This is a genomic window from Deinococcus seoulensis, from assembly GCF_014648115.1.
GTDB lineage: Bacteria > Deinococcota > Deinococci > Deinococcales > Deinococcaceae > Deinococcus > Deinococcus seoulensis.
The window spans coordinates 1-41988 of record NZ_BMQM01000032.1 but is presented as its reverse complement, the minus strand read 5'-3'; the positions used below and the strand labels follow the sequence as shown (position 1 = coordinate 41988).

The following is a 41988-nucleotide window of genomic DNA, read 5'->3' as shown; positions in this document are numbered from 1 at the left end:
CAGGTCTAGCCCGTATCCGCGTGCGCCGACTCGTTTCATAGCCTTATTATGACAAATGCTCTAGGTACAGTGCGGGTATGTCCCGCCTCCCGCCCGGTTTCTTCCCTGCCCGTTCCGTGACCGCCGCGTTGCTGACCCTGACCCTTGGTGCGGGCAGTGCCCTGGCGGTGGCCAGCGCGCCGCGCACGCCGCTCGAACCGGGGCTGGTCACTCCGGGCTTACCGCAGGCGGGGCCGCGCACGCTGCCGCTGACCGGCGGGCAGATGGCCGCGCCGTCCGGGCTGCTGCCGTCCGGAATGCTGGCCGACGTGACGCCGACCACGAGCCTGCTGGCGACCGTGTCTGGCCTGCGGGACCTGATCCGCGCCGGGACGCTGAAACCGGACGCAGCGGCGCGCGACGCGCTGGGTGCGCTGGGCCTGAAGCTGCGCGACGCGCCGACGCTGGGGCCACAGGTCAGCACGCAGGCGCAGTCGGACCTGCTGGCGGCCCTGACGCCCGCGCAGGAGCAGTCGCTGCGGGCGTACCTGCGGGCGCGGGAGGTGCGCGTGCAGGGGCTGCTGACGCGGGCGCGGATCGCCACGCCGGACGGCCCGGTCAGCCCGGCGCGGCAGGTGCTGAACCTGCTGACGCCCGGCGGCGCGGCGGTGGTGTCGGCGCTCGTGCGGGAACCCGGCCTGAACCCCTACCGTGCCGACGGCGTGAACCGCGAGGTCCTGCGGGCGCTGCTGGCCCTGCTGGACCGCTGAACGCCGTTCAGGCGCGGGCGGCGCAGTCGGGGCACTGCCCGTACAGCGTGACCTCGTGGGCGCGCACGATGAACCCGCCGGGGTAGACGGTGCCGCTGGGCAGCGCGACCGGGCAGGTGTGCAGCGTGAACACGCGGCCGCAGTCCTGGCAGGAGAAGTGGTGGTGGTGGCCCTTGCCGCTGGCCTCGTAGAGGGTTTCGCCGTCCAGGATGACCGGGTGGATGCGGCCCTGTTCGGTCAGGAGTTTCAGGGTGCGGTACACGGTGGCGATTCCCAGGCCCGGCAGGTCGCTGCGCGCGCGGTCGTGCACGTCAGCGACGGCCAGTGGTCCCGGTGCGGCCTGCATGATGCGGGTGATCACGTCGCGCTGGCGGGTGCTGCGGGTGGCGGTCATCCGGTCAGGCTAGCATTCCTGATCGGGCCGTATCAAAAAGCAGCCCACCATTGACGGGCGGGCTGCGGGTGGGGCGGTCAGGGATGTCCGGTCAGCGGCGGTTGGGGTTGCCCATCTCGTCGGGCGCGATGGGACTGCCCACCGCCTTGGCTTCCACGTGACTGGCCGGGGCGGGTTTCACGCCGGGGTGCGCCGGGGCGCCCAGCGCGGGCGGCACGCTGCCCTCGGCCGGAGCCTGCTGCGCGTAACTCTGCGCCTGGGCGGCACCCTGGGCCGGGCTGGCAGGGGTCGCCGGGCCGGTGCTTGCCGGGCTGGCCGGGCGCTTGGTGAAGTTCACGGCGGGCGCGGCGCTGCCCAGCGGGGTCTGCACGCTGCGCGCCGCCGGGCGGGTGGCCTGTCCGTTTCCGGCGCCCTGGCCGGACTTCTCGAGCAGGTTGTCCGCGAGTTCCTCGAGGCGGGGCGTGATCACGCGGTCCATGACGGTCTTGAAGGCCAGGGTGCCCAGCGTGGCGACGAGCGCGCCGCCCACCCCGCCGCCCTTCTGGGATTTCTGGGCCTTGATCAGCGCCTTCTGGTGCTTGGCGGGACTGGAGGCGTCCACGTACACCTTCCTGCTGCGCTTGAACTGACGGCCCACGACCATGCCGATCACGGCGCCCACGGCGGACGCGCCGCCCAGCATCTTCAGCGGGTCTTTCTGCATGTTCACCTGCAGGCTGGCCTGCTCGGTCAGGGCGTCCACGCTGTTTTTCAGGCGTTCGCGCGCTTCCTCGCGTTCGGTGAGGTACTCGGCCATCAGGACTGCCCTCCTTTTTTCATGTCGTCGCGGAAGGTCGCGGCGGTGCTGACGGGAATGCCGGGCGCGTCTTTCAGGACCACGGGTTCCTGAAGGTTCGGATCGTGGTGCCCGTGGCCGTGGTCGCCGCCGCCACGGTGGCCTTCCCCGGCCTCGCTGCCGTCGATCTGTTTGTTCAGGCCGCTGCCGTAGTTGGCGGGTTCGCCGCCGGGTTTGCTTTCGTACACGGGAACGGTCGTCTCGCCGCCCTCGATGCGGACGGTGGCGGTGCCGTGGCCGTCGCGGGTCACGCGGTTCTCACCGGCGGCGTGCTGGCTGGCGTCGCGGCCGATGTCAACGCGGGGGCCGCTGGGGTTGCGGGCGTCGCGGTCGGTGTTGCTGCCGCTGGCGGGCCGGGCGTCGGTGTGGTCGGCCCGGTCGCTCAGGTCGTCGGGGCGGCGGTAACGGGGTTCGTTCATCTGGACCTCCGCGCCGAGTTTCTTGATGCCCACGAAGATCAGCGCGCCGGTCACGACGAAGCTCAGCAGGGCGATGATCAGCGCGGCGGCCCAGGCGCCCAGGCCCAGGCGCATCAGGCCGTAGAACACCGCCAGGATGATGAAGATCAGTCCCAGGATCAGCGGGCCGGTGGCGGCCAGCAGCAGCACGGCGCCGATGCCTTTGGCCTTGGCGATCTCTCCGGCTTTGCGTGCAACGGCGTTGATCTCGGATTTCACGAGGGTCAGGCCAGCGTCGAACACGTCGACCAGCGCGCCCCCCATACTCTTGCGTTCTTCCATGCGTTCCCTCCAGGTACCCTCACGAAACGTGAACAGCGGGCTTCAATGCTTATCAGCATAATGAACCCTGTGAGCCGTTCTGTGCAGGGACAAGAAAATCTCAACCCGGACCCATCTTCCGGCGCCGGGCAGGGAAACCCGCCGCTGAGTGCCGCCCAGCGCAGCAATCTGCTGCCCCTGACCGCCGCCGGGTACGCCTGGTGGCGCGCGCGGTCCCTGCGGGCACTCGGCGCGGACTTCAGCCTAGAGCGCGAGGCGGCGCTGTTCCGGGCGCTGTGCCGCCCGCTCCCCGGTCAGGACTGGCTGGACGTGGGCACCAGCGCGGGCTTCTACGCCGGGGTGCTGGCCCGCCAGGGCTGCCGGGTGCTGGCCGTGGACCTGAGCGCCCCGATGCTGCGTGAGGGAGCAAAACGCGAACCGGACGCCCGGATCGACTGGGCGCAGCTGAACATGGAGCGCAGCGACCTGCCGCCCGCCTCGTTCGACGGCGTGACGGTCGGCGCGACCCTGAACGAGACGCGCGGCCCGGCCGACCTGCTGCGCGAGTGCGCCCGCGTGCTGCGGCCCGGCGGGCAACTGTGGCTGATGTACCTGCGCCGCACGGGCGGCCCCCTCCAGGCGGTGCTCGGGCACCCGGCGGCGGGCGGCCTGAACTTCCCGGACCCCGCGTGGGTGGGGCGCTGCCTGCCGGGCCTGACCCGCACGGACGGCCTGGGCGTGGGCGCCGTGCAGTTCGAGCGGTACGTGAAGTCCGCGTGAGTGACGGACGCTGTTCCCGGCGCGGTCACGCGCGACCCTCCGCGCCGGCGGGAAACTCTGTAAGAATGCGTGACGTTTCCCGCCCACACGCCCCCTACACTCGTTGGAAAGGAACCCAACCGTGACTGACGTGACCTTCCCTCCCCCAACCGACAGCGCCCTGACGCAGGCCGTCGCGCACTGCCAGGACCTGACGCGGGAGCACAGCAAGACCTTCTACCTGGGATCACGGTTCTTTCCGGCGCAGCAACGCCGGGCCGTGTGGGCTGTGTACGCCGCCTGCCGCGACGGAGACGACATCGTCGACGAACGCAGCGGCGACGCGGCCCGCGCCGGACTGGACGACTGGTGGGCGCGCACGCAGGCCGCCTTCGCCGGTCGGCCCGGCGCGCATCCCATCGATACCGCCCTGGCCTGGGCGGCCCGCACCTACCCCATTCCGCTGTCGGCCTTCGCGGAACTGCACGACGGACTGCGCATGGACCTCGCCGGGCACGAGTACCGCAGCATGGACGACCTGATCCTGTACTGCCGCCGCGTGGCGGGCGTGGTGGGGTTCATGATCGCGCCCGTCAGCGGGTACAGCGGCGGCGAACGCACCCTGCACGCGGCGCTGATGCTGGGGCAGGCCATGCAACTGACGAACATCCTGCGGGATGTGGGCGAGGACCTGCGCCGGGACCGGGTGTACCTGCCCGCGACCCTGCTCGCGCAGTACGGCGTGACCCGCGCCGACCTGGAACGCGGGGTGGTCACGCCCGAGTACCGCGCGCTGATGGAGCACCTGTCAGATCTGGCGCGCGACTGGTACGTGCAGGGCCGCGCCGGGATTCCCTGCCTGAACGGCAGTGCCCGGCTGGCCGTGGCGACCGCCGCGCGCGCCTACGAGGGCATCCTGGACGACCTGGCCCGCAACGACTTCGACAATTTCGGGCGGCGGGCGCACGTCAGCGGCACGCGCAAACTGATGATGCTGCCGCAGGCGTGGTGGGAACTGCGTTCCGCGCCCACCCCGGCAGGCTGAACCCGCCGCCCGCCCCTGCCCTATCAACCCTGCCCTTCAAACTGCGCCCCTGCCCTGCCAGTTGCCCTGTTCACGCCGCCCCGCGCGGCGGAGGTACCTTCATGACTGCTTCCACGGTTTCCACCACTCCTGGCAAACGCAAGACCGCGCTGATCGTCGGTTCCGGCATCGGCGGCCTGAGCCTCGGCATTCGCCTGCAATCGCTGGGCTTCGACACGACCATCCTCGAACGGCTGGACCAGCCGGGCGGACGCGCGTACCAGAAACGCACGCCGGACGGGTACGTGTTCGACATGGGCCCCACCGTGATCACGGTGCCGCACTTCATCGAGGAACTGTTCGCGCTGGAACGCGACGCCGGGATGCTGGCCGAAGCGGACTACCCCCCGGCAGTCCTGGCTGACGACGCCCGCGTGCGCGAGGGCGAAAGCGGCGGCCCCCGCACCCGCGAGTACGTGAAGCTCGTGCCGATCCTGCCGTTCTACCGCATCTACTTCGACGACGGCACCTTCTTCGATTACGACGGCGACCCGGTCAGCACCCGCCGCCAGATCAGCGAACTGGCCCCCGAGGACCTCGCCGGGTACGAACGTTTCCATGACGACGCCCGCGCCATCTTCGAACGCGGATTCCTGGAACTGGGGTACACGCACTTCGGGGACGTGGCGACCATGCTGAAGGTCGTGCCGGACCTGATGCGCCTGGACGCCGTGCGGACCCTGTTCAGCTTCACCGGCAAGTACTTCACGAACCCCAAGATGCAGCAGGTGTTCTCGTTCGAGACGCTGCTGGTCGGCGGCAACCCCCTGAGCGTGCCCGCCATCTACGCCATGATCCATTTTGTGGAGAAAACCTGGGGCATCCACTACGCCATGGGCGGCACGGGCGCGCTCGTGCAGGGCTTCGTGCGCAAGTTCGAGGAACTCGGCGGGCGCATCGAGTACGGGCAGGGCGTGCAGGAGATCCTGGTCACGGACGACCGGGGCCGCCCGGTCCGGCACCCGCTGGGGCGGCGCGTGGCGCGCGGCGTGCGCCTGGAGAGCGGGCAGGAACGCCATGCGGACATCGTGGTCAGTAACGGCGACTGGGCGAACACGTACCTCAAGCGCGTTCCGGCCGCCGCGCGCCTCGTGAACAGCGACGTGCGCGTGAAGGCCGCCCGCCAGAGCATGAGCCTGCTGGTCATCTACTTCGGGTTCCGCAAGGACGGCACGGACCTGAAACTCCGCCACCACAACATCATCCTGGGGCCGCGCTACGAGGAACTGCTGACCGAGATCTTCGGGAAGAAGGTGCTGGGCCGCGACTTCAGCCAGTACCTGCACGTCCCCACCCTGACCGACCCCAGCCTCGCGCCGGAAGGGCACCACGCGGCGTACACGCTGGTGCCGGTGCCGCACAACGCCAGCGGCCTGGACTGGACGGTGGAAGGCCCGAAACTGGTGGAGCGGGTGTACGACTTCCTGGAGGAACGCGGGTACATCCCGGACCTGCGCGCCCGCCTGACGCACAGCGAGTTCATCACGCCCGACTACTTTGCCCACACGCTGGACAGCTACCTGGGCAACGCCTTCGGCCCCGAGCCGACGCTGATCCAGAGTGCGTTCTTCCGCCCGCACAACCGCAGCGAGGACGTGGGAAGGTTGTACATGGTCGGCGCGGGCGCGCAGCCGGGCGGCGGGACGCCCAGCGTCATGATGAGCGCCAAGATGACGGCCCGCCTGATCGCCGAGGACTTCGGCATTCACCCCAGCGTGCGTGACGGCGTGCCTACCACGCAGGCCAGCACCACCAGAGAGAGCGCCGCCGACTGATCCGGCACACAGAGGAGAGGGGCCGCCACGCGAATCGGTGTGGCGGCCCCTCCTCTTGTGCTGCTCAGCGGGGGTACAGGGCGTTCACGGTGCTCTTATCGGTCGCCGAGAAACCGTTGCGCTGGCCCATGCGGTTGATGTCGATGCTGGAGTTCAGGGGCTGGATGGCGATCTTGCCGTCGAAGAAGGCGGGGTAGTGCATGATCGAGTCGAAGTCGTACGCGCCGTACCCGGCGCTGCCGCTGCGGATCTGGTACTGGCTCTGCCAGTCGGCGGGAATGTTCGCCCAGACGATCTGCACGTACTGGTCGCGGTCCGGGCGGGTCTGCTCGTGGAACAGGCCCATGGCGTGCCCGAACTCGTGGATGATCGAGCCGGTCGTGCAGCGGTCCGCGAGGGTGATGGTCTGCCTGCCGCCCACCATGCCCAGGCTGGACGCGCAACTGGTGCCGGTGTTGTACGTGATTTCCACGTAGTTGCGCTGCGTGGTGCTGGTGCGGGGCGTGACGACGACGTTCGTGGTCGAGCGGATGGTGGAGGCGGCGGCCGCCACGCGGTCCCGGATGGCCTGCGGGACGTTCGACGCGAAGGTGTACGGGATGGTGCGGCCCGTCCAGCGGTACCGCGTGTCCACGACGTAGGTGCCCTGCGGCGTGACGCTGCCCAGCTCGGCGAGAATGATGTCGTCCTCGAGCATCAGGTAGCCGTCCTGCTCGAAGCCCGTCACCTGCTGGCGGGTGCCGTCCGGGAGGATCAGCGTGGCGGGCCGGGTGTTCGGGGCCGTGCGGGCCGACGGGCCGTCCTGCTGCGGGGAAGGCTGGGACGTGGAGCACGCGGCGAGCAGCAGGGACAGCAGCAGAACAGGTGTGATACGGATTCCGTTTGTTTCGTTGACAACCCGGGAGGGCACCGGGTTGCCAACTCCACGTCCGGAACCCGCTTTTCTCCTACTCGCTCCGCTCGGATTGAATGGTCTTTGCAGCCCATTCAACCGGAGTCCGTGTGACGTTACGCATGGCAGGGCACCTCGGTTGTGGGATGCCCAGAGAGTAGAGGGAACGGCGGGCGGTTGTAAAGGGCCGTCAGGCGACGTGCGCCCGCAGCCAGTCCAGGATGGCGGCGCGGACCTCGTCGCGGGGCCGGTCGTTCAGGAGTTCGTGGTACCCGCCTTCCTGGAGGAGCAGGGTCTTGTCGGCGGCGGGAATGGTGTCGAAGAACCGCTGGCTGCCCGCGGGGTCCGTGACTCGGTCGGCCGTGCCGTGCACGATCAGGGTGGGCAGCGCCCAGCGGGTGTACAGGGGCCACAGGGCGTCACTGAGGGCCAGCATGCTCGCGCCGGTCAGGGCCGGGACTTTGCCGTGGTACATCTGCGGGTCGGCCTCGTACGCGGCGACTTCCTCGGGCAGGCGGGACAGGCCGCCGGTGCCGAGGTCGGTGGTGGGCAGGCCCGGCGCGATGCGGGCCAGCAGCGGGGCCAGCCGTTTCACGAGGGCCGGTTCGTGCTCGCCGACCAGCAGGGCCGGACTGGACAGGATCACGCCGCTCAGGCCGCGTGGGTCGCGGGCGGCGCTGGCGGCGGTGATCAGGCCGCCCATGGAGTGCCCTGCGGCGAACAGCGGAAGGGGGTCGGCGCGCAGGGCCTCGCGGGCCTTCAGGTGATCCTCGACGAGGTGTTCGAGGTTCACCACGGCCCGCGCTCCGGCGGACGCGCCGTGCCCGCGCTGATCGGCGGCGTACACCGTGAAGCCCTGCGCGACCAGCGTGGGGATCAGCGCGTTGTACCGTTCGACGTAGCGGCCGGCGTACTCGCCGAAGCCGTGCGTGAGCAGCACGTTCCCGCGTGCGTGCGGGGCGCGCCACACGTACCCTTTGGTGGGTGCGCCGGGCACCGTCCAGTCCTGACTCTGCATGGCCCGAGTGTAGGGCAAGCGGGCGTCTGGTGGTCAGCGCAGCGCCTTGACGAGTTGCCGTTCGACGAGTTGCGCGGCAATGGGGCCACGGATGCGGCGGAACAGGTGGTAGTCGAAGAAGTACACCTGTCCGGCCTGACTGGCGCGCAGGCGGCTGGTGATGGCCCCGGCGTTCCACTCGGCGCGGGCGCGGGTGGGGGTGCTGGTCCCGGCGGCCAGGACGATCACGGCGTCCGGGTTGATGGCGGCCAGTCCTTCCACGCTGACCACGGCGTCCTTCTTCTCGCCGTCGATGACGTTCAGGCCCACGTCGCGCAGCAGGCCGCCGGTCCAGTCGTCGCTGCCGCTGATGGTGAAGGTGTTGCGGGCGTCGCCGCCGGTCGTCCAGACGACCAGTACGCGTTTCCTGCCGAAGGTGGTCAGTTGCGCGCGGGTGCTCTGCACGCCGTTGTTGTAGGTGTTCAGGGCGCTGCGGTACGCGGCCTCGCGGTTCAGGGCGCGGGCCAGGGTGGGCAGGGTCTTCTGCCAGGCGCTGCGGTCGATGCCGTCCAGCAGCAGGGTGGGCGCGATCCGGCTGAGTTGCGGGTACACGGGCGCGGCGTAGGTTTCACCGACGATCAGGTCGGGGCGCAGGGAGGTCAGGATTTCGAGGTTCGGGTTGAAGCGGTCCCCGACGTTCACGGGTGCGCTGGTCACGCGGCTGCCGAGGTACTTGATGTCGCGGATGGGTGACCCGAAGGCCGGGGTTTTCAGGAACGTGGAGGCCTCGCCGTACCCGACGGGTTGCACGCCGATGGACAGCAGCAGGTCCAGGGCGTGCGGGCCGAGCGCGACGACCCGCAGGGGCTGGCGGGGGATGGTGGTCGTTCCGGCGCTGTGCGTGACGGTCTGGGGGTAGGTGGCGGCGGAGGCGCTGCACAGGGCGGTGCCCAGGACAGCGGTGAGGGTCAGGAGGGTGCTTCGTTTCGGCATGGGTGTCCTTGTGCGCCGGGGTCCGTGAGGAACCGCCGCGCTGGTGTGGGGGATTGTGCCAGACTTAATCCCGACTTACAAGGTCAGGATTGACCGGGGGCGACGCAAGCATGAAGTTCCGCTCAACCGCACCCACGGCATCCCCACAGGCTGACCGCGCAGACTGAACCGCATGGCAGACATCGCACGCAAGGCAACGGCCCACTGGGAAGGCGACCTCAAGCACGGCAAAGGCACCGTGAGCACCGAGAGCGGCGTGCTGGACGGCGCGCAGTACTCATTCGGCACCCGCTTCGAGAACGGCAGGGGCACCAACCCCGAAGAACTGCTGGCCAGCGCCCACGCCGGGTGCTTCACCATGCAGCTGTCCGCACTCCTCGCCAACCACGGGCACACCATCGAGGCGCTGGACACCCAGGCCACCTGTGAGATGGTCAAGGACGGCGCGGGCTTCAAGGTCAGCGCCATGAAACTCGTGGTGCGCGGCAAGGTCACGGGCAGCGACCAGGCCGACTTCGAGGAGCACGTCAGGCAGGCGGCCGACATGTGCCCCATGAGTCAGGTCATGAAGGGCAACGTGGAGATCACCCACGAAGCCATCCTGGAATAAGGTTCCGGGTTCTGCGGCGCCCCGGCCTTCATGGTCAGGGGCGCCGCTTTCTGTCGCAGCAGGCCAATGGGCGCATGTGCGCCCGGCCCACGTGTGGCAGGCTGGCGCGCATGAGTCACCTGTTCTATCTGGTCGGGGCGCCCGGCAGCGGCAAACGCACGGTCGGCAAGGCGTTGTCGGCCCTGACGGGCGCGGCGCTGCTGGACAACCACCTGTTCAACGATCCGGTGTTCACGGCGTTCGGCGTGGACGGCGTGAGCCCGGTGCCGCCGGAACTGTTCGATCTGGCCGAGGAGGTGCGGCAGGTGGGCCTGCGGGCGCTGCGGCTGGCCCCGCCTGCGCGGTCACACATCCTGACGAACTACCTGAGTCGCGTGGAGGAAGGCGAGGAGGTCGTGGCCGAGTTGCGCGCGCTGGCGCGGGAGCGGGGCGCGGCGTTCGTGCCGGTGTGGCTGGAGTGCCCCCTGCCGGAACTGGAGGCGAGGATGGGGCGCCCGGAGCGCCGGGAGCGTCTGAAGTTGCGTGATCCGTTGATCCTGCGCGGCCTGCTGGAACGTGGTGGTGTGATGGACGCCCCGGCGGACGCGCTGGTGCTGGACACGGCTTGCCTGGACCCGCATGAGGCGGCGCGGCGGATCGTGGCGTTCGCGGGGGGTGTGCCGGTGGCAGGTGCGCTTGTCACTCCTGGGTGATTCCCGTTACAATAGAATTATGTCTGTAACATATCTGGAGTATTCAGATCCGAACGGGGCCGAGCATAAATTCTACGAGGTTACCGTGGACGGCGCGGACCTGACCGTCCGCTACGGCCGCATCGGCACCGACGGCCAGACGCAACGCAAGACCTTCCCCAGCCCCGAAAAGGCGCAGGCGGAAGCCGACAAGAAACTGAAGGAAAAACGCCGCAAGGGCTACGAGGAAGCCGTGCAGGGCGTCCGCCAGAAACGCGAGGTGGTACGCCGCACCTTCACCGAAACCCGCCCCACCACCCGCCGGGGCGCGCCGCTGCTCTGGAAGTTCAACACGAGAGCCACCGCGTTCGGCATCTTCGCGGACGAGCAGCAGGTCTGGGTGGGCAACGAGGCCGGGCAGGTACACGCCCTGAGTCCCGACGGCGAGGTGCAGCGCTCCTTCACCCTGCCCGACGGCGTGAAATGCCTCGTGCGCGACGACCGCTGGACCTTCGCCGGGTGCGACGACGGGAACGTGTACGACCTGAGCGGCAAACTGCCGTTCGTGGCGTACGAGGTCGAGGGCAGCGCCGCGCTGCTGTGGCTGGACATCCACGCCGGCACCCTGGCCGCCAGCGACGCCAGAGGTAACGTGTTCGCCTTCGACGCCGAGAGCGACCAGCAGTGGGCGAACGTCGCCACCGGCGGCCAGATGGGCTGGATGGTCCGCGTGGACGAACGCGGCGTGTACTACGGGCACTCGGCGGGCGTGGGCATGTACGACCGCACCAGCGGCCTCCCGCTGTGGCAGGCCAGAACTCGCGGCGGTGTGCTGTTCGGCTGGCAGGACGGCCAGGACCTGTACGCGGGCACCACCCAGAACCTCATCCAGCGCTTCACGAAGGCGGGCGAGCACGTGCAGGACTACGCCTGCGACGCCGCCGTGCTGTCCTGCGCCACCAGCCCCGGCGGGGAGTACGTGTTCGCCGGGGACAGCGGCAGCGCCGTGTACTGCTTCACCCGCACGGGCGAGCGCCTGTGGAAGCTGGGCAGCGGGGTGGGTGGCGCGCTGAGCATGCAGTACGCGGCCGGGCGGCTGTACCTCGTGACCAGCAGCGGCATCCTGGCCGCCCTGGACGCCAGCCCAGAGGCCATCCAGGCCGCGCAGCGCGGCGAGGCCCCCGCCCCCCGCGACGTGAAACTCGCCGCCGCCGCGCAGGTCAGCGCCCCCCTGACGCAACTGGCCGTCACTGCCGACACCGGCGAGGGCGTCCGGCTGGTGTGCGAACGTGACGGCACCCGCCTGCGCGTGCGCCCCACCACTCCCGGCTACCACGCCTGGAACGTGCAGTTCCCACGCAACCTCCGCGAGGCGGGCGCGACGTACCTCGTGGACGACCTCGTGGACGCCGGGGGCTTCTACCGCGTTGTGGGTGACATCCGCCGCGTGGGCTGAGCGGGACGCAGGACGTGCGGGGCGGGAAAGGAAGCGTCCCGCCCCGCACGTTCATACGGACTCCGTCTGTTTCGCTGACAACCCGGAACAGCACCGGATTGCCAGCTCCACGTCCGGAACCCGTTTTGCTCCTACTCGCATCCGCTCGGATTGAATGACTTTGTAAGCCATTCAATCGGAGTCCGTATCAGTACACGTGGAAGTCGTTCAGGCCGGTGCGTTCGCTGTAGGTGGTCTGCACGTCGCGCACGCGGGCGTGCGGCGGGCCGAGGCGCAGCCAGTGCAGCAGGCGGTCCAGTTCGGGTTGCGGGCCCTCGGCGACGATCTCGACGCGGCCGTCGCTGAGGTTCTCGGCGTACCCGGCGAGGTTCAGGTCGCGGGCGTGACGCTGCACGTAGCGTCGGTAGCCGACGCCCTGCACGGTTCCGGTGATGAGGGCGGTCAGGCGCATGCCGGTCATGGTAGCGGCTTTCGCAGGGTGGGCAGGGTGCGTTCCTGACGGTTGCGTGAGGACCCGGTGGGTGCGGCGTTCACGCCGGGCTGCGTAGAATGCGGGGAATGCGGCTGGAAGCGATGATTGATGTGAAGGTGGGAGCGGACGTGCCTTCCGGCGGGCGTGGCCGGGTCCGGCCGTGACGGGCAAGGACCGCCGCGCGGACGAACTGAACGGAACGGGGGAAGCTCCGACGGGCGGCCCCCAGTCCAGCCCTCCTTCCGGCCCGCCTGCCAGCGCACGCCGCCGCCGCTGGCCGTGGGTGCTGGGCGTGCTGGCGGCGTTGTTGCTGGTGCTGGCGTTCCTGCCGGCCCTGCTGGGCGGGGCGCTGCTGTCCCGCTTCGGCGGGAACGTGATCTCGGCCGACCGGGTGGGTGGGCCGCTGTGGGCGCCGACGCTGGGCGGCGCGCAGGTGACGCTGCCGGGCGTGACGGGCCGGGCCGGGTCGGTGGGCGTGAGGGTCGCGTCGGTGAATCCGTTCACGCGGACCGTGCGGCTGAACGTGTCGGCCAGCGGGGCGGACGTGCGCCTGAACCTCGCGGACCTGCTGGGCGGCGGGGATGGCGGGGCAGGTGGGGGCGGCGGCTGGAAGGTGGCGCTGTCCGGGCTGGACGTGCAGGACTCGCGGGTGTCGGTGGACGGGCGGGGCATCAACGTGCCGGACGGTCAGTTCAGGGTCACGCAGGGTGACGGCGGCCGGACGCTGGTGCGCGGCGCGACCGGCGAGGGCGAGTTGAACGCCGACCTGCGTGTCTCGGAGGTAGGGGGCGCGAACGTGTTCACGGTGGACCTCGACGCGGACGCGCGGGTCCTGAACCACTACTGGCCGGGCGTGACGGGCGGCCGCATCAGCGGGCAGTACGTGATCGGCAGCGGCCCCATCCGGGGTGACCTGAAGGTCACGGACGCCAGTCTGCGCGTGCCCGAGGCGAACTTCGTGACCGTGACCGGCATCGCCGGGACCGCCACGCACCGGGGCGACCGCATCGACCTGCAACTGGCGGGGCGCGGCTGGAACGGCCCGGTCACCGCGACGGGCGGCGTGGACCTGAAGGCGCAGAACTGGCGGGTCACGGCGAACGCCGCGCCGACCGTGGCGGGGCTGGCCGGGGCGCTCGGCACGACCGGCAGCGGCGACCTGAAGGTGCAGGTCACGGCGGGCGGCTGGACGACCGTGCGGGTCACGGCGAACGCGCAGGGGGCCGGTGAGGTGGCGGGCGTGGGGTTCCGCGACGCGAACGCGAAGTACCGTTTCCTCAGCGAGGACGGAAACGCGGCCACCCAGACGAACGACCTGAGTTTCAGCGCCCTGACGTCGCTGGCCGGGTCGGATCAGAAACTGGCGGGGCGCTGGGCGTTCGGGAAGTCCGGCGAGGCCTCGCTGATCGGGGCGTTCGGGCAGAAACCCCTGAACGTGGCGGCCACCATCGACGCGCAGAACGTCCTGACCCTGAGCGGCGAAGGGCTGGGCGGGCCGCTGTCGGGCACCCTGGCCCTGAGTGGCGTGAAACTGAACGCCGTGCTGAACCCCACCTACGGGGCGGTGCAGGCGCGCGTGGCGGTCAGCGGCACGCCGGACGACCTGCGCGCGACCATCAGCGGCGCGCAGGCCGGGCCGTTCACCGGACTGTCCGGCAGCGGCGCGCTGGACCGCCAGGGGTTGCGGGTGGACCTGGGCGCGGCGCGCATCGACCTGAACCGCGAGTTCCGGGGCACGTGGCAGGCGCAGGGCCTGAGCGGCTCGGGCATCATCCTGAACGGACGCGGCAGGCTGGACCTGACGGGCGGCGACGTGACCGGGCAGCTGGAGGCGACCGTGCCGGGCGTGCGTGACACGCTGGCCGGGCCGCTGGACCTGAACTACACCCGGCAGCGCGGCACCTTCCGCAGCGGCGCGCAGGTCCTGACCTGGAGTGGCGACAGCTTCGGCGTGCAGGCACGCGAACTGGCCGTGACGGGCGGCCTGAACGTGACCGGCGACGTGACCGTGACCACCGCCCTGAAGGCCTTCGGGACGCTGCGGGCGACCGGGGCGGGCGTGACCCTGAATGCCACGGCGCGCGGCACGGCTGCCAGCCTGCGCGGCTCGGCGGGCGGCGTGACCGTGCTGGCCGACACGCAGCTTCAGGCGCCGTACCTGACGACGGCGCGGGTGCAGGGCGCGGACATCCAGGGTGTCCTGAGCGTGGACGACGGCGTGCGCTTCACGCTGACCACCGCCGGAGACACGGCGCGTGGCGTGATCGACGGGGACCGCTGGGACGCGACGGGCCGCGTGAACCTGGGGGCGCTGCGGCCCCTGGTGAACGTGGACGGGCTGGGCGGCACGCTGGACCTGAACCTGGCCGGACAGGGCGGCTCGGCCCGCGTGGACGCGCGGGCGCTGGGCGCGGGCGTGACCGGTACCCTGACCCGCGCGGGCGGCCCGCTGGGCGCGAACCTGCGGGTCACGTACGCGGGCGCGCAGGCGGCGCTGTCGGGCCGGGTGTACCCGGACGTGCAGGCGCAGGGCCGCGTGAGCGCGCAGGGACAGACCCTGAACCTGAACGTGAACGGAGCGTACGGCGACCTGCGGGCGCGCGTGACCGGGCAGACCGGCCCGCTGACGCTGGGCGGCGTGACGCTGCCCGCGCAGGCCGTGAACCTGAGCGGCACCCTGACGCCGCGCCTCACGGCCAGCGGCACCTGGGGCGACCTGAACGCCGCGTACGACGCGGCGACCGGACTGGCCCGCGTGACCGGGCAGCAGCCCCTGACGGCCTTCGGACAGGCAGGGCGCGTGCAGGGCAGCGCCACCTGGGGCCCCGGCCCCGACGGCACGTTCCGGGGTGCCGTGAACGCCAGCGGCGTGCTGGACGGGTACACGGCCGTCCTGAACGGCCCGTGGGATGACCTGAACGTCCTGCTGACCGACCGTGCGGGCCTGCGGGCGCAGGGCACGGTGTCGCTCCCGGCAGGCCGCTACGACCTGGGCGTGCGCGGCCCGCTGGGCGGCGGGCTGTTCGTGGACGGCAACGTGCAGGGCACCGGCCTGGAGCCGCGCGGGAACGTGACCGTCACCGACGCGCAGGGTGGCCGGGCGCAGGTGACGCTGCGCGGCCTGGAGAACCTGAACGTGCAGGCGCAGGACCTGACGCTGGGCGGCCAGACCCTGCGCGGCACCCTGAGTGCCGTGAACGGCGCACTGAACGGCACGCTGAAGGCCGGGCCGCTGGACGTGCGCGCCGTGAACGGGCAGGTGCGCGTCAGTGGGGAGCTGGCCGGGCAGACGGTCCTGGCGACCGGGCGGGTCACGCTGCCCGCCACGCTGGAGAACCTGAACCTGCGCGTGACAGGCCCGTACCTGTCGGCGCAGGCGGCGGGGAACGCGGCGGCCCTGCGCGGCACCCTGACCCTGAAGGCACAGTCGTTCGGCTCGGGCGCCGCGACCCTGAGCGTACCGGGGCAGTCGTTCCCGCTGTCCGGGTCCCTGACCGGCACGCGCGTGAGCGTGGGCGGCCTGACCTACCGGGGCGGCGTGTGGTCCGGCGCGCTGGGCGCCCGGTACGCGCTGTCCGGGCAGCCGGGCACGCTGCGGGTGCTGGGCGAGGACGCGCGCCTGACCGTCGCCCCGACCGGGCCGGTGACAGGCCGCGTGACGGTCCTCCCGGCACTGGCCGGGACGGTCAGCGCGGACCTGGGCGCGGTGCGTGCGCTGCTACCCGCCGCCGTCCGCCCGGAGGTCGTGGCGGGGCGACTGGTGGCCACCCTCTCCCCCACCGGCGCGCGGCTGAGCACGGCGGGCACCCGCTACCTGGGCGACCCGCTGGGCCTGGACGCCCGCGTGGACTGGGCGGGCGGCCTGCGGGCCAGCGGCACCCTGACGCACCCCGGCACGCGCCTTCCGGTGCGTTTCGACGGCCGGGCGTTGACCGTGAGTGGCGCGGCGCTGGACGCGCGGGTGCTGACGCCCGTGCTGGCGGGCGCAGCGGGCCGCGTGAACCTGACCCTGACCCTGCCGGACCTGACCGGCCCGGACCCGCTGGCCCGCGCCAGTGGCCGCGCCGACGTGAACGTACGCGCTGGAACGCCGGAGGGCGGGCAGCGCGCGCAGGGCCGCGTGACCCTCTCGCGCGGGCAGCTGTCCGCGAACCTGAGCAGTTCGCTGGCCGGGTACGCCGTGAACCTGCGCGGCCCGCTGTACCCGCAGGCGAACGCGGCCCTGACCCTGGACGACCTGCGCGCCACCCTGACCGGCCGCGCCGACACGACCCTGACCCTGCGGGCGACCGGGGCCTTCCAGGGCCGCGCGGTGAACCTGACCGCGACCGGCACCAACCTGACGGGCACAGACCTCGCGCGCCGCGCCGCCGTGACCCTCGGCGGCACGCTGGCCGGAGCCGCCGTGAACCTGAACGCCCGGCAGGCCGCAGCGGGCGCCCCGCTGAACGACTGGCAGACGGCCGGGAGTGTCAGCGTGGCGGACCTGCGGCCCCTGGCAGGCGTGGACGGCACCCTGAACGCCGCGCTGAGCGGCACGCTGGGCGACCTGCGCGTGCAGGCCAGCGGCGCGGCGGCCGGCGTGCGCTTTACCGCCCCGGCGCGGTACGTGGGCGGCGCGTTGCGCGTGGACGGCGCGCAGGCGACCCTGCTACAGGGGAGCAAGACGCAGGCAACCGTACGCGCCAGCGGGACGGTCCTGCCTGCCCTGAAACTGAGTGCGCGGGCCACCCTGAACGAGTGGCTGCCCGGCACCTTCACCGCGCAGATCGGCGGCGCGCTGGCCAGACCGGACGTGAACGTGCAGGGCGTCCTGACGGACGGCCAGAGCGGGCTGCGTGCGGCGGGCTCGCGGGTGCAGGCGCACCTGCTGGGCCGCGATTACCGCGCGGACTTCACGGGCGAGGCCCTCAGCGGCGGGCTGCGCGGCCAGCTGGGCGCGAACGCGCTGGGCGGCCTGCTGAACGCCGCGCTGACCCTGAACACCACCTACGTGAGCGGGCAGAACGTGGTGCGCCTGAGCGGTCCCATCGGCTGGCGCAGCGGCGCGGGCTTCAGCGGGAACCTGCGGGCGGTCGGCGACATTCCCGGCGGCCCGCTGGACGCCCTGCTGGACGGCACGGAAGGCGGCGCACTGAAGGTCGCGGCCGTGATCGGCACGGGCGCGCAGCAGGCCCGCGTGACCGGGCAACTCCCGGCGGACCTCCCCTTCCGGCCCGGCGGAACCCTGGACCTTCAGGCCTTCGACGCGGGCGCCCTGTGGGGCCGCGCCGACCAGTTGACCCTGAGCGGGCAGGCAACCCTGGGCGGCGCGACCTGGACGGCCCTGAACGCCTCCTTTGCCGGGCGCATGCTGGACAGCGCCGGGGACTTCACGGGCGACCTGGGCGCCACCTACCGCGCCGGGAACGCCAGCCTGCGCCTGAACGGCGAGCGGGTCTCGGGCGGCGGCACCCTGGAGGGCGGCGAGTACCGCCTGACCCTGCGGGCCGGAACGACGCAGGCCCCGCTGCGGGTGGCGCGCCTGCTGCCGGCCGGACTGGGCGTGGACGCCCTGACGGCGGCCGGGACCGTGAACGCCACGGGCTCGCTGTCCGGCGGGCTGCGGGAAGTCACGGCGAGCACCCTGGCCGTCAGGGGCGTGCAGGCGCAGGGCGGGCCGTTCAGTCTGTACGGGCGGGCGGCGTACGTGCCGCGCACCGGCACCCTGAATGCCGACCTGAGCGGCAGCCTGCGCGGCGGCGTGCTGCGTGCCAGCGGCTCACTGCCTGCCGGTCTGCGGGTCACGGCGCGGAACGTGGACAGCGCGTACCTGAACGCCGCGTCGCTGGGGCGCGGCACGCTGGCGGCGGATGTCACGCTGCGCGGCGCGGTCACGGACCCGCTCGCGCAGGGCAACGTGACCCTGCTGACCGGCGCGCTCGACGGGCGCGTGACCGTGTCGGGCCGGGTCGCCTCTCCGACCCTGAACGCCCGCGTGGGCCTGCGCGGGAACGCCTCGGGCACCGTGTACGCCGAGGCGCGCGACCTGAACCTCGCGTCCGGGCAGCTGCGGGCGCGGGTGTACGGCACGCTGGTGTCGGGCGGAAACCGCGCCGACCTGGACCTGCGCGGCACCTGGCCGGACCTGAGCGGCACCGTACGCGCGCAGGTGGCGGGCCTGAACGACCCCGTGACCCTCAGCGGGAACGGGCGCGGCGGGTACGACCTGAACGCCGGGTCGCTGGGCAGCGGCACCCTGACGCTGGGCGGCGGGACGGGCAGCGGGTCTGGCGGCCTGATTCCCGCGCTGGGCGGCACACTGAACCTCACGCCGCTGCCGCTGCTGGGCGGCACCGGGCAACTGACTCTGGCGGGCACGCTGGGCGGCACGCTGACCGCGCCGACCCTGGCGGCGGCCGTGCAGTCCGCCGGAGCGTCGGCGTACGGCGTGACGCTGGAGGACCTGAACGGCACCCTGAACGCCTCGCTGTCGGGCCTGAACGGCACGCTCTCGCAGGTGGTGCCGCTCACCGTGACCCCCGACCCCACTGCGGGCAGCGGGCCCTCTCCCACCGGGACGGCGCAGGGCACCCGCGCCGTCGTGACCCTGGACGGCCCGAACCTGACGCTGGACGGCCTGCGCGTGCGGGCGGCGGGCAGCACCATGCAACTGGGCGGCGAGGCCAGCCTGAACGGCCCGTCCGCCAGGCTGACCGTGACCAGCCAGGGCACCCTGGACGGCACCCTGAACGCCACCTACCGCGCGCAGGCGCTGACGGTCGCCGGAACCCTCGGCGGGCCGCAGGCGCTGCGGGCAGCGCTGGACGTGCAGGCCGACCCGCTGACCGGCTGGCACGGCACGGCCCGCGTCACGGGCGGCCCGGCAGGCGTCCTGACCGCCCCGCTGGCCCTGACGGTGGGCGGGGCGTTCACGCACCCACTCCTGACCGGCAGCGGCGAACTCCTGAAGGCGGGCGCGCGGGTCGTGGCGTCGGCGGACGGCGTGCAACTGCGGCTGGTGGACGGGCCGGGCGCACGGGGCAGCGGCACGGTCGAACTGCGCCCCCGTGACGGCGTGTGGACGCTGCTGGGCGCGGCCAGCCTGACCCGCCCGGAACTGTCCCTGAGCGTCACACCGGGCGGCCCGGTCAGTGACCCGAACCTGCTGCTCAGCGTGCGCCGGGGCGGGTGGCGGGCCAGCGGCACGGCCAGCCTGAACGCGGCCGACCTGACCGTCTCGGATGGCGTGCGGGACGGGACGCTGCGCTGGACGGGCCGTGACCTGAACGTGAACCTGCCGGGCCTGACCCTGGACACCCTGAACCTGAACGGCGTGAACGGTCTGCTCCGCGCCAGCGGCAGCGTCGGCACCGACGTGCTGGACGGCGAGTTGACCGCCTCGCTGTCGGACCTGAAGACCCCCTACCGCGTGCCGTACCTGGACCTGGAGGTGAGCGGCGACCTGAACGCGGCCGTCACGCTGCGCGGCGGGCGGCCCTCGGTGACGGGCACGGCGGCCCTCCCGGCGGGCACCCTGACCTTCACGGCGGCCCAGTCGGCAGCCCAGTCGGAGGCGCAGTCGGCGGCCCAGGCCGACACACAGGCGGGCGGCCCGTGGACCGGGCGGATCAGCGGGACGGTCAGCGCCCCCCTGACCACCACGGTCACCCAGACCACGCCCGTTCAGACGACCGCGTCGGCCTCCACGCCGGGCACGCTGGAGCTGGATGTCCGTGCCGACGCGGGCGGCCTGAGCGGGAACGTGAACGCCACGCGTTACCCGCTGACCCTGGCCGGGCAGACCCTGAGCGTCAGCGGCACGCTGGGCCTGACCGGGCAGGCGTTCCGGGCGGACCTGCGCGGCTCGAACGACATGGGCGAGGCGGTCGTGGCGGCCTCCGGCGGACTGGCGGACCTGCTGCCGGTCCTGAGCGGCCCGCTGGCCGTGCAGCCCACCGGGGACGGGTACACGGTGCGCGCCTCGCTGGACAACGTGGACGTGCGGAACCTGAAGATCGCGCCGGACCTGTCGGGCCGCGTGAGTGGCGAGGCGAACCTGCGTGACGGGGGCGGCACGTTCGTGCTGCGCTCGGACAACCTGACCGTGGGACCCAAGGTCCTCCCGGCGCGACTGGAAGGCACGCAGGTGTCCGGCGACTGGCGCATCCGCGGGTTCCTGGGCCAGTCGGAGTTCACGGCGGGCCTGGGCAGCGGCGAACTGTTCGGGCAGGGCACGCTGCGGGCACTGCCGCTGGGCGCCGTGGTCGGCGCGTTCGCCGGGACCAGTCCGGGCGAGGGCGTGGTCACGGGCCTGGCCCGCTTCCGGTTCCCGGTCAGCGATCCGCTGGCGGGCACGGCCAGCGTGGTCGCCGAACGCATCCGCGTGAGCAGCGTCAAGGGCGAGGGCGAAAGCGCCGTCACCGAGACCCTGACCGGCACCGGCACGCTGGAGTACGCGCGGCGCGAACTGCGCAGCCTGAACATTCAACTGAGCGGCGCCGGAACCTGGGACGTGCGCGGACAGTACACCCGCGAACGCGTGGACGTGACCGCGCAGTTCAGCGACACGACCTTCACCCCGGCGCTGCTGCTGGTGCCGTCGCTGGCGGCGCTGGAACCGGACCTGAAAGGCACGCTGCGCCTCTCGGCCGCCGGGACGTACGAGCGGCCGCGCGGCCTGATCCGCGCGCAGAACATCACCGGAAGCGTGGCGGGCCTGAGTGTCAGCGTCCCGGCCTTCGCGGGGGACCTGCCGGACAGCGGCGCGTTCACCGGGGGCGGCACGGTCCTGACCGGCGGCACGGTCGGCTCGAACGGGCAGGTCACGCTGTCCGGGCAGCTCACGCTGGGCCGCCTGAGCGGCACGCGCGTGAACTTCAGCGGACTGCTGGCACCGCAGGTGCTGGGGTCACTGCCGAACACCACGGTCACGCTGGCGCAACAGACCGAGTCCCGCTGGACCCTGGGCGCCCAGAGTCGCAGCGCGGCCAGCGCCGGGGCGCCCGCCGGGACCCTGAGCGTCACGGGTGACATCGCGCCCCGCTGGGACCTGACGCTCGCCGCCCGGAACTTCAACCTGCCGCTGAACGTCATCTACGGCCGCGAAAGCACCCTGGACGCCGACCTGCGCGCCGTGGACGACGGCGAGGCCATTCACGTCACGGGCGCGGCCGACTTCACGCGCCTGATCCTGGGCCGCTCGAACGCGCAGGCCACGCTGCCCGCCCCCGGTCAGAGCAGCGTGGCCGACACCCCGAACACCAACGGCCGCACCACCGACAACTACGTGAGCCCGCTGCCCGAGGAACTGCGGACCTTCCCGCAGGCCGCGCAGGCCACGGGGGACGCCCGCCCGGCCCGGCCGTTCCTGGAACGGATCTCACTGGACGACATTCCCATCCGGGCCGTGAACGGCATCCGCGTGGACGAGAACCTCGTGCGGGCCGACTTCACCGGCAGTCTGGTCGTGTCGGGCACCGGGGCGCGCCCGCGCCTGACCGGCGACATCCGCTCGCAGCGCGGCTTCGTGTACCTGCGCGAGAACGAGTTCACGCTGGCCGACAGTACCGTCACGTTCAGCGGCGAGAACCTGTACCCACAGTTCGACGTGACCGCCAGCGGACTGGTCACCGCGACCCTGGGCGACACGCGGCAGCGGGTACCGGTGAAACTGAACCTGCGCGGCGAGTTCGTCACCCAGCCCGCCAGCGCGCCCCGACTGGACCTGACCACCACCCTCAGCTGCGCGCAGGACGGCCCTGCCTGCGCCGACCCGGTCACCGGCGCGGCGTACAGCGAGGCGGAACTGTACGCGCTGGTCGCCACGGGCGTCCCGAACCTGACGGCGCTGCCGGGTAACCTCACCGCGCTGGGCGCCAGCGCCTTCCAGACGGCCCTGAACGTGTTCGTGCTGGGCGAACTGGAACGCACCATCGCCGCCGCGTTCGGCCTAGACGTGTTCCGCCTGACCCCGCAACTCGGGAACGCCGACGGCACGCTGGGGGCCACCATCACGCTCGGGTCGTACCTGACGCGCGACCTGTACCTGCAGTACCAGGTGGACCTGAACGGCAACGGTCTGATCGACGCGCAGTACAGCACGCCCGACGAGCGATTCACGTTCCGGGTCAGTACGCCCATTAGCGGCCTGGACCTGCAGTCGATCCTGCCGAGCTTCAGCGCCGGGTACAACCTGAACGGCCGCACCAGCGTCAACCTGGGCGTCGAGAGTGCCGAACAGGGCACCACCCTGCGCTTCGGCGTCACCTACCGCATCGGCGGCCGCTGAGCGCCGGCAGGAACAACAGGAGAAAGGGCCGCCCGGTCTGCACCGCGGCGGCCCTTCTGCTGCACTGGTCTCATACGGATTCCGTTTGTTTCGCCAACAATCCGGAACTTCACCGGATTGTCAGCTCCACGCCCGGAACCCGTTTTTCTCCCACTCGCTCCGCTCGGATTGAACGGGCTTTGCAGCCCATTCAATCGGAGTCAGCATCAGCGGCTGGTCGTGATGTTCGCGCGGGGTTCCAGGGCGTAGAAGGCCACGATGGCGACCAGCGTACCCACCCAGCCGGGCGCGCTGCCCAGTTCCAGGTCGAAGGGGCGGCCCAGGATGGTGCTGCCCAGCTGCCCGGTCAGGCGTTCGCCGGTCTGCTGCGCCACGACGTTCCAGCCGATGATGGGTTCGCCCATGAAGCCCGTGACGCGGTCCACGCCGCGCAGCGTGAGTTTCTGCGCGCCGACATTCCCCTTGAGTTCGCCGTCCTGAAGTTCGATCTTCACGGGGTCCGCGCCGACGCTGCCCTGCACGCCACGTTCGGTGATTTCGAGGTTGATGTCCTTGCCGTGCAGTTTTCCGCCTGCGCGGCCCTTGATGGTGTCGCCGTCGATGACGCAGCGGATGTCGTAACCGTCCGCTGCACCAAGGCGGCCCTTGATGAGGTCTTCCATGCGCGGAAGTATAGCGGGGTCCGGCATGAGGCGTGCCCGGACCGCCCGGACTGGCCCGGTCAGGTGGGGCGGATCAGGCCCAGCCGCTCGAAGTAAGCGCGGCGCGTGAGGACAGGGCCACCGTCGCCCAGGGTCACGCGGCCCACGTTCCAGCGTTCGAACAGGATTCGCAGGGTGCCGCCCAGCAGAGCCGCGCCGAACCACGCGGGCGGCGAGCCGTTCCAGCGCAGGGTGTAGCCGTCCCAGGCGAGGTGTGGGCAGGTGGGGTCCTGCGCGGCCCAGAACATGCCGCCCCCCTCGCCCGGCGCGTCCCCGAGGCGCTGGGCGCGCACGGTCAGGGGCGGCTCGCGGACCTGGGTGTCGTACTGCGCTTCGTGCCACACCTGGGCGTACAGGGCGTACAGCGACTGTTGCAGGTCGTGCGCCTGGGCGCGCACGCGGGCTTCCTCGCGGCCGGTCAGGGTGCCGGGCGGGCGGTCCAGTTCGGCGCGCAGGCTGCCCAGCCGCGCTTCCAGCGGCGCGAGGCGTTGCCGGGGCGTGGGCGCGGGCGGTGGCGGCGGCGGGTCGCCCTGCAACGTGGCGGCCGGGTCGCGGTACTCGCGGCTGCCCCAGCCGCTCACCTCGCGCAGCGCAGCGTCCTCGATCACCCACAACCTCGTGGCGACCTCCCGCGCGAAGCGGCGGTCGTGCGTGACGATCACGACCGCGCCCGCGTACGCCTGCACCGCGCCCTCCAGGGCCAGCAGGGCCTCCACGTCCAGGTGGTTGGTGGGTTCGTCCAGCAGCAGCAGGTCGGCGCGCAGCCCGCTGACGAGCGCCAGTCCGGCACGGGCGCGTTCCCCGCCGGACAGTACCTCGGGCGTCTTGGGCCAGTCGGCGGCGCCGAAGCCCGCGCGGCCCAGCAGCGTGGTCGCCTGCCGCCCGAACCGCCGCTCGAACTGCGCGTGCAGGCCCTCGCCGGGCGTCAGGCCGTGCCAGGTCTGGTCGAGGCTGGCGACCGTCACGCCGCCCGCCACGCGCAGCAGCGGCTCGGGCAGCGGCAGGCCCGTGTCCGGGTCGCGGCCCGGCGGGTCCGGGTGCAGTTCGCCGGACAGCAGGCGCATCAGGGTGGTCTTGCCGGTGCCGTTGGCGCCCATCAGGGCCACGCGGTCGCCCTGCCGCAGCCGGAACGCCGCGCCCTGCAACACGGGCCGCCCGGCGTACCCCTTGCTCAGGTGCTCGCCCCACGCGACCAGCGGCGCTTTTGCCGTGCCGGCCAGCAGGCGCATGCGGATCTGCCGTTCCGGCAGGGGCGCCTCGGGCACCGCGACCCGCTCGGCGCGGCTCTTCAGGGCGCGCGAGCGGCGGCCCCAGCGGTCCAGGGTGTCCACGCTGCCCGCCAGCCGCCCGGCCTCCCGTTCGCCCAGCCGGGCCGCGCGGGACTGCGTGCGCCGCTCCAGGTCCCGCTGCGCCCGCGCGCGCGAGTACCCGCCCGCGTACGGGGTCGCCTCGCCCGCGTCCAGCCACACGCTGCGGGTCGCCACGCCGTCCAGGAAGTCGCGGTCATGACTGGTCAGCAGCACCCCGCCCCGGAAATCCCGCAGCCAGCCCTCCAGCCACTCGCGCATGCGGATGTCCAGGTGGTTGGTGGGTTCGTCCAGCACCAGCAGGTCCGGCTCCCTGGCCAGGGCCAGGGCCAGCGCCAGCCGGGTGCGTTCCCCGCCGGACAGCGTGGCCGCCTCGCGCCCCAGGAAGCGCGTGAGGTCCAGCATGCCCAGCACCCGCGCCGCCCGCGCCGGCCAGCGGAAGGCGTCCAGGTCGTCCAGGCGGGCGTGCAGCGCCGTCCAGCGGTCCAGGGTGTCCGGGTCGCCCAGGTCCGCCTCCAGCGCCAGCAGGTCGGCCTCCAGCTCCCGGTACGGGTGCGCGGCGTCCAGCAGGGCGCGCACGCTCAGGCCCGGCGGGTGCGCGTGATGCTGCGCCAGCACCGCCACCCGCAGCCCCTCCTGCCGCCAGACCTCCCCGTCGTCCGGGGTGCGCTCGCCGGTCAGGACGCGCAGCAGCGTCGTCTTGCCCGCCCCGTTGCGGCCCAGCAACGCCACGCGCTCACCGGCCGTCACGCTCAGGTCCACGCCGCTCAGCACGGCCCGCTCGCCGTACACGACACTCAGGCCGGACGCGGTGATCAGGGTGGAAGGCACAGACACGCCCGCAAGGCTAGCAGAGGCCAGCGCCCCGCGACTCCGCCAGAACGCGCATTCCCACACGCGACCACACCCGCATGACGGCCGGTCACATGCAGCAACGCCGGACCCTGGCGCCCCGTAAGCTACCCCCATGACCGACAGTCTCATGGAGAGCCTGAACGACACCCCCACCGAAACGCCCGCGCAGGCCGCCGCCATCCGCGCCGGGTGGACGATCACCACCGTGATCCTGGGGGTCGTGCTGCTGACCTCCCTGATCGGCATGCTGCTCGGCGGGAGCGGCGCAGGCCAGATCCGGTTCCTGCTGGAAGCGGCGCTGTGCTGGAACGTGTACCGGGGACGCGGCTGGGCGCGCGCCCTGCTGGTGCTGATGCTGCTCGGCACGGGCGCACTGCTGCTGAGCGCCGGGAACCCGTTCAGCACCGTCCTGGGCGTCGTGCCGCTGCTGGGCGCCGCCGCGCTGTGCTTCGTTCCACAGGTGAACGCCTACTTCCGCTACGCCTCGAAGATGTGACGGGAACCGTGAGGCGCGGCCCCCAGGCACGCAGATCCCCTCGGTATCATGCGGGGGATGTCTGCGCCCCACCCTGCCCCTTCCCTGCCCGACGTTCCCTCCGACCCGGTCGCCGCGCCCGCCTTCGTGGTGGCGGCGCTGTACCAGTTCCGGGCGGTGGCCGACCCGGCGGGCCTGCGCGAACGGCTGCTGCCGCTGGGCGCCGCGCACGGCCTGTGCGGCACGCTGATCGTGGCGTCCGAGGGGATCAACGGCACGGTCGCCGGGAGCCGCGCGGGCATCGACGCGCTGCGCGGGGCGCTGCTGACAGAGGGCTTCACCGGCCTGGAGTACAAGGAATCGGAGGCCAGCGGGCAGCCGTTCCGGCGCTTCAAGGTGCGTGTGAAAGCCGAGATCGTGACGATGGGCGTACCGGTCGAACCGACCCGCGAGGCCGGGCAGTACGTGGCCCCGCACGACTGGAACGCCCTGATCAGCGCGCCGGACGTGGTCGTGATCGACACCCGCAACCGCTACGAGGTGAAGGCCGGGACGTTCCGGGGCGCGCTGGACCCGCAGATCGATTCGTTCCGGGAGTTCCCGGCATGGCTGGACGCGCACGCCGCCGAGCTACAGGGCAAGCGCGTGGCGATGTTCTGCACGGGCGGCATCCGCTGCGAGAAGAGCACCAGCCTGCTGCGCCAGCGCGGGTACGCGGACGTGTTCCACCTTCAGGGCGGCATCCTGCAATACCTGGAGGACGTGCCCGAGCAGGACAGCCGCTGGGACGGCGAGTGCTTCGTGTTCGACGGCCGCGTGACCGTCGGGCACGGCCTGCGCGAGGGCGGGGCCGTGATGTGCCACTCGTGCGGGTGGCCGCTGGACGCGCAGGAACGCGCGGACGCGCTGTTCGAGGAGGGCGTCAGCTGCCGCCACTGCCACGCGCAGACCACCCCGGAGCAGAAGGCGGCGTTCCGGGCGCGGCAACGGCACTTCGACCGGCAGGCGACCACCACCGCCCCGTGAAGGCAGCCGCGTGAGGCGCATGGCGGCGGGCGTGCTGGCGGCGCTGCTGCTGGGCGGCGGGGCGCTGTTGGCCCTCACGCCCCGGCAGACCCCGCCCACCCCGCAGAGCGCCGAGGTGACCTTCGTGCGCGGCATGATCCCCCACCACGCCCAGGCGATTACGATGGCGCAGGCCCTGCGGCGGCGTTCCGGGGACCGCACGCTGCGCTCGCTGGCACTGGACATCGAACTGGGGCAGCAGGAGCAGATCCGGCAGATGCAGGGCTGGCTGCACCTGTGGAACCTGCCGCCCGTGGACCCCGCCGCGCCCCTGCCCGCCGCGCACGCCCGGACGATGGGCATGGCCTCCCCCGCCGAACTGAATGCCCTGAACACCCGGCCCGTCCCGGAAGCCGAAACGCTGTTCCTGCAACTCATGATCCGCCACCACCAGGGAGCGCTGGTCATGGCGCGGCCCGCGCTGGAGACTGGCGTGCTTCCGCAGGTGGGCCTGCTGGCGCGGCAGATCACAGGCACGCAACGCGGCGAGATCACCACCCTGAGCGCCCTGCTGCGGCGGCGCGCTCAGGTCCCACTGCCGGGGCTGCCTCCTGCCACACCAGCGCCCACGCACCACCACTGACGGCCAGCCCCGCCTACTCCTCCAGCGCCTGCGGGGGCAGCGGCGCGGGGAACACCAGGGCACTCAGGGCCACGCCGCCCAGGCCAGTCATGACCGCCACGCCCAGCCACAACTCCAGGCTCAGGTTACTCAGGCCCAGACGCACGGCGCCACCCAGGAACGGCACCCACACGCACAACGGCAACAGGAACGCAAACGCCCGAAGCTGCCACACCCGCGCCGCACCGGGACGCAGCAGGGCGTGCAACGCGTCCGCCAGCAGGCCACTGAACGCCGCCAGCAACGGCACGCGCCACTCACCCGGCGCGAGCATGAAACTCATGCCCAGGTTCGTCACGAAATACATGACCGTCACCGCCCCGAACGGCAACGCAAACCGGCGCAGGATCAGCAGGACCGGCGCCGTCATGATCAGCGCCGTCAGCAGGACCGCGCTCAGCTCGCCGCGCGTCTGCACCCACCCCAGCCCCTGCGGCACAGTCAGCAACCCCCACATGTACATGTGCATGAACGCCGTCGCCGCCAGCAGCGACGCACCGGACAGCGCCGCCACCCACCGCACGCCGCCCGCCGCCATGCGCGCCGCCGGGGACCGCCACGCCGCATTCAGGGGCGACGCCACGATCAGGGCCGCGCCCGCGAACAGCAGCAGATGCGTGGGCGACAGCAACGCCTCGATCCCCACCTCGATCCCAAAAACCGTGTGCCACACCATGTCCCCAACGCCGCCCAGCCCGAACACCGGCACACCCAGCGCCGCCAGATGGTACCCCTCCGGGAACGCCGCCAGACCGCGCCGCCCCTGCCGCCACCCGACCGAAGCCAGCCGCAGGCACCAACCCGCCACCGCCAGGAATCCGCTGTAGAACAACGCATGCCACGGCGTGAAGAACGTCTCCAGCGACTCCCCGAACTGATTGTGCGCCCACCCGTCCACGAAAATCCCGCCCAGCAACCACCAGCCCAGCGCGATGGTCAGCAGGTTCTGCCGGGTCGAGGTGCGGTACGCGGCGCCGGACAGCCCGGCCTGCGGCAGCAGGGGCGAAACGGTTGTCATGCCACCAGTGTACCGGGGGTCATCACCGTTCCACGAACAGGCAGGCGGGGGTTCCAGCTTCTCCCCGGCGGTGGAGTTTCCGGGTGCTTCCCCACCCCCCAGCCCCCTACCCCAGGGGGGCAGGGGGAGCAACGTTGCACTGGGCAGGTATTTCGTGGGCTTACATGGCGGGTGATCGGCGGGGACGGCCACGCCTCACACGCCATCCTCCGCCCCCGCTGCGTTCGCCCCGCGCGCTGCGCGCACGACGGGCCGCGTTGCCACAACGGTTGTGTGGCCCCAATTCTTGGTGCGAGCAGCAAGGTTCTACTTTTTGGGCTGTTGCCAGAGCATGATTTTCAGAGTCGATCAGCGGCGTTCAGCAAGGCACCCTGCCAGCCACCGCAGACCACCACCGGCCGTCGTGCGCGCAGCGCGCGGGCCTACGAGGGGGGCGGCAGGATGGCGTCGAAGCCGGACACGTCACCGCCCACTACACCTCCGCCGCGCCAGTAAAAACTCTTGCCCAGTGCAACGCCTGCTCCCCCTGCCCCCCTGGGGTAGGGGGCTGGGGGGTGGGGAGGCCCGCCGCCAGGCGCAAGGATTCCGACTGTCTTTACCCGAAGTACCCGAGAAGGTCGATCAGCGTGCGCGCGTAGTCGTTGGGTTTCAGTCCGCGTTTGTCGAGTTTCACGCTGGGCGGGAACGTGACGACTTCGGTCTTGAAGGGGAAGGCGCGCAGGCCGGGGGCGTCGTAGTCGAGGGTTTTGTAGGCGAAGGTGATCTGGATCTGGGTCATGGTTTCGCCGATGCTCAGGACGCGGCGGGCGGCGGCGGTGAGGCGGAGTTTGGCGAGGTCGATGAAGTTCTGCACTTCGGGGGTGGGTGGGCCGTATTTTTTGCGGAGGTCGCGTTCGACGCGGCTGATGGCCTGGAGGGTGCGGCTTTCGCTGAGGCGGCCGTAGGTGGCGATGCGGGCTTCCTCGTCGCTTTTGCCGTCGGCGGTGAGGAAGTACTCGGGCGACAGGCGGGCGTCGATGGGCAGGTCGATGCTGATGGTGGTGGGGGCTTCGATCTTTTCGCCTTTGAGTTTGGCGACGGCCTCGGCGAGCAGTTCGGTGTACACGTCGATGGAGACGGCCTGGACGTGTCCGTGTTGCTCCTCGCCGAGGATGTTGCCCACGCCGCGGATTTCCATGTCCTTCTCGGCGAGGAGGTGGCCGCTGCCGAGGTCCTGGAGGTCGGCGATGGCCCAGAGGCGGCGCTGGGCGTTCTCGGTCATGCGGGGTGGGTAGAACAGGTAGGCGTAGGCGGTCTGGGCGCGGCGGCCCACGCGGCCACGCAGCTGGTAGAGCTGGGCGAGGCCGAGGCGGTCGCTGCGTTCGATCAGGATGGTGTTCGCTTCGGGGATGTCCAGGCCGGTCTCGACGATGGTGGTGGCGAGCAGCACGTCGAAGGCGCCCTGTTCGAAGCCGAGCATGATTTCTTCGAGTTCTTCCTCGTTCATGCGGCCGTGGGCGACGCCGATGCGGGCTTCGGGGACGAGGTTACGCAGGTAGAGGCTGCGGGCGCCGATGCTGGCGATGCGGTCGTGGATGTAGAAGACCTTGCCGCCGCGTTCGATCTCGGTGAGGATCGCGTCGCGGACGGTGATGGGGTCGAACGGTGCGAGGACCGTCTGGATGGGTTTGCGGCCCTTGGGTGGGGTCTGGATGGAGCTCATGTCGCGCAGGCCGACCATGCTCATGTAGAGGGTGCGGGGGATGGGTGTGGCGGACAGGGCGAGGGTGTCGACAGCGCGGGCGTCCTCGGGAATGTCGATCTTGCCGTCCTTGGGGGTGGGCGGCAGGCCCCGCAGCGCGCGGAGTTTTTCTTTCTGGCCGACGCCGAAACGGTGTTCCTCGTCGACGATGATCAGGCCCAGGTCGCGGAACTGCACGTCGCCGCTGAGGAGGCGGTGCGTGCCGATCAGGATGTCCACCTTGCCCTGGGCGGCGTCGGCGAGGATGCTCCGGGCCTGCTGGGGGGTGGTGAAGCGGGAGAGGCCCTCGACGCGCACGGGGAGGCCCTTGAAGCGTTCGACGAAGGTGCTGGTGTGCTGTTCGGCCAGGAGGGTGGTGGGGACGAGCACGGCGACCTGTTTGCCGTGTCCGACGACGCGGTGCGCGGCGCGCAGGGCGACCTCGGTCTTCCCGAAGCCCACGTCGCCGGAGATGAGGCGGTCGGCGGGGTTGGCTTTCTCCAGGTCGCGCATGGTTTCTTTCAGTGCGGTCTTCTGGTCGGCCGTCAGTTCGAATTTGAAGTTCGCCTCGACCTGACTGTCCCATTCGGGCTGCGCGGGGAAGGCGTTGCCGGGCGTGACCTGCCGCGCGGCGTACTGCACGAGCAGTTTCGCGGCGACGGCCTCGGCGTTCTTGCGGGCCTTCTCCTTGGCTTTCGCCCAGTCCTTCTTGTCGAAGGAACTCAGGGAGGGTGGGTCGTCGGTGGTGCCTGGGTGGCGGCGCAGGACCGGGAGTTGCTCGATGGGCACGCTCAGGCGCGCGCCGCCGCGGTACGTGAGGTTCAGGTAGTCGCGGGTGACGCCCAGCACCTTGCGGGTCTCCAGGCCCTCGAACTGCCCGATGCCGTGCTCGGGGTGGATCAGGTAATCCCCGACGTGCAGGCCCAGCGCGTCCGTGACGGGCTTGCCGTTCAGGCGTTTGCCGCGCAGGGCGCTGCCACCCTGGAAGCCGTAGATGAGGTCCTCGGTCAGGATGACGGTCCGGTGTTCGGGGATGACGAAGCCGCCCTCTCCTGCCGCGCGCAGGAAGCCCAGGCCCCCCTCGGGCACGCGTGGGATCTTCAGCCACGGGATCTCGTGCGTGTTCAGCAGCTTGTCAGCGAGGTACGCAGCGGTGCGGTCGTGCCGCACGAGGATCATCACGCGGTAGTCCGCCTCGCGCCATTCGTTGACGTCGCGTTCCAGGTCGCTCAGGCGCGCGCGGTAGAACGGCAGCGGAGTCAGGCCGGTGTCCAGGTCCGGCAGGTCCAGCGGGGTGCGGCCGAAGCTGGTCACCTCACGCCCGGCCAGTTTCGGCCAGAAGGTGTCGATCAGCACGCCCAGCGCGGACGCGTAGAACTCCGGCGAGTCCAGGAACACCCGCCCCGGCAGCAGTTCCAGGCGGGTGGCGTCCCACTTCACCTCCGTCAGGTACTCGGCGGTGGGTTCCAGCGTGAAGCTCTGCGCCTTCTCGCCGGTCAGTGCGCCCGGTTTCAGGAAGCGCAGGGTGTCCAGTTCGTCCCCGAAGAACTCCGCGCGGACCCACAGGCCCTCCTCGGCCTCGGCAGGCAGGCCCGACCCGGCAGACAGACGGAGTTCCAGCGTGTCGCCCTGAATCTCGAAACCGGGTTCTTCCCCGCGCTCGTAGCCCAGGCGTTCCAGGCGCGACAGCAACTCCTCACGCGGGTAGTTCGAGCCGACCCGCAGCGTCAGGGCGTGGTCCTCCGGGCGGGACGGGAACAGGTCCAGCGCCGTGTTCACGTCCAGCACCACGTGCTCGTGCCGGGCGTCCCAGTCGCGCAGACCGGGGTTCACGCTGACCGGCGCACCCAGCACCCCGGCCGTGGCGTAACTGCCCAGGCGGTCCGGGGTGGTCAGCAGCACGGCCGGGCCGGGGAACGCCGCGAACAGCGCCGCGCGCGCCACCTGCGGGAGCAGCAGCAGGTTTCCGGGCGGGGCGGCGGGCAGCAACTTGGAAAGATTGGGCGCGGCAACAGTCACCTGAAGAGTTTACGCGCCCCCCGCTCTGGGAACAGAGAGCGAAAAGACTTAGCGAAGGGTCGCTCAGCGGCCCGGGGTCTTGCAGCCGGTCAGGAGGGTCTTCGTGGTGGTGGTGCTGTTCCCGGTGAAGGTGCTGAGTTCCGCCGCGCCCTGGTGTTCCCACCACTGCAACCCGCCGCGCGCTCCGGCGGGACCGCTGAGGCTGGCGTAACGGGCACCGCTGGCGCTGATCGCCTGCGCCAGTCCGTGCCGCTGGCCGTTCCAGTCGAGCATGGCGAACATGGGGTCCTGGCCGAACTGCACGTAGTACACGCTCAGTTTCTTGCCTGCGTCGCAGGTGTAGTGGAACACGCGGTAGGTCACCTGTACGGGGGGCGTGGCGGCGTGGGCGGCGCCCAGGGTCAGGGCGGCGAGGGCCAGGGTCAGTCGCTTCATCCTTCCACCGTAGCCAGCTTCCGTGAACGCTTCACGAGCGTGCGATGACAATGCCCGGCGTATGCTCCGCGCATGTCTTCCTCGTCCCGACGGTCCCGTCACGCGGCCCGCCGCCTGCTGTTCGGTCTGGCCGCCGGTCTGCTGGTCGGTCTTGCCACGCCGTCCGCGTGGCCGCCCGAGGCGCGCGTGCTGCTGGGCTGGGTGACGTTCACGCTGACGGTCATGGCGCAGTTGTGGCCCCTGCTGATGACGGCCGGGCCGGGCCGGACGCGGGAACTGGCGACGCGGGAGGATGACAGCCGGGCCGTGGCGGGCACACTGACGACCTCGGCGGCGCTGGTGAGCCTGATCGGGGTGATGTTCCTGCTGTCCGACGCGCACGACGCCAGGGGCACGCGCGAGGTGCTGCTGACGCTGCTGGCGGTGGGGACGGTGGTGGGCAGCTGGCTGCTGGTGCAGACGGAGTACACCCTGCATTACGCGCGGCTGTACTACCGCGACGGACGCGGCGTGCTGTTCCCGCACGGGAACGATCATCTGGAGGAACCCACGTACTGGGATTTCGCGTACCTGAGCGTGACGATCGGCATGACGTATCAGGTGAGCGACACGAACCTGAACACCCGCGCCATGCGCCGCCTGCTGCTGGGGCACGCGCTGCTGTCGTTCGTGTTCGGGACGGTGATCATCGCCGTGACAATCAACGGCGTGGCGGGCCTGATCCAGTAGCCGGGGCGTACAGTCTGGGCATGTTGCCTCTGCTGCTGTCCGGTCTGCTGGTCGCCGCGCCCGTGTCTGTCAGCCGGACGCCTGCCCTGCTGGAGGGTGCCCGTCCGGCGTCCTCCCGCCCGGTGGAGGGCGGTGGGGTGCTGGTGTCCCTGGACAGTGAACTGGACGTGCTCGTGTCCGGGGAGGGCGGTCGGGTGACGCGGGTCGTGCTGGCGTTCGATTCGCGCGGCGCCTCGTATCCCGGTGATCTTCCGGCGCTGGGTAGCCGCCTGGGCCGACTGGCGCGCGAGTACGCCACGCGCTGCTTCGGATTGCCCGCCGGGGACCGGAAGGTGCTGGGGGAGCGCATCTGGCAGGCGTCGAAGAACCCGGATACGGACTTCCCGGCGTTCTGGTCGTACGGCCCGCTTGACGTGCAGGTGAATGCCGTGGTCGAGGGTGGGTACTCCCGCACGCTGGGGGATTCCGGGGTGGTGGATGTCCCGCCGGAGGTGAGCGTGCGCGTGACGCTGGAACGGGCAGCGGCACCCGGCTGGGTGCCTGGGTGCCGCTGGAAGTAAGTACACTGCGTTTATCTTTTAGATAAACCGCGCGGAGCGCGTAGCAGAGGAAGTACGTTGAAGCGGGAATGGAGAGATTCCAGCGCTTTCCCGGAATCTCGCAATGTTAGCTTCGACGTACTTAGTTGGAGGCTCAGCCGAGGCGTTCGAGGGCGCGGGCGGCGAGCACGTCCACGAGGTGCGCGCGGTACTCGGCGCTGGCGAAGCGGTCGCCGAGCAGGTCGCCCGCCTCGACGAGGCCGGTGGGGGCCGGGTTGCCATCCTTCACGGCTTCTTCCAGTTTCGTGAGGCGGTGGGCGCGTTCGGCGGCGCCGGTGTACGCGGCGCGGACCTCGCCGCTGGCGTGGCGGGCGACGGCCAGACCGACGATGGCGTAGTGGCTGGCGGGGTGCCGGAACTTCTCGTAGGCGCTGGCCTGGATGGTGGCGGGAATGCGGATGTGCGTCAGGAGTTCGCCTGGCTGCACGGCACTTTCGAACATTCCGACGAACATGTCGTCGGCGTGGACGGTGCGTTCGCCGTCGGGGCCACGGATGACGAATTCCACGCCCAGGGCCAGCGCCGCGGCGGGGTAGTCGGCGCTGGGGTCAGCGTGCGCCAGACTGCCGCCGATGGTGCCGCGGTTGCGGACCATGGGGTCACCGACCCACCCGGCCACCTCGGGGAACAGCGGGAGGTCGCTGCGCAGCACCTCGGCGTGGGTGGTCATGGCGCCCACCACGAACCAGTCGCCGTCGCGCTTGATGCCTTTCATTTCCTGAATGCCCCAGATGTCCAGCAGGGCGGGCGGCTGCGCCAGCCGGAGCTTCATGGCGGGCAGCAGGCTGTGCCCCCCGGCGATGAGTTTCAGGTCGGGGTTCGCGGCGAGCGCGGCGATGGCCTGATCGACACTGTCGGCTTTCTGGTACTCGAAGTTGGCTGGATACATGAATCCCTCCGGGATGGGGTTGATGGTTGAAAGGTGACAGTTGATAGAGAAGGTTGGCGGTTTCTATCAACCATCAACCTTCGCCTGTCAACGCCTTAGTCGTCGGCGGCCTGCGGCTGGTTGCGGGCGTCCCTGATGGCCTTCCAGACTTTCTCGGCGGTGTAGGGCATGTCGAGGTGCGCAATGCCACACTCGTGCCACAGGGCGTCCATGACGGCGTTGGCGACGGCGGCGGTGCTGGCGATGGTGCCGGCCTCGCCGATACCCTTGACGCCCAGGGGGTTGTGGGGGCTGGGGGTGACGGTATGCCCGAGCTGGAAGGTGGGCACGTCGTCGGCGCGGGGCATGGCGTACTCCATGTACGTGCCGGCCAGCAGGTTGCCGTCCTCGTCGTACGCGGCGTCTTCCAGCAGCGCCTGCCCCATGCCCTGGGTGATGCCGCCGTGCACCTGTCCCTCGGCGATCAGGGGGTTGATCAGGGGGCCGCAGTCGTCGATGCAGCCGTAGTTGCGGAGTTTCACGTGGCCGGTGTCGGTGTCGATCTCGACGACGGCGATGTGCGTGCCGAAGGGGTACACGAAGTTCTTGGGGTCGTAGAAGGCGGTCGCTTCCAGGCCGGGTTCGAGGTCCTCGGGGTAGTTGTGCGCCAGGTGGGCCATCAGGGAGATGTCGAAGAAGGTCTTGCTCTTCTCGGGCGCGCCCTTGATGCGGAACACGCCGCCCTCGTGCTCGATGTCGTCCACGCTGGCTTCCAGAAGGTGCGCGGCGATCTTCTTCATCTTGGTGGTGATCTTCTGCAGGGCGACTTTCAGGGCGCTGCCGCCCACCGCCGCGCTGCGGCTGCCGTAGGTGCCCCAGCCGTAGGGCATGCGGCCGGTGTCGCCGTGGATCAGGTCGATGTCCTCGATGGGAATCTGGAGTTCGTCGGCGGCGATCTGCGGGAACGCGGTTTCGTGGCCCTGGCCGTGGCTGTGGCTGCCGGTGTACAGTTCGACCTTCCCGGTGGGGTGCACGCGCACGAGGCTCGATTCCCACTGTCCGGCCTGCGCGCCGAGCTGCCCGACGAGGGCGCTGGGGGCCAGTCCGCAGGCTTCGAGGAACGAGATCAGGCCGACGCCCAGGATCTTGTTGCTGCCTTTCATGCGCTGCTGTTCCTCGCGCAGGGCCGGGTAGTTCATCATGGTCATGGCCTTGTCGAGGGCCGGTTCGTAGTTGCCGCTGTCGTACACGAGGGCCACGGGCGTCTGGTACGGGAACTCGTCGGCCTGGATGAAGTTCTGGCGGCGCAGTTCGGCGGGGTCCATGTTCAGTTCGTGCGCGGCGACGTCCACGATCCGCTCGACGAGGTACGTGGCCTCGGGGCGGCCGGCGCCGCGGTAGGCGTCGACGGGCACGGTGTTCGTCATGACGCCCGTGACCTTCGCGTGAATGGCGGGGATCTTGTACACGCCGTTCAGCAGCGTGGCGTACAGGTACGTGGGCACGGCGGGCGCGAACAGCGTCTGGTACGCACCGAGGTTCGCCAGGGTGTTCACGCGGAAGCCCAGGATCTTGCCCTCGTTGCTCAGGGCCAGTTCGGCCTCGGTTTCGTGGTCGCGGCCCTGCGCGTCACTGACGAAAGCCTCGGAGCGGCGCGCGGTCCACTTGACGGCGCGGCCCAGCAGCCGCGCAGCGAGCAACACGATGACTTCCTCCTGGTACTGGAAGATCTTGGTGCCGAAGCCGCCGCCCACGTCGGGGGAAATCACGCGCAGTTTGTGTTCGGGGATGCTCATCACGAACGCCGCGAGGATCAGGCGGTGAATGTGGGGGTTCTGGCTGGTGGTGTACAGCAGGTACTCGCCGCTGGCGGGCGTGAACTGCGCGAGGCTGCTGCGCGGCTCGATGGGGTTGGCGATCAGGCGGTGGTTCTTGAGTTTCACGCTGACCCGGCGGGGCGCGGCCTTGAAGGCCTCGTTGGTGGCGGCCTCGTCTCCGATCTCGAAGTTGAAGGCCACGTTGCCGGGAACGTCGTCGTGCACCAGGGGCGCGCCCTCTTTCAGGGCGGCGCTGGCGGTCGAGACGGCAGGCAGCGCGTCGTAATCGACTTCCAGGGCGGCGGCGGCGTCCTCGGCCTGCGCGCGCGTCTCGGCGATCACGACGGCCACGATGTCGCCCACGTGGTTGGCTTCATGCAGGGCAATGGCGGGGTGCGCGGGGGTTTTCAGGTCCGGCAGCAGCCACCCGACCGGGATGCTGCCCAGCCCGGCGTCCGCGACGTCCTGCCCGGTCAGCACGTGCACCACGCCGGGCAGGCCCGTCACGGAGTCCCTGTTGATGCCGCTGATCTTCGCGTGCGCGTAGGGGCTGCGGACCATCGCGGCGTGCAGCATGCCGGGAATGACGATGTCGTCGGTGTAGTTGCCGGTGCCCGTGATGAAGCGCGGGTCTTCCTTGCGCTTGAGTGCCTGTCCGAAGTACTTCTCGGTTCTGGTATCGCTCATGGGGTGATGCCTCCCTGGGAGTGGGCTGTGGGCTCTGAGCTGTGGCCTGTGAGCTGTGGCCTGTGAGCTATGGGCTGTGAGCTATGGGCTGTGAGGAAGCGGCGCGTGGGCTCAGAGCTCATGGCTCAGAGCTCGTGGCCCCCGGATTCAGTCGTCGGCGGCCTGGCTGGCGCCCTGCATGGCGCTCGCGGCGTGCTGCACGGCCCGGACGATGTTGTGGTACCCGGTGCAGCGGCAGTAGTTGCCCTCAAGGTGGTGGCGGATCTGGTCCTCGGTGGGGTTGGGGGTGTGCTTGAGCAATTCGGCGGAACTCATGATCATGCCGGGCGTGCAGAACCCGCATTGCAGGCCGTGTTCTTCCCAGAAGCCGGTCTGGAGGGGGTGCAGGTCGGCGACGGTGCCGATGCCCTCGATGGTGGTGACGTCCATGCCGTCGGCCTGGACGGCCAGCAGGGTGCAGCTTTTCACGGCGTCGCCGTTGACGTGCACGGTGCACGCGCCGCACTGGCTGGTGTCGCAGCCGACGTGCGTGCCGGTCAGCAGCAGTTCCTCGCGCAGAAAGTGCACGAGGAGCGTTCTGGGTTCCACGTCGCGGGTGTAGGACTTGCCGTTCACGTTCACGGTGACGTTCATGGGTGCCTCCCTCTGGGACTGTCGGGTCCGGTCGAGTTGATGCGTGGGGTGTTCATGCGGGTGCGGCGGTGTCCGTGGCGTGCCGGGGCGAACGCCGGGAACAGCGGAATGCAGGCACGGGGAACGGGCGCCGGAACTGAGTTGTATGACCGGTCTTATTGAAACACAAAAAAGGTTGGAAAAGGGTGCCGGGCCCGGCAGGAGCGGCAGGCCCGGTGGGGGCGGCGCGTGGTAGCGTGGTGGGGTCAAGGTGGTGGGGTCAAGCAAGAGTGGGTCACCGGGTGCGGCGCGGGCCGCAGGGGCCGGGTGACGGGATTCTGTGCCCGGAAGGGTTCCGGACGTGGAGGCGCGGCGGTCGGGGCGCGCCGGGAGGGTGTCGGGGCGGCATGAACGAGCGACTCGTACTGGAAAGGCAGCGGCGCGTCACGGCCTGGAACCGCTTCGTGGCGCGCGGCGGGGTCGGCGGCGCGCCCGGCGTGGGCCGCGCCGGGGCAGGTGACGTGCCTGCGGGCGTGCTGGCCTCCTGGAACCGGTCGGCGCTGACGGTCCCGCCGGACCGGGTGACGGCGCCCGTGTCCGACCAGGGTCCGGCGTGGACGGGGTCGCCGCTGGAGTTCGCCACGCGGTCCCTGCGGCCCGAACTGGGCACCCTGGCGCGCGAAGGGGACCTGATGGTGGCGCTGGCCGACACGCGCGGGCAACTGCTCTGGACGGCCGGAAGTCCGCGCATGCAGCGGCTGGGCCGGGCGCTGAACTTCGTGCCCGGCGGTCACTGGGACGAGGGCAGCGTGGGCACCAACGCGCTGGCGCTGGCGCTGCGGGAACGGCAGGCGGTGCGGGTGTTCGCCGCCGAGCATTACGTGCAGGCCGTGCATGACTGGGTGTGTTACTGCGCGCCGCTGCGGGACGCGCGCGGGGCGCTGCTGGGCGTCCTGAACCTGAGTACCGTGTGGGATCAGAGCACGCCGCTGGGACTGGCGAGCGCGCAGCATTACGCGCAGCGGATCGAGGCGCAGCTGGCCGGGCCGGACGTTCCGGCGGGCGTGCAGGTGCGGCTGTGCGGCGTGCCGGGCGTGCAACTGGGGGGCCGCCGCCTGCACCTGACGCCCCGGCAGCTGGAGTTGCTGACCGTGCTGGCCCTGCACCCGGACGGCCTGACGCTGGACGCCCTGCACGCGCACATGTACGGGGACGCGCCGATCAGTTCCAGCACCCTGAAGTCCGAGGTCAGCACGCTGCGGGGGCTGCTGGGCGGGCAGATCGCGTCGCGGCCGTACCGGCTGAGCGTGGCGGTGGACCTGGACCTGCTGCGCGTGGAGCGGCTGCTGCTGTCGGGGGACGTGAACGGCGCGCTGGACCTGTTCGACGGGCCGCCGCTGCCGGTCAGCGAGTCGCCGCTGCTGTCGTACTGGCGTTCGTACCTGGACGGGGCGCTGCGGCGGGCGGTGTGCGGCGCGCGGGACCCGGCGCTGCTGTGGCGGTACGCGGCGCGCTTCGATGACCTGGAGGTGCTGGCGTTGCTGGAGTCGCTGCTGGGACCGCAGGACCCCCGGCGGGAGGTGGTACGGGCGCGGCACGCGGCGCTGCTGCGCGAACTGTAGCGGACGGGGCTGGGCGTGGGCAGATGGGCGCGGCGGGCACTCTTTCGGATAGAATGCCGCTCAGTCGAGACGATGGTTCGGCAGGCCCTGCCGGGCGCGCGGGCAGCGCGGCGCGGACGTTACCCCTTCACGTGATGAAGAGGGTACGGGTCATGACTGTCTGATTTGGTGTAGGATGTACACTGTTGCCGATTCGGAAGCGAGTGATTCCGACGGTGTTTGCGGGGGAGTTGGCTGACCGCCCACTGAACTCGTGAATTCGTTCACAGGAGATTGACATGAAGACCCTCATCCTCGGTGCTGGTTACTCCGGCCTTGCTGTCGCCACGAAAATGAAACCCGCGCCCGGACTCGAAGCCCTGATGGTCGAGCAGAACGCCTACCACACCTTCGAAACCCGCCTCCACGAGGCCGCCGCGCACAACACCCGCGTCACCCTGCCCCTGGCACCCCTGCTGCGCGGCACCGGCGTGAACCTCGAACAGGCCCAGGTCGAAGGCGTGAACCTCGACGACCGTGAGGTCACCCTGAAAGACGGCCGCGTCCTCACGTACGACACCCTGGTCGTCGGCCTGGGCAGCGTCACGAACTTCTACCGCATTCCCGGCCTGGCCGAGAACGCCGCCGAACTCAAGCAACTCAGCGACGCCGACGAGATCTTCAACTTCGTCAACCGCGCCTACACCACCGAGTACCAGGGCAACCGCGACATCGTCGTCGGCGGCGCCGGCCTGACCGGCGTGGAACTCGTCACGGAACTCGCCCAGCGCGCCCAGCTGCTCAGCAAGGAACGCGGCCTGCCCCCCTTCAACATCTACCTCGTCGAGGCCGGCCCCAAGATCCTCCCCATCCTCGACGACGGCCTGCGCGGCAAAGCCCAGAAAACCCTCGAAGAGTACGGCATCCACATCCTCGTCGGGCACCGCCTGATGCAGGCCACCGCCGACAGCGTCACCGTGCAGACCGCCGAAGGCGAACAGAAAGTCATCGGCGCCGGCAAGATCATCTGGACCGGCGGCATCCAGGCCCGCGACATCGTCAAGGGCGAGAAACTGGAAAAAGGCCCCGGCGGCCGCATCGCCGTGGACGACAGACTGCGCGCCAAGGGCTACCCCGACGTGTTCATCATCGGCGACATGGGCCTCGCCCTGAACCAGGAAGGCAAACCCGTGCCCACCACCGCCCAGCACGCCGGACAGCAGGGCCGCCTGACCGGCAAGAACATCATGCGCATGGTCAAGGGCGAGGAACTCGAAGCCTACGAACCCACCACCCTGGGCGAATTCGTCAGCCTGGGCGGCCTAATGGCCGTCGGCTGGATGAAACTCCCCTGGAACCAGAAGCTCGCCATCACCGGCGGCATCGCCCACGTCATGAAACGCGCCAGTGAATGGCGCTGGCGCGTCAGCATCGACTGAGCAGCACCCGCCCCCTGCCCCCGAACCCGCGTGGTTTCGGGGGTTTTTCATGGTGCCTCCAGCCAGGGAAACCCCCACGGATCGGCAGCGCAACGTGCGTCGACTGTGGCGGCGTCGTGCAGTCGCACCGGCAGGGGAAAGTCGGCCGGCGTGACCGGCACTGCCAGCAGTGGCCGGACAGGCTGCGGGCTGATCAGGTGCGGTTCGCGCACCCGTCCCAGACCCGGCCAGTCATAGTCCGGCATCCGCTCGAAGCCGTCTGGTGGCAGGACGTACACGAAGCCGGTCGAGAGCAGTTCCTGCCCACCAGTCACGGTCAGGTCCGGGTGTGGGGCCAGAGACAGGAAGTACCGTGTCTCGCTCCAACTGCCTGCCTGCTGCACCTGCAGGGCAGCGTTCACCATGCGCTTCACCCGACTGCGCTCCCGCAGGGCGTACATCAAGGCCCACAGCGCGTCGGAAGTGGCGAACACGCCCGTACGTTTGCTGAAGTCGTCGGCGCTCAGGTCATGAGGCGTGCGCGGCTCGAAGACGGTCAGTCCGGCCTGCGGGGAGCCGTGGAACAGGACGCCCTGCTCCTGAAGCCAGCGCAGGAACAGCCAGCGGGGCGTCTCGGGCGGCAGGAGGGCCGGGTCGCGGGCGTCCCACGCGGCCTGGAATGCGGTGGTGGCAAATTCGGAAGGCTCTTCCTGGATTCCAGGGAGCTGAGGGTGCTCTGATAAACTATCAGCATGCTGAGCTTA

31 protein-coding genes are annotated in these 41988 nt (G+C 70.9%); 15 read left to right on the top strand and 16 right to left on the bottom strand.

The features are described from left to right. The first annotated feature begins 77 nt into the window (after positions 1-77). Positions 78-749 (top strand): hypothetical protein, encoded by a 672-nt coding sequence (locus tag IEY70_RS17315; RefSeq protein ID WP_189066287.1) that lies wholly within the window; start codon positions 78-80, stop codon positions 747-749. A 7-nt stretch (positions 750-756) separates the two neighbouring features. On the opposite strand, the gene IEY70_RS17310 is transcribed toward IEY70_RS17315, so the two are convergent. From IEY70_RS17310 to IEY70_RS17300, 3 genes are all read right to left on the bottom strand, one after another. Continuing rightward, positions 757-1143 carry a Fur family transcriptional regulator gene (locus tag IEY70_RS17310; RefSeq protein WP_189066286.1) on the bottom strand — a complete coding sequence of 129 codons (387 nt, stop codon included), beginning with the start codon at positions 1141-1143 and terminating at the stop codon, positions 757-759. A 91-nt stretch (positions 1144-1234) separates the two neighbouring features. After that, positions 1235-1939, bottom strand: a complete 705-nt coding sequence (locus IEY70_RS17305) for a hypothetical protein (protein ID WP_189066285.1) — start codon at positions 1937-1939, stop codon at positions 1235-1237. Further along, entirely contained in the window at positions 1939-2718 is a 780-nt protein-coding gene (locus IEY70_RS17300) for a phage holin family protein (RefSeq protein WP_189066284.1), read from the bottom strand. Before IEY70_RS17300 ends, IEY70_RS17305 begins: the two co-directional genes overlap by 1 nt. 60 nt (positions 2719-2778) lie before the next feature. Here IEY70_RS17300 and IEY70_RS17295 point away from each other — a divergent pair, with 60 nt between their 5' ends. The 3 genes from IEY70_RS17295 (at position 2779) to crtI (ending at position 6315) form a co-directional block, all read left to right on the top strand. Next, a complete protein-coding gene (locus IEY70_RS17295; RefSeq protein ID WP_189066283.1) occupies positions 2779-3477 on the top strand; it encodes a class I SAM-dependent methyltransferase in 699 nt (232 codons plus the stop codon). 130 nt (positions 3478-3607) lie between these two features. Then, complete coding sequence (locus IEY70_RS17290; protein ID WP_229778029.1) at positions 3608-4501, top strand: phytoene/squalene synthase family protein; 894 nt, start codon at positions 3608-3610, stop codon at positions 4499-4501. Between the two features lie 101 nt (positions 4502-4602). Then, the gene (gene crtI, locus IEY70_RS17285) at positions 4603-6315 is read left to right on the top strand and encodes a phytoene desaturase family protein (RefSeq protein ID WP_189066282.1); all 1713 of its coding nucleotides are present in this window, start codon (positions 4603-4605) and stop codon (positions 6313-6315) included. 64 nt (positions 6316-6379) lie between these two features. Here the strand turns inward: crtI and IEY70_RS17280 are convergent, their stop codons facing one another. The 3 genes from IEY70_RS17280 to IEY70_RS17270 all read right to left on the bottom strand — a co-directional run bounded on the left by IEY70_RS17280 (position 6380) and on the right by IEY70_RS17270 (position 9197). After that, positions 6380-7225 (bottom strand): M12 family metallopeptidase, encoded by an 846-nt coding sequence (locus tag IEY70_RS17280; protein ID WP_229778028.1) that lies wholly within the window; start codon positions 7223-7225, stop codon positions 6380-6382. A 172-nt stretch (positions 7226-7397) separates the two neighbouring features. Beyond that, a complete protein-coding gene (locus tag IEY70_RS17275; protein ID WP_189066280.1) occupies positions 7398-8225 on the bottom strand; it encodes an alpha/beta hydrolase in 828 nt (275 codons plus the stop codon). Between the two features lie 33 nt (positions 8226-8258). Beyond that, positions 8259-9197: an ABC transporter substrate-binding protein gene (locus IEY70_RS17270; protein WP_189066279.1), complete on the bottom strand. Its 939-nt coding sequence runs from the start codon at positions 9195-9197 to the stop codon at positions 8259-8261. Positions 9198-9369: 172 nt separating this feature from the next. On the opposite strand from IEY70_RS17270, the gene IEY70_RS17265 reads away from it, so the two are divergent. The 3 genes from IEY70_RS17265 (at position 9370) to IEY70_RS17255 (ending at position 11934) form a co-directional block, all read left to right on the top strand. Then, positions 9370-9807, top strand: a complete 438-nt coding sequence (locus IEY70_RS17265; RefSeq protein WP_189066278.1) for an OsmC family protein — start codon at positions 9370-9372, stop codon at positions 9805-9807. 110 nt (positions 9808-9917) lie between these two features. Then, on the top strand, positions 9918-10499 hold the full coding sequence (locus tag IEY70_RS17260; protein ID WP_189066277.1) for a P-loop nucleotide/nucleoside kinase family protein: 582 nt from the start codon (positions 9918-9920) through the stop codon (positions 10497-10499). Between the two features lie 19 nt (positions 10500-10518). Next, positions 10519-11934 (top strand): WGR domain-containing protein, encoded by a 1416-nt coding sequence (locus tag IEY70_RS17255; RefSeq protein ID WP_189066276.1) that lies wholly within the window; start codon positions 10519-10521, stop codon positions 11932-11934. A gap of 187 nt (positions 11935-12121) precedes the next feature. On the opposite strand, the gene IEY70_RS17250 is transcribed toward IEY70_RS17255, so the two are convergent. After that, the gene (locus IEY70_RS17250; protein WP_189066275.1) at positions 12122-12385 is read right to left on the bottom strand and encodes an acylphosphatase; all 264 of its coding nucleotides are present in this window, start codon (positions 12383-12385) and stop codon (positions 12122-12124) included. Positions 12386-12566: 181 nt separating this feature from the next. Here IEY70_RS17250 and IEY70_RS17245 point away from each other — a divergent pair, with 181 nt between their 5' ends. Beyond that, complete coding sequence (locus tag IEY70_RS17245) at positions 12567-22676, top strand: translocation/assembly module TamB domain-containing protein (protein ID WP_229778026.1); 10110 nt, start codon at positions 12567-12569, stop codon at positions 22674-22676. 206 nt (positions 22677-22882) lie between these two features. Here IEY70_RS17245 and IEY70_RS17240 read toward each other — a convergent pair whose 3' ends face one another. Continuing rightward, a complete protein-coding gene (locus IEY70_RS17240; protein WP_189066274.1) occupies positions 22883-23338 on the bottom strand; it encodes a hypothetical protein in 456 nt (151 codons plus the stop codon). Positions 23339-23397: 59 nt separating this feature from the next. Next, the gene (locus IEY70_RS17235) at positions 23398-25521 is read right to left on the bottom strand and encodes an ABC-F family ATP-binding cassette domain-containing protein (protein WP_229778024.1); all 2124 of its coding nucleotides are present in this window, start codon (positions 25519-25521) and stop codon (positions 23398-23400) included. 130 nt (positions 25522-25651) lie between these two features. Between IEY70_RS17235 and IEY70_RS17230 the strand changes: the two genes are divergently transcribed. From IEY70_RS17230 to IEY70_RS17220, 3 genes are read left to right on the top strand one after another with little or no spacing between them, the layout of a single operon-like run. Then, positions 25652-26035, top strand: a complete 384-nt coding sequence (locus IEY70_RS17230) for a hypothetical protein (RefSeq protein WP_189066272.1) — start codon at positions 25652-25654, stop codon at positions 26033-26035. A gap of 57 nt (positions 26036-26092) precedes the next feature. Beyond that, positions 26093-27040, top strand: a complete 948-nt coding sequence (gene trhO / locus IEY70_RS17225; protein ID WP_229778023.1) for an oxygen-dependent tRNA uridine(34) hydroxylase TrhO — start codon at positions 26093-26095, stop codon at positions 27038-27040. Between the two features lie 19 nt (positions 27041-27059). After that, a complete protein-coding gene (locus tag IEY70_RS17220) occupies positions 27060-27662 on the top strand; it encodes a DUF305 domain-containing protein (RefSeq protein ID WP_189066289.1) in 603 nt (200 codons plus the stop codon). A gap of 13 nt (positions 27663-27675) precedes the next feature. Here IEY70_RS17220 and IEY70_RS17215 read toward each other — a convergent pair whose 3' ends face one another. The 3 genes from IEY70_RS17215 to IEY70_RS17205 form a co-directional block, all read right to left on the bottom strand. Further along, positions 27676-28719 carry a hypothetical protein gene (locus IEY70_RS17215; RefSeq protein ID WP_189066270.1) on the bottom strand — a complete coding sequence of 348 codons (1044 nt, stop codon included), beginning with the start codon at positions 28717-28719 and terminating at the stop codon, positions 27676-27678. Positions 28720-29314: 595 nt separating this feature from the next. Then, positions 29315-32458, bottom strand: a complete 3144-nt coding sequence (locus IEY70_RS17210; protein ID WP_189066269.1) for a DEAD/DEAH box helicase — start codon at positions 32456-32458, stop codon at positions 29315-29317. Between the two features lie 63 nt (positions 32459-32521). Then, complete coding sequence (locus IEY70_RS17205) at positions 32522-32893, bottom strand: MliC family protein (protein WP_189066268.1); 372 nt, start codon at positions 32891-32893, stop codon at positions 32522-32524. A 72-nt stretch (positions 32894-32965) separates the two neighbouring features. On the opposite strand from IEY70_RS17205, the gene IEY70_RS17200 reads away from it, so the two are divergent. Continuing rightward, positions 32966-33622 (top strand): DUF1345 domain-containing protein, encoded by a 657-nt coding sequence (locus IEY70_RS17200; protein WP_189066267.1) that lies wholly within the window; start codon positions 32966-32968, stop codon positions 33620-33622. Positions 33623-33642: 20 nt separating this feature from the next. Beyond that, entirely contained in the window at positions 33643-34182 is a 540-nt protein-coding gene (locus tag IEY70_RS17195) for a hypothetical protein (RefSeq protein ID WP_189066266.1), read from the top strand. Positions 34183-34315: 133 nt separating this feature from the next. Here the strand turns inward: IEY70_RS17195 and IEY70_RS17190 are convergent, their stop codons facing one another. The 3 genes from IEY70_RS17190 to IEY70_RS17180 all read right to left on the bottom strand — a co-directional run bounded on the left by IEY70_RS17190 (position 34316) and on the right by IEY70_RS17180 (position 38226). Beyond that, the gene (locus IEY70_RS17190) at positions 34316-35110 is read right to left on the bottom strand and encodes an FAD binding domain-containing protein (protein WP_189066265.1); all 795 of its coding nucleotides are present in this window, start codon (positions 35108-35110) and stop codon (positions 34316-34318) included. A gap of 95 nt (positions 35111-35205) precedes the next feature. Further along, the gene (locus IEY70_RS17185) at positions 35206-37593 is read right to left on the bottom strand and encodes a xanthine dehydrogenase family protein molybdopterin-binding subunit (protein ID WP_189066264.1); all 2388 of its coding nucleotides are present in this window, start codon (positions 37591-37593) and stop codon (positions 35206-35208) included. Between the two features lie 147 nt (positions 37594-37740). Beyond that, complete coding sequence (locus IEY70_RS17180) at positions 37741-38226, bottom strand: (2Fe-2S)-binding protein (RefSeq protein WP_189066263.1); 486 nt, start codon at positions 38224-38226, stop codon at positions 37741-37743. A gap of 386 nt (positions 38227-38612) precedes the next feature. Here IEY70_RS17180 and IEY70_RS17175 point away from each other — a divergent pair, with 386 nt between their 5' ends. Continuing rightward, positions 38613-39827, top strand: coding sequence for a sigma-54-dependent transcriptional regulator family protein (locus tag IEY70_RS17175; protein ID WP_189066262.1), 1215 nt, complete (start codon positions 38613-38615; stop codon positions 39825-39827). 278 nt (positions 39828-40105) lie between these two features. Continuing rightward, the gene (locus tag IEY70_RS17170) at positions 40106-41245 is read left to right on the top strand and encodes an NAD(P)/FAD-dependent oxidoreductase (protein WP_189066261.1); all 1140 of its coding nucleotides are present in this window, start codon (positions 40106-40108) and stop codon (positions 41243-41245) included. Positions 41246-41292: 47 nt separating this feature from the next. On the opposite strand, the gene IEY70_RS17165 is transcribed toward IEY70_RS17170, so the two are convergent. Then, on the bottom strand, positions 41293-41718 hold the full coding sequence (locus IEY70_RS17165; RefSeq protein ID WP_229778022.1) for a hypothetical protein: 426 nt from the start codon (positions 41716-41718) through the stop codon (positions 41293-41295). Positions 41719-41988 lie beyond the last annotated feature (270 nt).

Coding starts and splice junctions, on each gene's coding strand:
- IEY70_RS17265 (WP_189066278.1), top strand. CDS start 9,370: ATGGCAGACATCGCACGCAAGGCAACGGCCCACTGGGAAGGCGACCTC.
- IEY70_RS17170 (WP_189066261.1), top strand. CDS start 40,106: ATGAAGACCCTCATCCTCGGTGCTGGTTACTCCGGCCTTGCTGTCGCC.
- IEY70_RS17200 (WP_189066267.1), top strand. CDS start 32,966: ATGTCTTCCTCGTCCCGACGGTCCCGTCACGCGGCCCGCCGCCTGCTG.
- IEY70_RS17310 (WP_189066286.1), bottom strand. CDS start 1,143: ATGACCGCCACCCGCAGCACCCGCCAGCGCGACGTGATCACCCGCATC.
- IEY70_RS17275 (WP_189066280.1), bottom strand. CDS start 8,225: ATGCAGAGTCAGGACTGGACGGTGCCCGGCGCACCCACCAAAGGGTAC.
- IEY70_RS17220 (WP_189066289.1), top strand. CDS start 27,060: ATGGCGGCGGGCGTGCTGGCGGCGCTGCTGCTGGGCGGCGGGGCGCTG.
- IEY70_RS17315 (WP_189066287.1), top strand. CDS start 78: ATGTCCCGCCTCCCGCCCGGTTTCTTCCCTGCCCGTTCCGTGACCGCC.
- IEY70_RS17175 (WP_189066262.1), top strand. CDS start 38,613: ATGAACGAGCGACTCGTACTGGAAAGGCAGCGGCGCGTCACGGCCTGG.
- IEY70_RS17215 (WP_189066270.1), bottom strand. CDS start 28,719: ATGACAACCGTTTCGCCCCTGCTGCCGCAGGCCGGGCTGTCCGGCGCC.
- IEY70_RS17185 (WP_189066264.1), bottom strand. CDS start 37,593: ATGAGCGATACCAGAACCGAGAAGTACTTCGGACAGGCACTCAAGCGC.
- IEY70_RS17195 (WP_189066266.1), top strand. CDS start 33,643: ATGTTGCCTCTGCTGCTGTCCGGTCTGCTGGTCGCCGCGCCCGTGTCT.
- IEY70_RS17250 (WP_189066275.1), bottom strand. CDS start 12,385: ATGCGCCTGACCGCCCTCATCACCGGAACCGTGCAGGGCGTCGGCTAC.
- crtI (WP_189066282.1), top strand. CDS start 4,603: ATGACTGCTTCCACGGTTTCCACCACTCCTGGCAAACGCAAGACCGCG.
- IEY70_RS17255 (WP_189066276.1), top strand. CDS start 10,519: ATGTCTGTAACATATCTGGAGTATTCAGATCCGAACGGGGCCGAGCAT.
- IEY70_RS17305 (WP_189066285.1), bottom strand. CDS start 1,939: ATGGCCGAGTACCTCACCGAACGCGAGGAAGCGCGCGAACGCCTGAAA.
- IEY70_RS17205 (WP_189066268.1), bottom strand. CDS start 32,893: ATGAAGCGACTGACCCTGGCCCTCGCCGCCCTGACCCTGGGCGCCGCC.
- IEY70_RS17260 (WP_189066277.1), top strand. CDS start 9,918: ATGAGTCACCTGTTCTATCTGGTCGGGGCGCCCGGCAGCGGCAAACGC.
- trhO (WP_229778023.1), top strand. CDS start 26,093: ATGTCTGCGCCCCACCCTGCCCCTTCCCTGCCCGACGTTCCCTCCGAC.
- IEY70_RS17230 (WP_189066272.1), top strand. CDS start 25,652: ATGACCGACAGTCTCATGGAGAGCCTGAACGACACCCCCACCGAAACG.
- IEY70_RS17295 (WP_189066283.1), top strand. CDS start 2,779: ATGAACCCTGTGAGCCGTTCTGTGCAGGGACAAGAAAATCTCAACCCG.
- IEY70_RS17190 (WP_189066265.1), bottom strand. CDS start 35,110: ATGTATCCAGCCAACTTCGAGTACCAGAAAGCCGACAGTGTCGATCAG.
- IEY70_RS17270 (WP_189066279.1), bottom strand. CDS start 9,197: ATGCCGAAACGAAGCACCCTCCTGACCCTCACCGCTGTCCTGGGCACC.
- IEY70_RS17180 (WP_189066263.1), bottom strand. CDS start 38,226: ATGAACGTCACCGTGAACGTGAACGGCAAGTCCTACACCCGCGACGTG.
- IEY70_RS17300 (WP_189066284.1), bottom strand. CDS start 2,718: ATGGAAGAACGCAAGAGTATGGGGGGCGCGCTGGTCGACGTGTTCGAC.
- IEY70_RS17240 (WP_189066274.1), bottom strand. CDS start 23,338: ATGGAAGACCTCATCAAGGGCCGCCTTGGTGCAGCGGACGGTTACGAC.